This is a genomic window from Nostoc sp. FACHB-888, from assembly GCF_014696655.1.
In the GTDB taxonomy this organism is placed as follows: domain Bacteria; phylum Cyanobacteriota; class Cyanobacteriia; order Cyanobacteriales; family Nostocaceae; genus Nostoc.
On sequence record NZ_JACJQM010000002.1, the window covers coordinates 230,686 to 288,356 of the forward strand.

Annotated in this window: 58 protein-coding genes and 3 pseudogenes (1 of these 61 running past the window's edge); 18 read left to right on the forward strand and 43 right to left on the reverse strand. The window is 42.3% G+C overall.

Annotated elements, in window-relative coordinates; all coding sequences use genetic code 11:
- The 3 genes from H6G26_RS02350 to H6G26_RS02360 form a co-directional block, all read right to left on the reverse strand.
- Positions 1-642: the 5' portion of a glycosyltransferase family 39 protein gene (locus tag H6G26_RS02350; RefSeq protein ID WP_190727730.1), read on the reverse strand. The gene continues 1,311 nt to the left of window position 1, outside the view; only the first 642 of its 1,953 coding nucleotides appear in the window; the start codon lies at positions 640-642; its stop codon lies off the left edge, out of view.
- A gap of 331 nt (positions 643-973) precedes the next feature.
- Positions 974-1,699, reverse strand: coding sequence for a hypothetical protein (locus H6G26_RS02355; RefSeq protein ID WP_190727731.1), 726 nt, complete (start codon positions 1,697-1,699; stop codon positions 974-976).
- 605 nt (positions 1,700-2,304) lie between these two features.
- Positions 2,305-2,940 carry a hypothetical protein gene (locus H6G26_RS02360; RefSeq protein WP_190727732.1) on the reverse strand — a complete coding sequence of 212 codons (636 nt, stop codon included), beginning with the start codon at positions 2,938-2,940 and terminating at the stop codon, positions 2,305-2,307.
- A gap of 787 nt (positions 2,941-3,727) precedes the next feature.
- Here H6G26_RS02360 and H6G26_RS02365 point away from each other — a divergent pair.
- Positions 3,728-4,060 (forward strand): DUF565 domain-containing protein, encoded by a 333-nt coding sequence (locus H6G26_RS02365; RefSeq protein WP_190727733.1) that lies wholly within the window; start codon positions 3,728-3,730, stop codon positions 4,058-4,060.
- 31 nt (positions 4,061-4,091) lie between these two features.
- Positions 4,092-5,147, forward strand: a complete 1,056-nt coding sequence (locus H6G26_RS02370) for a glycerate kinase (protein ID WP_190727734.1) — start codon at positions 4,092-4,094, stop codon at positions 5,145-5,147.
- 315 nt (positions 5,148-5,462) lie between these two features.
- On the opposite strand, the gene H6G26_RS02375 is transcribed toward H6G26_RS02370, so the two are convergent.
- The 5 genes from H6G26_RS02375 to H6G26_RS02395 form a co-directional block, all read right to left on the reverse strand.
- The gene (locus H6G26_RS02375) at positions 5,463-5,876 is read right to left on the reverse strand and encodes a hypothetical protein (protein WP_190727735.1); all 414 of its coding nucleotides are present in this window, start codon (positions 5,874-5,876) and stop codon (positions 5,463-5,465) included.
- Between the two features lie 12 nt (positions 5,877-5,888).
- Positions 5,889-6,176: a hypothetical protein gene (locus H6G26_RS02380; protein ID WP_190727736.1), complete on the reverse strand. Its 288-nt coding sequence runs from the start codon at positions 6,174-6,176 to the stop codon at positions 5,889-5,891.
- Positions 6,177-6,777: 601 nt separating this feature from the next.
- Positions 6,778-7,413, reverse strand: a complete 636-nt coding sequence (locus H6G26_RS02385) for a restriction endonuclease subunit R (RefSeq protein ID WP_190727737.1) — start codon at positions 7,411-7,413, stop codon at positions 6,778-6,780.
- Between the two features lie 351 nt (positions 7,414-7,764).
- Positions 7,765-9,156, reverse strand: coding sequence for a histidine--tRNA ligase (gene hisS / locus H6G26_RS02390; protein ID WP_190727738.1), 1,392 nt, complete (start codon positions 9,154-9,156; stop codon positions 7,765-7,767).
- A gap of 125 nt (positions 9,157-9,281) precedes the next feature.
- Complete coding sequence (locus H6G26_RS02395; protein ID WP_190727739.1) at positions 9,282-9,728, reverse strand: DUF3598 family protein; 447 nt, start codon at positions 9,726-9,728, stop codon at positions 9,282-9,284.
- A gap of 445 nt (positions 9,729-10,173) precedes the next feature.
- Here H6G26_RS02395 and H6G26_RS44185 point away from each other — a divergent pair, with 445 nt between their 5' ends.
- Entirely contained in the window at positions 10,174-10,404 is a 231-nt protein-coding gene (locus H6G26_RS44185) for a hypothetical protein (RefSeq protein ID WP_347242420.1), read from the forward strand.
- Between the two features lie 208 nt (positions 10,405-10,612).
- Here H6G26_RS44185 and H6G26_RS02405 read toward each other — a convergent pair whose 3' ends face one another.
- From H6G26_RS02405 to H6G26_RS02435, 8 genes are all read right to left on the reverse strand, one after another.
- Positions 10,613-11,011 (reverse strand): PIN domain nuclease, encoded by a 399-nt coding sequence (locus H6G26_RS02405; RefSeq protein WP_190727740.1) that lies wholly within the window; start codon positions 11,009-11,011, stop codon positions 10,613-10,615.
- The gene (locus H6G26_RS02410; protein WP_190727741.1) at positions 10,998-11,234 is read right to left on the reverse strand and encodes a type II toxin-antitoxin system VapB family antitoxin; all 237 of its coding nucleotides are present in this window, start codon (positions 11,232-11,234) and stop codon (positions 10,998-11,000) included. The genes H6G26_RS02405 and H6G26_RS02410 overlap by 14 nt, the downstream gene beginning before the upstream one ends.
- A gap of 179 nt (positions 11,235-11,413) precedes the next feature.
- Positions 11,414-11,644, reverse strand: a complete 231-nt coding sequence (locus tag H6G26_RS02415) for a hypothetical protein (protein WP_190727796.1) — start codon at positions 11,642-11,644, stop codon at positions 11,414-11,416.
- An 84-nt stretch (positions 11,645-11,728) separates the two neighbouring features.
- Complete coding sequence (locus H6G26_RS02420; protein WP_190727742.1) at positions 11,729-12,109, reverse strand: DUF6632 domain-containing protein; 381 nt, start codon at positions 12,107-12,109, stop codon at positions 11,729-11,731.
- Between the two features lie 307 nt (positions 12,110-12,416).
- The gene (locus H6G26_RS43685; RefSeq protein ID WP_277883755.1) at positions 12,417-12,539 is read right to left on the reverse strand and encodes a hypothetical protein; all 123 of its coding nucleotides are present in this window, start codon (positions 12,537-12,539) and stop codon (positions 12,417-12,419) included.
- 1 nt (position 12,540) lies between these two features.
- Complete coding sequence (locus tag H6G26_RS02425) at positions 12,541-12,876, reverse strand: hypothetical protein (RefSeq protein ID WP_206757526.1); 336 nt, start codon at positions 12,874-12,876, stop codon at positions 12,541-12,543.
- Positions 12,877-12,889: 13 nt separating this feature from the next.
- Positions 12,890-14,308 (reverse strand): aldehyde dehydrogenase family protein, encoded by a 1,419-nt coding sequence (locus H6G26_RS02430; RefSeq protein WP_190727744.1) that lies wholly within the window; start codon positions 14,306-14,308, stop codon positions 12,890-12,892.
- A gap of 90 nt (positions 14,309-14,398) precedes the next feature.
- Positions 14,399-15,463 carry a nitrilase-related carbon-nitrogen hydrolase gene (locus tag H6G26_RS02435; protein WP_190727745.1) on the reverse strand — a complete coding sequence of 355 codons (1,065 nt, stop codon included), beginning with the start codon at positions 15,461-15,463 and terminating at the stop codon, positions 14,399-14,401.
- A gap of 222 nt (positions 15,464-15,685) precedes the next feature.
- Here H6G26_RS02435 and H6G26_RS02440 point away from each other — a divergent pair, with 222 nt between their 5' ends.
- Entirely contained in the window at positions 15,686-16,615 is a 930-nt protein-coding gene (locus H6G26_RS02440; protein WP_190727746.1) for an NmrA family NAD(P)-binding protein, read from the forward strand.
- A 133-nt stretch (positions 16,616-16,748) separates the two neighbouring features.
- On the opposite strand, the gene H6G26_RS02445 is transcribed toward H6G26_RS02440, so the two are convergent.
- A complete protein-coding gene (locus H6G26_RS02445) occupies positions 16,749-17,516 on the reverse strand; it encodes a red chlorophyll catabolite reductase (protein ID WP_190727747.1) in 768 nt (255 codons plus the stop codon).
- A gap of 74 nt (positions 17,517-17,590) precedes the next feature.
- On the opposite strand from H6G26_RS02445, the gene H6G26_RS02450 reads away from it, so the two are divergent.
- Positions 17,591-17,848: a HAMP domain-containing sensor histidine kinase gene (locus tag H6G26_RS02450; RefSeq protein ID WP_347242424.1), complete on the forward strand. Its 258-nt coding sequence runs from the start codon at positions 17,591-17,593 to the stop codon at positions 17,846-17,848.
- A gap of 79 nt (positions 17,849-17,927) precedes the next feature.
- Here H6G26_RS02450 and pbpC read toward each other — a convergent pair whose 3' ends face one another.
- Positions 17,928-20,279, reverse strand: a complete 2,352-nt coding sequence (pbpC, locus tag H6G26_RS02455; RefSeq protein ID WP_190727748.1) for a penicillin-binding protein 1C — start codon at positions 20,277-20,279, stop codon at positions 17,928-17,930.
- Positions 20,280-20,803: 524 nt separating this feature from the next.
- Here pbpC and H6G26_RS02460 point away from each other — a divergent pair.
- The 4 genes from H6G26_RS02460 to H6G26_RS02470 all read left to right on the forward strand — a co-directional run bounded on the left by H6G26_RS02460 (position 20,804) and on the right by H6G26_RS02470 (position 28,500).
- Entirely contained in the window at positions 20,804-26,470 is a 5,667-nt protein-coding gene (locus H6G26_RS02460) for an alpha-2-macroglobulin (protein WP_242053559.1), read from the forward strand.
- Positions 26,471-26,485: 15 nt separating this feature from the next.
- Entirely contained in the window at positions 26,486-26,677 is a 192-nt protein-coding gene (locus H6G26_RS02465; protein ID WP_190727749.1) for a universal stress protein, read from the forward strand.
- A gap of 362 nt (positions 26,678-27,039) precedes the next feature.
- A complete protein-coding gene (locus H6G26_RS43690; protein ID WP_277883756.1) occupies positions 27,040-27,171 on the forward strand; it encodes a hypothetical protein in 132 nt (43 codons plus the stop codon).
- Positions 27,172-27,783: 612 nt separating this feature from the next.
- Entirely contained in the window at positions 27,784-28,500 is a 717-nt protein-coding gene (locus tag H6G26_RS02470; RefSeq protein ID WP_190727750.1) for an acyltransferase, read from the forward strand.
- Positions 28,501-29,051: 551 nt separating this feature from the next.
- Here the strand turns inward: H6G26_RS02470 and H6G26_RS02475 are convergent.
- From H6G26_RS02475 to H6G26_RS02515, 9 genes and pseudogenes are all read right to left on the reverse strand, one after another.
- Complete coding sequence (locus tag H6G26_RS02475; protein ID WP_190727751.1) at positions 29,052-29,939, reverse strand: aromatic ring-hydroxylating dioxygenase subunit alpha; 888 nt, start codon at positions 29,937-29,939, stop codon at positions 29,052-29,054.
- A 70-nt stretch (positions 29,940-30,009) separates the two neighbouring features.
- Positions 30,010-30,363 carry a hypothetical protein gene (locus H6G26_RS02480; RefSeq protein ID WP_242053560.1) on the reverse strand — a complete coding sequence of 118 codons (354 nt, stop codon included), beginning with the start codon at positions 30,361-30,363 and terminating at the stop codon, positions 30,010-30,012.
- A gap of 165 nt (positions 30,364-30,528) precedes the next feature.
- The gene (locus tag H6G26_RS02485) at positions 30,529-32,169 is read right to left on the reverse strand and encodes an iron uptake porin (RefSeq protein WP_190727752.1); all 1,641 of its coding nucleotides are present in this window, start codon (positions 32,167-32,169) and stop codon (positions 30,529-30,531) included.
- A gap of 176 nt (positions 32,170-32,345) precedes the next feature.
- Positions 32,346-32,969: pseudogene (locus H6G26_RS02490) on the reverse strand (FMN-dependent NADH-azoreductase).
- A gap of 92 nt (positions 32,970-33,061) precedes the next feature.
- Complete coding sequence (locus tag H6G26_RS02495; RefSeq protein ID WP_190727753.1) at positions 33,062-34,201, reverse strand: MFS transporter; 1,140 nt, start codon at positions 34,199-34,201, stop codon at positions 33,062-33,064.
- Between the two features lie 182 nt (positions 34,202-34,383).
- Positions 34,384-35,283, reverse strand: a complete 900-nt coding sequence (locus H6G26_RS02500; protein ID WP_190727754.1) for an AraC family transcriptional regulator — start codon at positions 35,281-35,283, stop codon at positions 34,384-34,386.
- 13 nt (positions 35,284-35,296) lie between these two features.
- On the reverse strand, positions 35,297-35,749 hold the full coding sequence (locus tag H6G26_RS02505; RefSeq protein WP_190727755.1) for a cupin domain-containing protein: 453 nt from the start codon (positions 35,747-35,749) through the stop codon (positions 35,297-35,299).
- 16 nt (positions 35,750-35,765) lie between these two features.
- Positions 35,766-36,182: a RidA family protein gene (locus tag H6G26_RS02510; RefSeq protein WP_190727756.1), complete on the reverse strand. Its 417-nt coding sequence runs from the start codon at positions 36,180-36,182 to the stop codon at positions 35,766-35,768.
- Between the two features lie 71 nt (positions 36,183-36,253).
- Positions 36,254-36,976: an SDR family oxidoreductase gene (locus H6G26_RS02515; protein ID WP_190727757.1), complete on the reverse strand. Its 723-nt coding sequence runs from the start codon at positions 36,974-36,976 to the stop codon at positions 36,254-36,256.
- A 105-nt stretch (positions 36,977-37,081) separates the two neighbouring features.
- Between H6G26_RS02515 and H6G26_RS02520 the strand changes: the two genes are divergently transcribed.
- The gene (locus tag H6G26_RS02520; protein ID WP_190727758.1) at positions 37,082-37,723 is read left to right on the forward strand and encodes a metalloregulator ArsR/SmtB family transcription factor; all 642 of its coding nucleotides are present in this window, start codon (positions 37,082-37,084) and stop codon (positions 37,721-37,723) included.
- Between the two features lie 92 nt (positions 37,724-37,815).
- Positions 37,816-38,067, forward strand: coding sequence for a hypothetical protein (locus H6G26_RS02525; RefSeq protein WP_190727759.1), 252 nt, complete (start codon positions 37,816-37,818; stop codon positions 38,065-38,067).
- 101 nt (positions 38,068-38,168) lie between these two features.
- Here the strand turns inward: H6G26_RS02525 and H6G26_RS02530 are convergent, their stop codons facing one another.
- Positions 38,169-38,429, reverse strand: coding sequence for a hypothetical protein (locus H6G26_RS02530; protein WP_190727760.1), 261 nt, complete (start codon positions 38,427-38,429; stop codon positions 38,169-38,171).
- Positions 38,426-38,695, reverse strand: coding sequence for a hypothetical protein (locus H6G26_RS02535; protein ID WP_190727761.1), 270 nt, complete (start codon positions 38,693-38,695; stop codon positions 38,426-38,428). Before H6G26_RS02535 ends, H6G26_RS02530 begins: the two co-directional genes overlap by 4 nt.
- Positions 38,696-38,968: 273 nt before the next feature.
- On the opposite strand from H6G26_RS02535, the gene H6G26_RS02540 reads away from it, so the two are divergent.
- Complete coding sequence (locus H6G26_RS02540) at positions 38,969-39,160, forward strand: hypothetical protein (RefSeq protein ID WP_242053561.1); 192 nt, start codon at positions 38,969-38,971, stop codon at positions 39,158-39,160.
- A 32-nt stretch (positions 39,161-39,192) separates the two neighbouring features.
- Here the strand turns inward: H6G26_RS02540 and H6G26_RS02545 are convergent, their stop codons facing one another.
- Complete coding sequence (locus tag H6G26_RS02545) at positions 39,193-40,176, reverse strand: Rieske 2Fe-2S domain-containing protein (protein ID WP_199326610.1); 984 nt, start codon at positions 40,174-40,176, stop codon at positions 39,193-39,195.
- A 65-nt stretch (positions 40,177-40,241) separates the two neighbouring features.
- Between H6G26_RS02545 and H6G26_RS02550 the strand changes: the two are divergent.
- The 3 genes and pseudogenes from H6G26_RS02550 to H6G26_RS42295 all read left to right on the forward strand — a co-directional run.
- A pseudogene (locus H6G26_RS02550) lies at positions 40,242-40,859 on the forward strand (TetR/AcrR family transcriptional regulator); the annotation flags it as partial.
- A 57-nt stretch (positions 40,860-40,916) separates the two neighbouring features.
- Positions 40,917-41,015: pseudogene (locus H6G26_RS42290) on the forward strand (IS1 family transposase); the annotation flags it as partial.
- A 143-nt stretch (positions 41,016-41,158) separates the two neighbouring features.
- Positions 41,159-41,623, forward strand: coding sequence for a type II toxin-antitoxin system VapC family toxin (locus H6G26_RS42295; RefSeq protein WP_347242425.1), 465 nt, complete (start codon positions 41,159-41,161; stop codon positions 41,621-41,623).
- Positions 41,624-41,627: 4 nt separating this feature from the next.
- On the opposite strand, the gene H6G26_RS02560 is transcribed toward H6G26_RS42295, so the two are convergent.
- The 9 genes from H6G26_RS02560 to H6G26_RS02590 form a co-directional block, all read right to left on the reverse strand.
- Entirely contained in the window at positions 41,628-42,173 is a 546-nt protein-coding gene (locus tag H6G26_RS02560) for a nuclear transport factor 2 family protein (protein WP_190727764.1), read from the reverse strand.
- 152 nt (positions 42,174-42,325) lie between these two features.
- The gene (locus tag H6G26_RS02565) at positions 42,326-43,156 is read right to left on the reverse strand and encodes an oxidoreductase (protein ID WP_100897669.1); all 831 of its coding nucleotides are present in this window, start codon (positions 43,154-43,156) and stop codon (positions 42,326-42,328) included.
- 528 nt (positions 43,157-43,684) lie between these two features.
- A complete protein-coding gene (locus H6G26_RS02570) occupies positions 43,685-44,188 on the reverse strand; it encodes a thioredoxin domain-containing protein (RefSeq protein ID WP_190727790.1) in 504 nt (167 codons plus the stop codon).
- A 119-nt stretch (positions 44,189-44,307) separates the two neighbouring features.
- Entirely contained in the window at positions 44,308-44,553 is a 246-nt protein-coding gene (locus tag H6G26_RS41730; protein ID WP_199326598.1) for a PAS domain-containing protein, read from the reverse strand.
- A gap of 331 nt (positions 44,554-44,884) precedes the next feature.
- Positions 44,885-46,243 (reverse strand): AAA family ATPase, encoded by a 1,359-nt coding sequence (locus H6G26_RS42300; RefSeq protein WP_347242426.1) that lies wholly within the window; start codon positions 46,241-46,243, stop codon positions 44,885-44,887.
- Complete coding sequence (locus tag H6G26_RS44190) at positions 46,146-47,075, reverse strand: serine/threonine-protein kinase (protein ID WP_347242421.1); 930 nt, start codon at positions 47,073-47,075, stop codon at positions 46,146-46,148. The genes H6G26_RS42300 and H6G26_RS44190 overlap by 98 nt, the downstream gene beginning before the upstream one ends.
- A gap of 18 nt (positions 47,076-47,093) precedes the next feature.
- Positions 47,094-47,270, reverse strand: coding sequence for a hypothetical protein (locus tag H6G26_RS42310; RefSeq protein ID WP_242053564.1), 177 nt, complete (start codon positions 47,268-47,270; stop codon positions 47,094-47,096).
- Positions 47,271-47,536: 266 nt separating this feature from the next.
- Positions 47,537-47,836, reverse strand: a complete 300-nt coding sequence (locus H6G26_RS02585) for a thermonuclease family protein (RefSeq protein ID WP_190727765.1) — start codon at positions 47,834-47,836, stop codon at positions 47,537-47,539.
- Positions 47,837-47,986: 150 nt separating this feature from the next.
- Positions 47,987-48,145, reverse strand: coding sequence for a hypothetical protein (locus tag H6G26_RS02590; RefSeq protein WP_190727766.1), 159 nt, complete (start codon positions 48,143-48,145; stop codon positions 47,987-47,989).
- Positions 48,146-48,394: 249 nt separating this feature from the next.
- Here H6G26_RS02590 and H6G26_RS02595 point away from each other — a divergent pair, with 249 nt between their 5' ends.
- Entirely contained in the window at positions 48,395-48,640 is a 246-nt protein-coding gene (locus tag H6G26_RS02595) for a UBP-type zinc finger domain-containing protein (RefSeq protein ID WP_242053565.1), read from the forward strand.
- A 783-nt stretch (positions 48,641-49,423) separates the two neighbouring features.
- On the opposite strand, the gene ltrA is transcribed toward H6G26_RS02595, so the two are convergent.
- Together ltrA and H6G26_RS02605 are read right to left on the reverse strand one after the other, a co-directional pair.
- A complete protein-coding gene (gene ltrA, locus H6G26_RS02600; RefSeq protein ID WP_347242422.1) occupies positions 49,424-51,334 on the reverse strand; it encodes a group II intron reverse transcriptase/maturase in 1,911 nt (636 codons plus the stop codon).
- 837 nt (positions 51,335-52,171) lie between these two features.
- Complete coding sequence (locus H6G26_RS02605) at positions 52,172-52,708, reverse strand: MarR family transcriptional regulator (RefSeq protein WP_242053566.1); 537 nt, start codon at positions 52,706-52,708, stop codon at positions 52,172-52,174.
- 59 nt (positions 52,709-52,767) lie between these two features.
- On the opposite strand from H6G26_RS02605, the gene H6G26_RS02610 reads away from it, so the two are divergent.
- Both H6G26_RS02610 and H6G26_RS02615 read left to right on the forward strand, forming a co-directional pair.
- Positions 52,768-53,238: a GNAT family N-acetyltransferase gene (locus H6G26_RS02610; protein WP_190727768.1), complete on the forward strand. Its 471-nt coding sequence runs from the start codon at positions 52,768-52,770 to the stop codon at positions 53,236-53,238.
- Between the two features lie 271 nt (positions 53,239-53,509).
- Complete coding sequence (locus tag H6G26_RS02615) at positions 53,510-53,995, forward strand: HNH endonuclease (protein WP_100903313.1); 486 nt, start codon at positions 53,510-53,512, stop codon at positions 53,993-53,995.
- Positions 53,996-55,638: 1,643 nt separating this feature from the next.
- Here H6G26_RS02615 and H6G26_RS02620 read toward each other — a convergent pair.
- Entirely contained in the window at positions 55,639-57,174 is a 1,536-nt protein-coding gene (locus H6G26_RS02620; RefSeq protein WP_190727769.1) for a relaxase/mobilization nuclease domain-containing protein, read from the reverse strand.
- Entirely contained in the window at positions 57,149-57,664 is a 516-nt protein-coding gene (gene mobC, locus H6G26_RS02625; RefSeq protein ID WP_242053567.1) for a plasmid mobilization relaxosome protein MobC, read from the reverse strand. Before mobC ends, H6G26_RS02620 begins: the two co-directional genes overlap by 26 nt.
- Positions 57,665-57,671 lie beyond the last annotated feature (7 nt).

Consider the following 57,671-nt stretch of genomic DNA (forward strand, 5'->3'; position numbering starts at 1 on the left):
GGGCAGAGGAGAGGAATTTTCCCCCTGCTCCCTGCTCCCTGCTCCCTGCTTCCTACTCTCTACTCCCTTCCCTGCGTACCCTAGAAAGAAACATAACAAAGCTGATGCGATACATCCGGTGAGCAGCATATCAGAGACACCAATTCTCGCCCAAATAATAGTTTCGGGATTGAGTGCCATGAGCGCTGCTGCTATAAAAGATGTTTTGTAGCGGCGAGTAGGACGTGAAACTTGTTCTAATTCGTCTTGTCTAGCGAAATACCACTGTACGGTATAAAAACCTAAACAAACTAAGGCGAATGCTGCGATCGCAGAAGGAAGTCGTACTGCCCACTCATTCACCCCAATAATTGCATAAGCGATCGCTTGACACCAGTAAATTAAAGCAGGTTTATCGAAACGAGTGTCACCATTGAAAAATGGGGTAATCCAATCACCTGTGACGAACATCTGGCGCGAAGCTTCGGCAAACAACGGCTCTGTCTCATCAATTAAGCCAGTGTTGCCCAAATTCCACCCAAAAGCTATCCAGCCAATCACTATCAACCACAAAATCGACACAGTTACACCAAGGGCTGGATTCTTTGCTATTTTGTTGAACCACTGATCAACAGTGTGCTTAACACTCAATTTCATGCTCATTAGTCAATAGTCAACAATCACTAATCAATAATCAATAGTCGTTAGTTATCTATCTTTTGTTCTTACAAGGCTCAAACTCAACAATTCTCTCTCATATTATGTTCGTTTAATTACTAGAGCTTACGCATTGACAAAAAGCATTATTTATGAGCTTTATATAATGCCATCACTATTAAGATTACCAAAAATATGCTCACGTACAACTAAAGTGAACAGATTCCGTTGTACTTCATACCAAAAGAATAACGAAACGCCTACGCTGTATTCATTTTGACTTTTGACTTCCACCTTGCGTTACTAGTATCTTAGGGTTTTGTGGTTGAGCCAGAAATTAAAAAGCTAATAAAAGAATTGCATAGCCGAGCGCACCCAATGCAAACGCCCAAAAGCGGCTTTCTCGCTGTTCTGGTAGCTCTTCCTTAAGTACATTCAGTACAATACCTCCGGCTAAAAAGGCGAAGAGAACTGCGACGGCCGCCTGATGAATTACCGTGCCAATACCAATTGCCCAACCAACAATTATCGCAGCTACTAACAACCACCTTCCAATCCGGTCGTATGCTTGTTTGTGGTTTTCGCGCAAACCATTATCGTTAACTACAAAATGCAATCCCATCGCAAACGAAAAGAACAATAAACTCTTGATACTTGATTCTTCTCGATGTACTAGCAAGTAACCAATTAAAGCGTTATAAACAGCAAAAGAAGCAATATGTATCCAAAAAACTCCTGAAGAGGTAATATCTCCCTTGCCTGTTTTTTGATTGTGTTGACGCGACTTGTTGGCAAATCGCTCTAAGCCATAAAACACCCCTAAACCTAAAAGTGCCACCAAATAGACGTGATGCTCTAAAAAAGCAAGCCTAATATCCAAACTGCTTTGGAGTGTTACTTGGGCTTTACTTAATTCTGGCAAAACATGGACGAACACATAAGCGACAGATACCCCACTGCCAAATGAGAGCCAACGACTACGCAGTTTAGTATTGAGGAATTGTAGTTTACCTGAAAATAAATGTACGATGACTAAGGCGATTGCACATATTGCAGTGATCATGCTTTTTCTTATACCAAATTTGAAATAACTTTCTCACTAAACACTTCGAGAAATTGCTCCTGCTCCCAGTTAACGTTACGTAAAATCAGTCTAGTGAAATATTCCCACACTTAGCTTCTGTAAGTGCGGGGCAATTTTTTACATTCAAAGTTAATTTAAGATAGGTTGTGATCACCTATGGTGGGGCGTAGCCCATCGCCAATTGTTAGGGAATGGCAAGATATTAAATTGACACTCCCCCACTAAGCTTACGTTGTGGTGGGAGATTCGTGTTTCTAAAAAACACGCTTTTTGGTACAAGTACTTAGATAGATCAATCCTTATTCATATCTAGACAAAAATTTAATTTTCAGGGAGTTTGTTCACTGTCAGATAAATAATTTATATATTTAAATACAGAGATATATTCTTATCTCTGTATTAATAGCACTAGCTTTAGTGCCGGATGTGGTGTGCTAAAAGTTGTTGCACTCTCGGCTTGAATCCTGTAAGTAGATTAATTAAAGCTTTTTGCTCACTTTCAGCTATACATACGCGGTTCCATTGAACAAGTTGCTCTAAGCAACTTGTCTTGCTGATAGTAGCTGAATTTACCTAAATATGGACTATGGACTCAGCACTAATTGCCATTCTCTGTTTTGGTAATTCCATTTAGGTAATTGAGTTTCGCCGACAACATAGGGGCCCCAGTAACGACGGGAACCATCTTGTGCAAAAGCAATTAAAATATCTCCCTTCTCCAGTTTTAAATTATTTTTAGGTAGGGATAGAATTAGTCCTTTGTCACTACCTTCTTGGGGAGCAAAATCCCAATGTGCCGGTACATCATAGTTAGCTTGTTTAGTACCAGAGCCTTTTGCTACCGACTGTCGCGCCAGTAGGGCCAACCGTACAGGCTGATTTGTTTGATTGCTCATTCGTAAAGTTCCTTGATCTTTAGCAATGCTTGCTGATTTATCACGCTCTGCCAAGACAGGATAAGTGTTCTCTTTAATGCTATGGTCTACTTGATTAGTTGGGGTAGTTGTTGGAGTAGATAGACTAGCGGAAATACCTTTTTCAGGTGAAACGGGTGTAGAGGAAGTGGTTTCCCACTGAGTAGTTTCAGCTGGTAGTTGTGAAGATGTATCTGGGTTTGTGGACTCAAAGGATACGCTCACTCCAAAGTATGCCACTAGAGCAACAAGCAGTCCCAAGCAAGAAGCTGTAACACCAAGGTTACGATATAACGAAGATTTCATATTGATAGTTATTAGAAATAAATATTTTGTCTAGGCTTGACCAAATAGTAGCCTATTATCACAAAAAGCAATCATAGAAAGTAGCTTAATATAGACTTTCCTACAATTGGGGATACCAATGTATTACAAGTATCATTTTGATTAGAAAATATTTGGAAGAAATTATGTCTTTGATATTTGACGAACAAGGGGTACAGACACCCATTGCTTTTTGTCTTGACGCTAGACTTGGATAAAAACAAGAAAATTAGATGCCGAGCTAGCCAATTCATTTGGATAAAAAAATAAAACTTTCCTGAAACCGCTAACGGACTCAACAAGGCGTACTTTGCCAAACTTTAGATAAATCTAAGTACTATATTTTATCTCCTACTATTAAAAGCCACCTTACAAGAATGTTTGGAAAGCCTTTGAAGATTATCGTAAATCCACGCCAGTTCGCACAATGGGAAGGTAGCACGGTGAATCCAGGCAAAGAAGACGAGTTTCCCGTTGGCTCTTCCTGAACCACCCCAAGCAACTGCCTACCCTTAAAAAAGGGATATTTGAGTCACTTTCCCACTTTTTAAGCCTAGCTTCGCGGGATCAAACTAAATATTTATAGTTTCCAAACATTCTCCAAGAAACTGTACTTCCCTGAAGATGATAAAATTGGCAAATTTAAATAAACACTGGAAGTCCAGTATATATTTACAATATTAACAAACAACCTGATGATAAAACCAGTATCCTCCTTAATATAAGAGATGTTTTAAGATATCTTGACTTTTCCCCAGAAGCCCTTGTAATGCAAAACACTCGTCTCAATAACTTATTCGATGCCATTGCTACACGCTTGGGGCAATGGTTTTTAAATCCTTGGCGGCGGTTATCGTTGCTGATCATGAGTTTTTTGTTCGGTTTTTTTCTGGCAAACGTAATGTCCACTACAGCTGGTCAACGGGCAGAATTAGATATTTTTGTCGCTGGTTTTTTAGTAGTATTAACGGAAGTGACTAGTAGAATATTTTACAGCCAGACCTTTTTCGCCAAGCGATCGCTCTTCGTAGAATCACTAAATCTGCTCAAAGTTGGTTTCATCTACGGCCTGTTTCTCGAAGCCTTTAAGCTGGGTTCGTGAGAAGAGGCAGGGGAAAAAGGAGGAGTAAATTATGAGTTGGTGGCTGGGCGAAATTTTAGTAAACGATGAGCTGGGGGAAACTTGGCAGCAGCAAGCAAAAGAAGCAGCATTGGCAGATAGGTTAAGGGCAAAAGCTTTTGGGATCACGCCGGATAATGTTGATGAAGTAATCGAAAGGCGATCGCATTTACTAAAATCTGTCTTCCCAGCTTTTAGCCAATTTTGTCAAACTACCCTCCAAATCGAACCCAAGGAAATGTTACAAGTATTGTGGGACTTGTGGCTTCCTTTGGGAATCAAGCTAGCATCGCACCGCCAACAGTTAGAACGCCCCCTGATTCAGGGAATATTGGGAGGACAAGGCACTGGTAAAACCACAATGTCCAAGGTTCTCAGCTTGATTCTGAATCAGTTGGGATACCGGAGTGTGAGTTTGTCTTTAGATGACTTATATAAAACTTACAGCGATCGCTTGGTTTTAACACAACAAGATCCCCGCTTGATTTGGCGCGGCCCACCAGGAACCCACGATGTAGATTTAGGTTTAAATGTACTAGATCGAATCCGCCAGTTGCAAAGTTCGGTGATGGTTCCCCGTTTTGATAAATCTGCTTTTGGAGGTGCTGGCGATCGCACCACTCCAGAAATGGTAACAGGTGTAGATATTGTACTATTTGAAGGTTGGTTTGTGGGTGTGCGGCCAATTAACGCAGATGTATTTGATACTGCACCACCGCCAATTCTCACAGATGAAGATAGAGCATTTGCCCGTGATATGAATCTTCGCCTCCACAATTATCTACCACTGTGGGAACGCTTAGACAGCTTAATTGTGCTATATCCCACCGATTACCGTTGTTCCTTGGAGTGGCGCAAACAGGCGGAACAGCAGATGATTGCTGCGGGTAAATCGGGGATGAGCAATGCAGAGATAGAGCAATTTGTCAATTATTTTTGGCGATCGCTTCACCCGGAATTATTCATCAAACCGTTGGTAAAAGATGCAACAGTGGTTGATTTAGTAATTGAGATTCATACCGATCATAGCTTTGGTGCAGTGTATTGCGGATTAATTCGTAATTCTTAACTTCTAACTCTTAACTTTTAACTCTTAACTCTTAACTCCTAACAAATTCTGGGGATTTAACTCCCCCACTTTGTCATCGGCAAGTTTTACGACTCTTGTCTTTATCCCCCGTTGCAAAACTTAATTACGAATTACGAATTACGAATTATTTTAACGGCTATGGATTTGACTCTGATTTAGAAGCGTTACTAAATAACCAAAACAGAAGATTCACAACTGTAGCAGCCCCAAAAGAGAACAGCGCAATAATTGCATCACGAGGTAAAACGCCATCTAACCAGCTACCCTGGATTCTGGAAACGGGAAAATCTTGATCTAGACCGATTCGCTCGTTCCTTCGGAATTAGCCGCAGCAATAATCCATTTACTTTCGCGGTCTTTAAGTTGGATTTTTAACGACTTTGACTGATTAAGTTGGGAAAATTCACTTTCAAACTTGCCTGTGAAAGTTAAGATTTGAATACCTTCACTTTCTAATTGTTTGATGCCACTAATATTTTCTATAAACCGTTTGGGTTGCTGTCCATTATAAATAAAGCTCATTTCTTGAGAAATGATATTACCTTCAAATGTAGGAGTACCAGGTGCGATCGCAGCAAGTGTGACAAGAGTCAAAAAGCCTTGTTGAAATAGCTGTTCAATATTGTTTTGAGCAACTACAAACTGGGGTGTTGTAGCCAGAGATAGAGTTAAAAATAAAATAGTAAATATACGGTTGTGCATAATCATGCTAATACCTTCTCAGATTCTATCAGGACTTACCCGAAAATCGCTAAGAACTGGATGAGCCTTTGAAACACAGTCGTGAATGAGTCTTTGATACTCGTGAACAAGTCTTTGAACTCCATCGATGAACCTCAGAGCTTCGCCGATGAACCTCAAAGCTTTGTAAATGAACCTCAGAGCTTCGTCGATAAACCTCAAAGCTTCGTGAATGAACCTCAAAGCTTCGTGAATAAACCTCAAAGCTTCGTGAATAAACCTCAAAGCTTCGCCGATGAACCTCAAAGCTTCGTGAATGAACCTCAAAGCTTCGTCGTTGAACCTCAGAGCTTTGTGAATGAGTCTTTGATACTCGTGAACACGGTTTGCAGTTGAGTTAAATATAAACCTAACCCCCAGCCCCTTCCCTATCTCTCATAAGGGGAGTTACGGTGTACACACAAGTCATCGAATTACCCAAAACAAAAACCTCACCCTGTCCTGACGGACATCCCTCTCCTTACCAAAGCTACGCTGTACACACATCTTTATACAAAACCAAAGTCTTGTAGATCCTCCTAAATCCTCCGATAAATTGGAGGACTTTGAAAGGCTTTTGCCCCCCTTTTTAAGGGGGGTTGGGGGGATCAAAACCTGTGGCGTAACTCTAGAAGACTTGTGTGTACACCGTAGCCTTCGTAAGGAGAGGGACAGCTTTTGCGTAGCATAAGCAGGGTGAGGTTTTTTTGAGCTATTTCGATAAACCGTAAATTGCGTCCAGAGAAACTTGTATGTACACCGTAGCTCCTTTTAGGAGAGAGGTTAAAGTTTATTACATATAATAGCGATCGCTTAAATAATCCTTAGAGGATGTTTGAAAAGTCTGACAACTTATAAAAAAGCTCTCTCGGCATCTTTAACTACGCTTTTAAAGCTGACAAATTGCTTTTAAAACTTGTAGCAACTGGCTTGAACGCTCTCTTTCCATTAAGTTTAATTCTGGTAACAGGTAATAAATAGAAGGATTTCCTTGCTCGATATAGACAAACTGATAACTTCTCCCATTAGTTGTTAATCCCCAAACTGATTTTTGATTATCTAAATTTTTATAAGAGTATGTGAGTAGCTGAGATAAACCAGTTGATATATCAATCTGACTATTTTTAGATTCAATTAACAGTACCCAAAAATATATTTGAGGTTTTGTATGTTTAGCTTTACTAATAGCTAAAATATCAAATCTTCCTTTAATTTTTATATCTTCATCTTCAACTTCAATATCAGCAATATTTTCCTCCAAAAGAATCTCGATAGGATAGCGATAAAAACCAGCTAATCTTAATAAAGGAGCAACTGCAAGAAACTTTACCTGACCTTCAGAAACTTTCCCTGCTGTAAGATATCTATCAAAGTCATTTCTAATTTCCAGAAGTTCCTGCTCTTGTGCTTCCGTGAGAGGTTCCAGAGATAAGTAGTTAGAAAATGAGTCACTATACTGTTTTTGGAAGCCAAACAGACGATGAACTTCTTCTAAAGATAAATTACGAGCGTTGAGAATTGTCATATATTTTTGCTTGATTAAGGTGAAACCCAATGCAAATTATATAAAACCTATCTTAATCCCAATACTGTTCAGTTAGTGATGTTTGACCTCGGAAGATCCCCCCAACCCTCCTTAAAAAGGGGGGCTTAGTTCCCTCCTTTTTAAGGAGGGTTAGGGAGGATCAAGCCTTAACTGAATTGTATTGATCTTAACCCTTGTTTGACTGATCAACTTCCTTAACACTCTTTTACTAGTATGAATAAATAAAATATTTGTAGGTTGGGTTGTAGCTTGCTTCCCCGTAAAGGTACAAAGTGAAACCCAACAAAATCAAGGATTTTGTTGGGTTACTACCCTTAGAACTTGCGTAGTTTATGAAACAAGCCTTCTTTTAACTTCCTCAGCCAAATCTACTAATAGCACCTCTACCTGCTCACCTGTTTTCAAATCTTTGAGCGAAGACTTTTGCGCTGCTGCTTCTTCAGAACCAATAATTACACAAAATTGAATTCCCTGTTTATCTGCTAGCTGAAATTGTTTACCCAAGGGGCGCTTATCAAAGTTAGTGATGACATTAATTCCAGCCTGACGCAGATGTTGCGAAACTTTTAAATAAGTTGGCATTAAATCTTCTTGCATATTCACTACCATCACCTGGGCTGGTGTAGCAGCTAACGTACTAAGAATACCAGCTTTTAACAACCGACTTATTAAGCGAGTTAAGCCGATAGAAATGCCTACACCAGGCATTTTCTCACCTAAAAATACCCCAACTAATTCTTCATATCTACCGCCAGAACAGATACTACCTAAAGCTTCATGTCCTAATAAGGTTGTTTCATAAACTGTACCAGTATAGTAATCAAGTCCACGGGCAATGGATAAATCAATACAGAAACGATTTTCGGCAACTCCGAGATTACGCACGCCTGTAATTACCGTTTCTAATTCGCTAACTCCCAGGCTTAATTGCTCGGTTTCTGGCAGGTTTTGGGCGAGATGCTTAAGCTTATCTAATACTTCATCAACGGAACCATCAATTTTAATAAAATCAATAATTTTTTGAGTCTGTTCTCCTGAAACTCCCTCTTTCTCTAATTCTTGTTTTACTTTACTTTCACCAATTTTTTCTAAATTATCAACAATACCAATACACGATTTAATTTTGTCTTCGGTAATTCCTACTGACTTAAAAAAGCCTGTAAGAACTTTGCGATTATTGATGCGAATCAGAAAATCACCAATATTTATTGCTTCAAATATCTCAGTGATAATTGCAGGCATCTGAGCATCATAGAGCAAGCTGAGTTCACGACGAGCAACTACATCAATATCACACTGACGAAACTGCCGAAAACGCCCATCTTTTGCTCGTTCACCACGAAAAACTACATCCATTTGGTAGCGGGCAAAGGGAAAGGTTAATTCATTCAGGTGACGGGCAATATACGCTGCTAAAGGAACTGTTTGATCAAACTTTAAAGCTCTTGCTTCTGAACCAGTTTCGCCTGATTTATCTCTCTCGGCTTGGCGATTTGGTGGTAGGATAGGGTCAATACCGTAAATGATATTATCGCCTTGATTTCCTTTAGCTTGCAGTACTTCTAAACGTTCTACAGCAGGTGTTTCAATGGGCGTAAATCCATAGCTTTCAAAAACTCTACGGATGATACCTAGCAAATATAATTCTAGACGTTTTTCACTAGGCAGAAATTCTGGGAAACCACTAGGAGTAGAAAAGTTTATTTTGTCACCTTTTGCCATGCGTGTACCTTACTAAGTTGAAATTTGAGATGAAAGCCTAACGACTGGAAGTCGTGGCTACATAAACAAAGTCCGCCTGCGCGGACTGGAGAATGATGATTGATGATCTTTGAGAACAGAAATTACTATCTTACCCGTTCTTCTTGAATTAGGGTGCGTTGAAAAATTTTGTTGTTCTTAAACCAATGCCAAGTGCGGGCACGATTGTTATTGTCAGGGCTAATATAGATCATTTCGTATAAACTCATCTCTGGGTTTGTTTTATAACTAAACCACAAAATCACAATTGAATTATCGGCTTCCCAAGCTTTACCTTGGATGCGATCGGTGTCAAACCAGAGTTTATTATCTTTATAGCTTCCTGCAAATTCATGTTCTTCTTGTTTACCATTAGACCATTTGTAGCGATTGATTTGATAGTAGGGATGAGGCCCATTTTCTGGAAATTGACAAGTTAAATGAGACTCATGACTATCGAGAATTTTTCCTGTTGTATCAATTAATGTATAAGTTCCTACCCAATCTCCTTCATGACGAGCAAGCACGGGCATTCCTTCTCGAATATTAAACATTGCAATTCACCTTTTATTGTTCTAACATTTGGAAAAATTGAGTAAAGTAATCGGGAAAGGTTTTCGCTGTACAACCAGGGTCTTTTATTACAATGCCTGGAACCTTTAAGCCAGTGACAGCAAATGCCAGTCTTCACTAAATAAGGCATTTTCTAAAATCGAGTCACCTTGCGCTAAGGCCGCGACGAGTATGTCCGATTGGTAATACTTTTAGAACCAGGAATCTCTACCGTGGCATCTACTGAGCGATTTAGAACAGAGATTGTAATGGTATCCACTTTTAACCTCTGTGCAGGTAGTCAGCTACAACTTAATTATGTTCGCATATTATGAGTGGGGAAGGTTGTTAAAAATGGCTTTAATCATCGCTGGCATAACTTAACGCGAAGCATAACGAATTCTGTTTGTAGCACTTGCCCGTCAGTTTTTCAGGAAAAACTCAAGGTTGAAAGCGAAAGTGTTGGAGCGATGTCTACTACAGGCTACGCCTACTTACTTGGGCAATGGTTTCAAAATCGCGATCTTAGAACTTGATGCAAAGCATAACAAATTCGGTTTTTCTTCCAAGCGATGCCTGCGGCGGGCTACGCCTACGCATTTATCGTCGGCTTCTAATGTTCTTCTGTATCCACACCAATATCTTTCGTCAGCCCCGCCGCCTGCGATCGCCAGTTGACAGTTTTATTGTCCACGCCCTGGTTTGCAATCTGCAAAACCCAATGCCTCTGTGTCAAGAAAATTTGCAATTGCCATCTCAATAACTGCTTCAATTGGATATTCAATATAGACGGTTTCGCTCACAGCACTTTCTAAATTTTATCTGCCCCTCATCCTACAGCATTTAAACTTTATTTTAAGGGTTTGCGCGGGATCGACGAGCGCACTTAAGGTTGAAAGCGAAGGTGTTGGAGCGGTCTTACTTGGGCAATGGTTTCAAAGTCGCGATCGTTGTGAATCAGAAGCAAATTATTTTCCAGAGCAGTTTGAGCAATGCAGCAATCGATTGGGCTGCGAACGGTAAGCCCTTGGCGGCGCAAGTCATAGTAAATACGGGCAGCCGCTTGCCAAGAATCAATCGAAGGTTCAATATAATTTTGTGTTTCGAGGTAGGTTGAGAGGAGAGTCCATTCTTGCTCGTTCAGGCTACCTTGAAGCAATTCAAGCTGAGTGAATCGGGTGAGTAAAACTTCTCGATTAGCAATCAAAGTTTCAATCTGCTGGCGAACTTGACCGTTGCGATTGCGGAAGACGACTATCCAAACTGATGTATCAATCAGCAGCATGACGAGTCTCGCGCAGAGTTTTGTGGTCAAAGTCTGGGGTAAACTGAATTTGTCCAGCGAGGTCGAAAAGGTTTTTCTTGCGGTGTGATGTTCCAGAAGAGTCACTTCGTGAACGCACAAGTTCTTGCAGAGCAAAATTTACTAGTTCTTCTTGAGTAGTGAAGTTGGTGAGTTGTAAGGCTTCGTTAAGGAGAGATTCATCAAGGTTAAGGGTAATTTGCATAAAATGGGTATAAGTTGAAGTAGATATGATTATTTTCTTTATATTTTAACCATTAATCGTTGTCATGATTTTAAGTGCTTTCATTGCTACTCCAAGATATACGGCTTTTATTTTTGCTAGCAAATCGCCATCCCGAATTTTTTTAAGATCCTTTTCAAAGCTTTTCCTAAACTCGACTTTCAGACTTTCGGCTCTAAAAGTTGAAAGATGGACTCACGACTAACCAGTTCACTTGTTTCACCTTCAGCGATCGCTTGCTCCATTGCCACGTCTTCAATAATTTCTGCCAGAAATTCAGAAACTTCTTTTCGATATTCTAAAGACATGGGAAGTGCCAAATTGAAGCATTGATGCGATCGCATTTTCTCAAGAGTGCGATGCCTGCGGCGGGCTACGCCTACGCAAAGCAATGAGCATCATTCACCGTAGTATAGCGACGAAGCTCATTGGAGGCAGATAACTCTATCCACTGCATTTAATTTGTTATGCCGCGCTCATTCATGCACTGGCACTACTTCGCGTGATGCTAAGAAACCAAGGACAATTGCTACCAAGATCAATGCTGGAACATCGCCGAACAGGTGTCCACGTTCCGCAGGGTCAATTACTGCGTGTACCGCCATAATCAGCCCGTGGACAAAACTCGACCAGACGGTGAACCAGATTAAACTGAGATGCACTTCTGGTTTTCGAGAAGCCCATAGTAAAAAGACACCGAGCGTCGCATAAACACCCACGATCATCTGTTCGTATTCATATTGGCCTGGTTGCCATGCCCAGCCCGATGGCCAGACCTTCATCAACGGATAGACCAGGAGAAAAGCAATTCCAACAACAACAAGGGCGATTCGCAAGTACCGATGCTGCTCATCCATTACTCCAACCTCATACTATTTTTCTAGAGTAGTTTTTACTAATGGAATGCCTATTTGTAATACTATTCTCACTAGTGACACTTCAATTTAGGAGTGTTAGAAATCTTGATGTTCCTCTTGGTTTTAAAGTTGATCCTACACTGAATCGTCTGCCAAGCAATGGGCATCATTTACAGTAAATGATACCTACTTACAGCAGTTCCCGCTATTGTGAGGTACGTGTTTAGTGCCGAAAGAGCTGAAAGAAGATTGAGTGTCGCGGGGGAGAGACTGTACTTCATAACAGTAGGAAGTGCTGTATTGCCAGTTACGCCGTCTGTTTAGCAGCCGCTTTTAAATCTGCGGTCGATTTTAACCGGGTGATGGTGGCTTTACAAATACGTAGGCGTAGCCCAACCCAGGCATCGCTTTTGCGTACCCTACCTATCATCTCATATTCCCAGATGTCTTTGCCATACTTCAACACCACACCACTGACTAAGTGAACCAACAGACTTGTGTTCTGAACGAATGGACTTGTGTTCTGAATGAATGAACTTGTGTTCTGAACGAATGACCTCGTGTTCTGAACGAATGGACTTGTGTTCTGAACGAATGGACTCGTGTTCTGAACCAACAGACTTGTGTTCTGAATGAATGGGCTTGTGTTCTGAACGAATGGACTCGTGTTCTGAACCAAAACTATAAAAGTTCTTCCAAGTGCTTTGATTATCGTAGACGAAACTGTGGCAGAAGCGATCGCCATTAGTTACGGTAATGAGTTGCATAGTGATGATGGGGTCACTCCCCATCCCCAAACCACCAAGGGTCATTAGTATCGTTAGTTTTAATCAAAATAGCTTTTTTTCGCATAAACCGTTTCAGCGCTGCCGCACCCATGCGTGACCCTCCCATACCGGAGAATTTGAAGGCGTTTTTCTCTCCCTCGTGCATGATGGCAGTTAGTCCAGCATCGTTGATACTAATAGCACCCGCATCTATCTGCTGGGCAACTTCTAAAGCTTCTGGTTCCGAGGCAAACACAGCAGCACTCAATCCATAAATTGAGTCATTTGCTAAAGAGACTGCTTCCTCAACTGTGGAAAAAGGCATTATTGGCATAATGGGACCGAATGTCTCTTCGGTCATCACTTTCATGGAATGATTAACCTGGGTGAGAACTGTCGGACGACACCACCAACCCCCACCTAAGTCTTCAATTACACCGCCGCAGTGAATTACTGCTCCCTTTTCTACTGCATCTAGAAGATGCTCGCTAATAATTGCTGCTTGTCTTTCGGCGATGATGGGGCCAATTTCTCCACTTTCGACTGTGGGGTAGGCTAGTTGAAGGCGATAAGCTTTAGCTACTAGTTGATGGTAAAACTTGTCAAATATTGATTCAGCAACGTAAATTCGCTCAATTGATAAGCACGACTGTCCGGTGTTGACGACGGAACCCCACAATATTGCTGAGGTTGCTAATTCTAAATTGGCTGATTCTAAAACGATCGCAGGGTCTTTTCCTCCTAATTCCAAAAAAGCCGGAATAAACCGTTTAGCAGCCGCTTCTGCCACTTTTCGCCCCGTTGCTACACTGCCTGTAAAGCATACCAAATCTACATTTTCAATCAAAATAGAACCGGTTTCGCCTGCTCCTTCAACAAAAGTTAAGACATCGCGCAATTCGGGAACAGCGCTGAGTGCTGTTTTCAGTGGTGCTACGAAGCGGGGAGCAATTTCACTAGGTTTGACAATGACACCACAACCCGCCAGTAATGCCGGGATGGTATCAATGGTAGACAGCAACAGTGGAAAATTCCACGGGCTAATTACCCCAACTAGAGGGTAAGGAACAGATGTTTGTTGCAATGCGATAAATGGAATTGCTGTATTTTTTGCAGAGTCTTGCAGCAAGTCCGGTGCTAACTTACACCAGCGATCAATGCTAGAGAGGAAGGAGTCTATTTCTAATACTGAGGTTGATAATCTGCCTGTATCATTTACCAAAGCCTCCGTCAAGCGATCGCGTCCTGATAATATCGCTTTTTTCCACTGCTGTAAGGCTTCAATTCTCCCCTCTAAACCCATTTGCTGCCAGCGAACTTGCGCCCTGCGCGTGCGCTTACATTGCTGTGCCAGCAGCCTTGGGGGCGGCGGGATAATTACGTAGTCAAATTTGCCAGTTCGAGGATTGCGGACTTCTATTGGTTTTGTCATTAGTCATTGGTCATTAGTCATTGGTCATTAGTCATTGGTCATTAGTTAAGAGTTATTTATTCTTTATTTGCCCATGCCCCATTACCCGATTCAAATTATCCCCAGTTTGGATAACCGTTCAATGGTGGCTTGCTGCGTTTGGAGGAAGTGTTTGCGGTCTACTTCTCCTTCCAGCATAGTATTAGGAGGGTAAAAGTGTGATTGGCGATAACTTTCGGCGTATAGCTCAAATCGTTGGCGTGCAAGTAAATTATTTAACCCCGGTCGGCGGCGATCGCGGCGTAATGCTCTTAAATCAATCTCGGCAAATGCTGCCATGCTTTCGCCTGCACCTGTTTCTGCTAATATGATTCCGCGATGGTCAATGATTTTAGAGCCACCATCAGCCGAAGCAATAGGGATAGCAATATTAGCGATGCCTGCGGTATTAGCTGAAACCACGTATGCCATATTTTCGACAGCGCGAGTGATTTTTGCTGCGTCTTTGGGGGTAAGGTTTTTGTTGTATACTTCCGAGGTGGAATGGACAAAAATTTCTGCTCCTCGCATTGCCAGACACCGCGCCACTTCTGGATACAAAATTTCTTCTGAGGCTAAAGCTGCCAAATTACCGATCTCCGTTTTGGCTACGGGGAAAACTCCCTCTAAACCATAGCAGTCAAGATATTTATCCCAAACATCATGGGGAGTGGGAGCAAATAAGGAATTTAGCCGCCGATATCGCAAAACGATTGAGCCAGAAGGATCAAGAATAAAGCAGGTTTGAAAGTACAATCCGGGAAAGTTGGGGTCAACTTCGTAGGCGTTACCAGCTAAAAAGATTTTATGCTTTTGGGCGATTTTACCAAGGGCTTCATACTCAGCACCAGCCATTTCTATACAAGCTTTTTCTGCCCATCCTGCTAGAGTATCTCCCATCGGAAAACCGGTGAGGAAATATTCTGGCAGTACAATTAAACGACAATCGAAGCCGATGAAAGCGATACTGGCAGCAATTTGTTGCGCTAGGCGGTTGATGGAGTTTTGCATGAGCGATCGTGCTTGTTGGCGTAGGCGTAGCCCGCCGGAGGCATCGCTTGCTTGGTTGATTGCATGACAGGTAACTTGCAGTGCCAAAGCGCGGAATGAGTCTAGATTATCAGTGTTATTATCCAAAATTGCTCACCAAATTCTATAGAATGCTATGCCTAGGTTGGGCTACGCCTACACACCCTAGAGCGATCGTACAAGTTTATACGTCAATTTAGAGAGGAGAAACCGATGATAATTTGCGTGTTCAAAGTTAAACAATATGTGCAATAGATGATGCTATTGTTTACTTCTCCTGTCTTTGGATAAACTTAAATTTAATATAGAGAACTTCAGGGAGAAGAGAGAATGTCAAATTTCCCCGATCGCACAGAATCAAACACCGATAAAGTCTTACTCATCGGAGTTACTGGCGGCACAGGTGGAAATGTCGTCAAGGGATTTCTCGAACAGAAAGTTACCAATCTGCGAGCCATCACTAGAGAAATTGACCTTAATCGTCCAACTCTTGCAAAACTTAACGATGCTGGAGTTGAACTAGTAAAAGCCAACCTCGACGATGAAACCTCTCTCATAGCAGCCTTTACAGGAATTTCGGCTGTTTACTGCCACGCTACTTCTGCGGACTCCGCTAAAATTGACCCGCTAGAGGTTGAGAGAGCAAGGCGAGTTGCACAAGTAGCTAAACAGGCTGACATTAAGCACTTTGTCTACAATTCCGCAGGTGGAGCAGATAGGAATTCAGGAATCCCCCGCATTGAGCAAAAGTACCAAGTGGAGCAAATTCTCAAAGCAGCTGGCTTACCAACTACCATGTTGCGAGCCTGCTTGTTTATGGAGGAGTTTTGGAAGAAGTACACGCGACCTTCCATCCTTAAAGGTAGTTTCCCATTTTCTATTCAGCCAAACAAGCCCCTTCATCTAATTACAACAAAGGACATGGGCCGCGTTGCTGCCTACGTAATTAAACATCCTACCAAGTATATTGGTCAAGAAATTGAGTTAGCTGGCGATGTGCTAACTCCTCTTGGGATGGCAGAGGCATTCTCCCAAGCGCAGGGAATGAAAGTTGTCTACAAAGAGACACCCGCCTGGATTTTCTTACTCTTGCTGCAAAAGGAACTGTTCGATTTGATTCAGTGGTATCGCAAGCAAGGTTATCAAGCCGATGTCTGGCGTTTACGAGAAGAGGAGTTTCCTGGGCTTCTGACCACATTTAGGGAGTTTCTGGCAGAAACCAACTGGGCAAATGCGGAACTCACCTACGAGAGTCTGTGATCGGATTAGTAGACTGTGGCAAAAGTAGGCGGTTGATGGAGTTTTGCATGACAGGTAACTTGCAGTGCTAAAGCCCGGTACGATTCTGGATTAATGGGCATGGGGCATGGGACTAAGGACAAATGACCAATGACTAATGACTAATTCGATCGCCACCCCAGAGCGATCTGACAAGTTTATCTGTCAATTCAGAACCAAGCATCTGTGCGACAAATTTATTACCTGGATCACATTCAGCACTGTTACGACGTACCAACAAATCACGGGCCGCCAAAGCTTCCCGTGCATCTTCTGGCACAAGTTCAGCTGCATCTACCCAAGTTAGCCAGCGATCGAGGGTTTCATGTGCAAGTGTGCGAGTTAGTTCAAGAGTATCAAAAGTAGGTGCGCCCGTGTAACACAAGCTAACAGGCGATTGAAATAAGCGAAGATACAGACTTGTGCTGGTAAATACTTTGAGGCGCGAATCGTCTTGTAACTTTAAGAATGTCTGGTTAACTGGTTCATAGTAGCGATCGAGATATGCCAAATCGGTTAAAAGCTCAGTCCGGGGAATGTAATCTATATAAAAGAAAATATTTGGAAGTGTGCGAAACTCAAACGCTAAATGAGGAACCTGAATATGCGACTTCAACCAAGTGGTGAGACGTACGCTGCTAAAGTTTGATTTTTCAGGGTTTCCTAGCCACGAATGAATTAGCCAGTCAACTTCTTCTCCGGAAAAAGCGGTGAGCGAACCTTTCATATTACCATCGAGACTGCTGTATTGCTGCAAATTTTCTACAGAAAGGTCTGGATGTAATTCAAAACGAGCTTCTAGTTTTTCGTAGAGTTCCTTTGTAATTCCCCACAACTGATCAAATACAGCTTTATTGTTTAAATCTGTTGGTTGCTTAGTCATAGTTTGAGTTTGCGGCTGAATGGGAAGCAGAGTGTTTAGAAGGAGAAGATAAAAAACACCTTAGCTCTATTATTATCCATACTCAAGTTAAGAATGAAGAGTGTGTGATTATTAGTATTAAAGATAATGGGCCAGGAATAACAGAAAAAGTTAAGGATAAATTGTTTGACCCTTTCTTTACTACTAAAGCTATAAGTAAAGGTACTGACTTAGGATTATCTATTAGTTATGAAATTATAGTAGAGAAGCACAAGGGACAAATAAACTGTATTTCTGCACCTGCTAAGGGTACAGAGTTTGTGATTGAAATTCCTATTAAGCAGGCACGGTAAGCAAGTATATTAATTAACAAAGCAAAATAGTATGTCTAAATAATATAATGCCGACAACTATGGGTTCTATGCTATCTCCTTAATAATTACTAATAGAAAAACCTCGACGCGTAGGTTTAATACTAGCTAACTCTACCTGAAAACTTACCTTATCACTTATTTCACCACTTCTCGCTTCCAAAGTCCATTTACCAGGACGCAAATTCCAAAATAAAGAATTAGCTGAGTTTGTATCTAGTCTTTCACCATTCAGCCACCACTCTACAGGCGCAGATTTATTTCCCGCTAATTTGAATTCAAGTTTTTGCTTCGCTTCTTCACCTGGATACACTAAGAATAAGTCGCCATGATGCGGAGATAAAATTCTCAAATTAGTTGATACAAAACTTGATTGCTGTTGTTTTGCCAACCATTGATCATATTCTGGTGGCAAATTGAATTGATTTTGACGTTTGTAGGCAATTTTATCTTCTGGATAGAAATATTCTTGCACTACTGAGGTACAATCTGGTGTTGGTCGTAAACCAGAAATTGCACATACAGGTAGTTGCACTAAACCTTCTGGAGGCAGAAAACGTCCTGGTTCTTGATGTTCATGCAGGTGTAACATAATCCGATTCCACAAGGGTGCAGCCCCGGCAACGCCTGAAACTTGGCGCATCGGTTCGCCATTGAAATTGCCTACCCAAGTAGCGACAGTGTAATCTGTGGTAAAGCCAACCGTCCAAGTATCCCGAAAATTGGAAGAAGTGCCAGTTTTAACAGCAGCAGGAAAGGGTAAATTTAATACTGAGTCTACACCAAATGCTGTTGCCCGAGCATGGTTGTCACTGAGCATATTAGTTATTAATTGCCATATTGTGTGATTGGGGAATAGGGAAGGTGGGGCCCCCTCTGGGGATAAGGGGTAATGGGGAGTAGGGAGTGGGGAATTAGAAAATGTGCTTACTAAAGGGGTAGCATCTCCTTGTCGTGCTATGGTCAGGTAGGCACGGGCTAATTCCCATAAACTGACTTCGCCACTACCTAGAGTCAAACCCAAACCATAATGTTCTGGGGTTTGGTTAAGGTGTTCAAACCCCAATTGATGCAGATGTTCGAGGAAAGTCTGCACACCTACCTTTTCTAACACCCGTACTGCTGGTACATTTAGAGAATTTGCTAAAGCGATTCGCACGCGCACAGGGCCAAGGAAGCTTTCGGTGTAATCTGTGGGGCTATAAAGTTTTGCGCCAGGAATTGCATAATGGGCAGGTACATCTGCCAAAATGGTATTTGGGCGAATTAAACCTTTTTCTAAAGCTAATTCATATACAAAAGGCTTGAGGGTAGATCCTGGTTGACGTAGCGCTTGCACTCCATCATTGCGTCCTAGTTTTGCCTCATTAAAATAATCAGGGGAACCGACATAAGCCAATACTTCACCAGTGTGGTTGTCAATCACCAACGCAGATGCATCATGCACGTTGTTGGCAGCCAGAGAAGAAATTACCTGTTGCACCTGTGCTTCGACAAACTGCTGTAAAGGGCGATTTATAGTTGTGCGAATAACGGATTTATCCTCCCAACCTACCTTTGAAAGGGGGGTTTGATTCCTCTCTTTGTTAGGGGGGATTTGATTGGCTAACCAAAATAAAAAGTGTGGTGCGGCGATAATTCCTTGTGGGCGAGACTGAAACACAACTTTTTCGCTTTGTGTTCGAGCTGCGTTCGCACCACTAATATACTTTTCCTGTAGCATACGATTAAGAACGTATTTTTGTCGCTGTTTTAGCCGTTCCCAATGCTGGTAAGGGTTAAAGTATGTGGGATTATTGGGGATAGCAGCTAACAAACTAGCTTGAGCAAGATTCAAGTCACTAGCTGGGATGGAAAAATAAGTCTGTGCGGCTGCTTCTACACCATATATATTGCCTCCCATTGGCAACCGATTGATATATGCAGAGAGAATTTCATCTTTGTTCATCCCTGCTACTAACCGCCAAGATAGCCAAATCTCACTCAGTTTACCAGAGAAACTACGCGGTACAGGATCTAACATCCGGGCTAACTGCATAGTAATAGTGGAAGCGCCGGAAACAATTCGTTTGGCGTGGATAGCTTCTTTGCTGGCGCGGATAATAGCTTTCATATCCAACGCCCCGTGATGGTAAAAGCTGCCATCTTCGGCGGCTAAAATAGCATGGATAAACTGGGGCGAAACCTGATTTAGTAGTATTACTGATGTATGCTCTTGGTCACGGGTGAGCAATGTTCCTAATGGTAAACCATTGCGATCGCTAAATTGCATTGCCAGTTGATTTTGAGCAATGTCTGCGGCTCGAATGGGCGCAAAATAAGGCAGTAGGCGTACCACCAGACAGATTACCAGCACAGCCAGGATAATTTTACTGTGCTTAATTTGGAGGAGCGATCGTAAAATCAGTTTCATCAGGGAATCCCCTGTCTAAGAAAATTTACCTTAATTTTGACGCGGTGATTACATCTACATCAGTAAGTATGTCATATCCTTAATGATTCAAATGATTCATTTGTTCTAACTTAGCAGATGTAAATTAATGTTTGCAGAACTTAAATACTTCTTCATAGTTAAGAATTGTAGTGATTTTTCGGAACAATCATACAGAATTAGTTATCTATGTAAATAAACATACTTAAATCCAAACTCTGGGTAAAAAATATTCATTTGGCGTCCTTTATTAGTCTTGGCATTGCCAACTCAATCGGGGATAAAACTTTGGTTTGCTATAATTTGCGATTTTTTTATTTTAAATTACTAAAAATATGATTATTAGAGTTCTACTCCATCTCTACCATAAAATTCTCTATTTCTTCCTTGGCGTCCTTGGCGGTAGCCTGCGGCAAGGCAAAGCGCCTACGTTAAAAAAAATTAGTCATTCCTCAAGTAGCAAGAGAACAACACAGTTTATTCTTCTCTTTACACTTATGCTAGGAATGGCAGGGTGTAATTTTTTTAGTATCAACTCAAGCAAAGAACAACTCCCAGCCGTTTCCCCGCTAACACCGCCAAAGCTACCAGACTGGATTGAACAAATTAGTCCCATTGGAGATGCCAAACCTCTTAACCAAATCCGCATTCGCTTTAAAGAAGCTTTAATCCCAGTTGAAAGCCTCGACAGTCCAGAACAGCAGAAAATTTTAGAAAAATTTGCGCTTTGGCCGCCTTTACCCGGTCAATTTCGCTTTTTGACACCGCGCATGGTGGGTTTTCAAGCCGAGAAAGCATTGCCAATAGCGACAAGATTTCAAGTCACTCTTAAAGCAGGTTTAGCTGATTTAAAAAACCATCGCTTAGACAAAGATTTACCTTGGACTTTCAATACCGAGTCTATCAAACTGACTAATTTACCCGGTGTCAATCCCATTGAGAAGGCTGATATTGAACCAATTGATTTAAAACAAAAGCTACAGTTTACTTCTAATGTAGAATTAGATTTAACTTCTGTACAAGAACATTTACAGCTAATTCCTGAAGGTAAAAATAAAGGTACAGATTTTAAAGTTGAATTAAACAAAGAAGAAAAACCATTAGAAAATGAAGATCCTTTAGAAAAAATTGACCCTTCAGCACGCAACTGGATTTATAACCTCATCCCACAGCAAAATCTTGAAAAAGCAACCCCTTATCGGCTAGTATTTTCTCCCGGAATACGTCCTGCTTATGGCAATCTCCCTACAGAAAAAGAATTTACCAGTAAGTTAGCTACTTATTCGCCTTTGGCGTTTCATAAAATTAACTATTACGGACAGCCAGATGCAGGTGGAACTTTTGGAAGATTTATTAAAGGAAGTCCCCAGTTAGAATTTAATAATGTCTTAATGGCAGATTCAGCTAAAGAAAATATTAACATTAATCCGGCACCAAAAAATATTTCGAGAATTCTGCAAATTAACGATGAAGATAAAATTGTCGGCATTAACCCTTACGCGCTAGAACCCGCCAAAACTTATACAATTACTATCGGCGAAAATCTCAAAGATAAGTTTGGACAGACTTTAGGTAAACCTGTCACACTTAAATATGATACTGGAGATTTAGCTGGGGATATCTGGGTACCATCAGATTTGAATATTTTCCCTACAGGTAAAAATTTACAGATCAATATTAGTACAGTCAATCTGCCAGAATCAAAATACAAAGCAGCTTATCGAGTAGTTAAACCGACAGATTTAGTTTATTTTAATTATGGTAATGATTTATTACCAAAACCTTCTGATTGGCAAAATTTCAAGGTATCGGGTAATAAAAATCAATCAGTTGACGTTGCTGTTCCTCTCCGGGAAAAAATAAGTGCGGCTACGGGAATGTTAGCTTACGGAGTGCAAGCCCGCACTAATAAATATCAGGAGAATGGTAAAGAACTGTGGCGAGAACCTACCACTTATGGCATGGTTGAATTGACGAATTTGGGTGTATTTACTCAGTGGTTCCCTGAGTCAGGCTTAATTCGCGTCAATCATCTTACAGATGGTTCACCAGTTCAAGCGGCGGCTGTTGAAATTTATCAATCAAAGTTAGAGGCTAAATCCCGCCCCGAACCTGCACCTTGTACAACAGGTAAAACTGATGAAAATGGAACTTTTAGAATTAATCGGGAAGAATTACAGCAATGTTATTCTGGGAATGAAAGTTCTAGTAAATCACCACAATTATTAGTAATTGCCCGTGAGAATCAAGATTGGGCATTTGCTAGAACCGAAGAATATAGCGGCGTTTATGGCTACGGTATTGATGCAGGTTGGCAAGATGGTAAACCAGAATCACGCGGGGTAATTTTTTCAGATAGACAGTTATATCAACCAGGCGAAAAAGCTTGGTTAACTGGTTTTGCTGACTTCTTGCAAAATGGTGCAATCCAGCAAGATAAAAATGCTGTTTACCAGTTAACTCTGGTAAATCCTGATGGACAAAAGACCAATTTAGGTACACAAACTACAAATGACTTTGGTACATTTTCTCTGAAACTGCCAATTAAGACAAATCAGCGTTTAGGCTACCATACAATCCAGGCTAAGGGCAAAAATGGGCAAGAAATTTCTGGAGAATTTCGGGTAGCTGAATTTAAGCCTCCCAATTTTAAAGTTGAAGTCAATTCAGATAAAAAATTTGCTTACATTGACGAAAAAGTTAATATTAATGCTACAAGTAATTATTTATTTGGTGCGCCTGTAGAAGGTGGAGAAGCAAAATACTTTATTACTCGTCAACAGGCTAATTTTATTCCCAAAGGTTGGGAAGAATTCACTTTTGGTCGGCAATGGTTATGGCCAGAAGAAACTCCTACTATATCTAGTGATGTGTTGCAAACTAATGCCCAACTAGATGCTAATGGTAAAAGTAGCCAAACTGTGAATGTAGCAAATGATTTACCATATCCGATGACTTACCGAGTAGATGTGCAAGTTGCAGATATTTCTAATCTGTCTGTAGCGAATTCCAAAACTTTTACAGCCCTACCAAGTAATCGCCTCATTGGATTAAAAAGTAATTTTATCGCTGATGCTGGTAAGGCTTTTCCCATTGAAGTGGTTGTTACTGACCCTACAGGAAAACCGATAACAGACCAACGGGTGCGCCTAGAATTACAACAGATAGAATACAGCAGCGTCACACAATTAGTTGAAGGTAGCCAAACACCCAAAAATCAAGTTGAATATAAAACAGTAGGACAAGCAGAAATTACATCCGGTAGCAATCCACAATCAGCAAATTTGACAGCGCCAGAATCTGGCTCATACCGGATTAGAGTTAATTTTACTGATGCTAAATCAGAATTAAGCGCCACAGATTTACAAATTTGGGCAACTGGGGGAAATCCAGTATTTTGGGGTTCTAGAGAACGAGATGTCTTAGAAGTTAAATTAGATAAAAAAGAGTTTAAACCTGGTGAAACTGCTACTGTACTTATTCAATCTCCCTATCCAGATGCAGAATTGTATTTTGCTGTAATTAAAGACAAACCCCTTTATCAACAGATTACCAAAGTTCGGGGAGGTGCACCACAAATTCAGTTTCAAGTCACGCCAGAAATGCTACCAAATGCAGCCATTGAAGCTGTATTAGTCAGGCAAGGTAAACCCATAAATCAAGTGGAAGCGGGAAGTTTAGATAATTTGGTGAAGATTGGGTTTACACCTTTTAAAGTTAATTTAGAAGATAAGTATTTAAAACTGCAAGTTAAGCCAGTTCAAGCATCATTAGAACCTAGTGCGGAGGAAACGATACAACTAGAACTGAAGGATAATCAAGGAAACCCCACCCAAGGACAGTTTACAGTTATGGTGGTAAATGAGGCGGTGTTACAACTTTCTGGTTATCGTCCGCCAGATTTGGTAGATACAGTTTATGCAGAACAGTCAATATCTACCCGCTTTAGCGATAACCGACCAGATGTCATATTACAACCACAAAATGTAGCTAAACCCAAAGGTTGGGGTTACGGCGGTGGTTTCTCTACTGGTGCAGCAAATACTCGCACTCGCACAAACTTTCAAGCCTTAGCTTACTACAACGGTTCTGTTCTCACCGATGCAAACGGTAATGCACAGATAACCTTTAAACTCCCGGATGACTTAACTACATGGCGGGTGATGGCTGTCGCCACTGATGGAAATCTGCGTTTCGGAAATGGAGACGCGACGTTTATCACCACAAAGCCACTGCTAACTAATGCCATCTTGCCACAGTTTGCTCGTCCAGGCGATCGCATCCTTGGTGGTTTATCTGTAACTAACAACACTGGGAATACAGGAAATCTCTCAATTAATGGCGAACTTAGCGGTAATGTGAAGTTTGCTGACAAAAACCCCACAGCTACTGCTTTGCAAACCAAAGCTGAATCCGCAACTCATGCTTATCGCTTTCCAATGGTGGCGGATAGCGTGGGAGTTGGGAAAGTTCGCTTTACTACTCAGCTAAATGGTACAGCCGCAGATGCTTTTGAAGTTCCTTTGGAAATTAAGCCAATTGAAATTACAGAACAAGTCGTTGAAACTGGTGTGACTGAAAAACAAGTAAAAATTCCCTTGAATGTTAATAAAAATACCTCTCCTAATGCGGGAGGTTTAGATATTCAGTTGGCGAGTACCTTAATTCCAGAGATTCAAGCACCAGCAAAGCAGGTTTTAGAAGATAATGATTTGCCGTTTACCGAACCTGCTGCAAGTCAGTTAATAATTGCGGCCAATCTGCAAAATCTTACACAAAAATATGGTCAGACATTTTCAGAATTTAATCCTAGCCAACAGGCAAAACAAGCCATTGAACAATTACAAAAACTCCAAATAGCTGATGGTGGTTTTGTTGCTTTCCCCGGACAAGAAAAATCTGACCCTTGGGTTTCTTCTTATGCAGGTGAGTCTTTGGCTAAAGCCAGTCAGGTGTTTCCTAATTTAGTCGATTCTGCAATGGTGTCTCGCCTGAAAGCTTATTTGCAAAAAGTTTTGGCGAATCCTGGAGAATATGATTTTTGTAAACAACTATTATGTAAAAGGCAACTGCAACTTAACGCTTTAATAGCCATAGCAGAAATAGGAGATAAACGCAATACTTTTCTTACAGATATTTATGGGCAGCGCAATAACTTTGATTTAGTAACTCAAATTAAACTGGCGCGATACTTATCTCAATTCCCAGAATGGCAAGACGAATCTCAACAATTAGTAAACAAGCTGCAACAGAGTATATATGAAACTGGTCGCACAGCAGTTGTGAGTTTACCCAACAGTTGGGGATGGATGAGTTCATCTACCACGACGCAAGCACAAGCTTTACGCTTATTTATTGCCAAGCAGAGTAAACCAGAAGTTATAGATAAATTATTCCAAAGTCTTTTGGCACTGCGACGGAATGGCACTTGGCAGACTAACTATAATAATGCCCAAGCATTAACAGCTTTGGTAGAATATAGCCAACTGCAACCTACGCCACCTAATTTTGTGGCCACAGTGCAATTAGCTGGTAATAAGTTAGGAGAAAATCGCTTTGATGGCTACAAAAATCCTAGCTTACAAGTAAATGTGCCAATGAATCAATTGCCTCGTGGTCGTCATGATTTAACACTGCAAAAATCAGGTAATGGGACTTTGCACTATCTGGTTGCTTATAATTATCGCTTGCAGGGAAATCAACCAGGTAGATTTCATGGTTTACGCATAACACGAGAAATTAGTCAAGTAAATAAAGAGAAAGTTTTACAAAAAACAGGTCTTTACGCTTTCGATAAACCCTTGACTTTAGCCTCTGGACAGGTGTTTGATATCGGTTTAGAAGTTATCGCTGATCATCCTATAGATCATCTGGTGATTAAAGACCCTTTACCATCAGGTTTTGAAGCTGTGGACGCAAGTTTCCAAACTACCACAGCTGCATTACAAGCAAAAGCCGATAACTGGGAATTGGGCTTTAAGAATGTGTACCGCGATCGCATTATCGCCTACTCAGACCACCTGGAACCAGGAGTTTATAGTTTGCACTATTTAGTCCGTTCTGTTACTCCTGGTACATTTTCTTGGCCTGGTGCAGAGGTTCACCTGCAATATGCACCAGAAGAATTTGGACGTACAGCTGAGTCTACATTAATACTGGAGGATGGAAAGTAATTATTTACGCCATCTTTGGCTAAAACAATTTGTCAGATAATACATGACGAACCAGAAAAGATTATAGCCAGCTACGTAGAAAAGCAAGAGATCAATTTACTGATGATGGTAGCCTACGGACACAGCCGCATCCGGCACTTACTTATTGGCAGTACTACAGCCCAAGTGCCACGCAGCAGCTACATCCCTGTCTTGCTATTCAAGTAGATTTTTGTCAAACATCCATAAAAAGGTGATTGTCAATACTTAATGTTATGAATGAGCAGTAAAATTTACAGTCTGATGAAGCACCAAAAATACAATAATGGTTGTTTTTTATATCTGTGTTTACTCTGATTTATAGTGGTTATCTATTTAATTATAGAGATTTAGGATTAGTATCATTAATGCTCTAAATCAGGAAAGTACTGATTCTATAATTATGTCGATTTTGAAATCTTTATGTTTTTTGTTTAAACTTTACTGTTTCTTTATAAGAATTTGGTAACTCTCTTTTAGGATAGTGAAAGCACACTACTTGTGTCACTATAAAAGCGCTTTAGTAAATATGTAAATTCTCTGTGTACGTAATGATGACAAGAGCAGCAGACTATAAAAACTGGCTGCAAGGAAGCCGTTATAGTAATCGGGGAAGTATTTATTTATTTGCTCCAATGGTTAACTTCAATGTGATGGCTGAAGTTGGAGATACTCCCCCCTAAATTAATGTGCTTGTACTTGCTTGGAAAGTTTATAAGGAATTCGATAATTACATCTTGATGGCAGCAAGTAAACTTAATTCCGACTTCGGAACAGCATAAACAGATGTAATTGAATTCAAATAACTACTTTGATATTTGATGGTTGAATATCTGAATTATAGTAGCTAGTCAAATTGCTAACTAATACACATCGAGAGTTAGGCATTTGATGTTGTGGGAAAGCATTAAGCTTCAGTATTCATCCGTTCCAAATACAAAAAAGTATTTTGTCTAATTTCCAAGTAGTACACGCAATAAATAAAACAGCACAACTGAAACCGTTGCAAACTGCTGTAATTACAGAATTTGCTTGTAAACAGATACAGCATTTCTTGTATAGCTATGTTTAACAATTAAATAACACTTGTATTTGATAGTTTTTAAGCTTAGAGCTTGTCTTGGGTTTTTCAAATATGTGAAAAACTTTATTTCAGGCATCTTTTTGTTATTAATTTACGACTGAAAAAAGCAGATATAAAAATATAAATGGTACACAACAAGACGAAATACAGGATTGCTTTAATTAGGCACTACACGATCCAAGTTCACAATTTTACTGGGAACAATACAGATATGAATAGCTGGAAATATTTTTCAAAATTGAAGCGGTTTAAACAACTTGTGTTAACTACTTTTTTAAGTGACATTCCAACAATTTTTGGGGGCGTAAAGTTACGTGCTTTGCTATATCGGACTATTTTCGCCCAGATAGGTAGCTCAGTTTATATTCAAGATGGTGTTGAATTCCTCAGTACTGATTCTATTGAAATTGGGAATGGAGTTTATATCTTTAAAGGTGTTCGTATGGATGGAAAAGGAAACGAAAACAATAGAATTCATCTAAAAAATGGAGTTGTCATTGAGCGTAACGTTGTGATAGGGGCACTAAACAACACTTGTATAGATATTGGTCAAGATACTTTTATTGGCCCTAACGTTTGTATTAGTGGCCCTGGTGACATTAAAATTGGCAAACACTGTTTAATTGCAGCTCACACTGGAATATATGCTAATAATCACAATTTTACAGATCCCACAGAGCCAATCAAATACCAAGGTATTACTTGTGAGGGGATCGTTATTGAGGATGACTGTTGGCTAGGTCATGGGGTGAAAGTATTAGATGGTGTCACTATTGGTAGAGGCAGTGTAATTGGTGCTGGCGCTGTTGTTACTAAAGATATTCCACCATTTTCGGTAGCTGTGGGTATACCTGCACGAGTAATTAAAAGCCGTGACGGTAAAGAACTTGCTCAGTCTACAGAATTGCCTATGTCATCTTCAAACTAAGTTTTTATAAGGTTTGCCTGGGTAGTTTTCTCCGAACACAGGCAGCCATTTCGTAGTTTGATGCGCTATCTTTTGGCAACAGAAATCTGAACATTCTTAAACACGTGAACTAGAGGTAAATCTATTTATAGTAATCCTATTTGAGTAGTGAGAAAGCGGATTGATCACGAATCGCTATCTCTGCAAAAGGCTTTTGCCAACGCGCAGCATCTCGCAGAGAAGTACGCCAAGAGAAAGAGAACAAAAGCAGAATTCAGAAATCTCATGAATGATTTAGGAGTTCTATATGAGCAAAACCATAGTAAGAAATTAACTCAATGACTAAAATTATAGAAAAATCTACCGAGAGAAGACTCCATCTAGCCCTTAAAAAGGGGGGAACTTCTAAAGTCTCCTTTTTAAGGGCTAGGGTGGATTTAGGTTTCAGGCTTCAGTGCGTAAGTCCTATCTACCACTTTCGGGGAGAGCGAAACTGGATTGAGAACATTGGCAAAATAGTGTTTCCGTCCCAATGGCGATGGATTTTCTAACAACATACCTTCTGAATAGGTCTAACTACGCCATCGAAGTATCTTTTCTTTAATTGGGTTAACGAAAGAACGCCCCTGTATTTGAGACTTAGCAAATTCTGCCTTCAATCTATAATACCAACGAGCTTGGGCATCAGCATCTCCAACCAAAGTTAAGGATGGATTATGTTTCAAGCCGATTTGTTGTTTAAGCAAAATTTCTCGATCTTGATTGAGAAAACTACGCGTAAAGAATAGTAACAATGCCTGGAGAATAGGAAACCAAGGTAAAGTTGTGTAAAACATAGTTGTTTCTTCGGTTTCAGTTTCGGAAATGGGAGTAATTGCTGTTAAATTACAAACTATATGTTTATCAGTGGACACCCGCTCAATACGAATTCCCGGTAAACGGAATGAGATTTCAATCTGTGGATTGCGTCCAATTAAGCGATAGAACAAGGTTTGTTGTTCTAGTGGGTGCTTTCGCATGGTAAAGCCGTACAAAGATGGTTCAAAGGTTTTGACTACCTCCTTCAGTGTTTCAGGAGAACGCCACCACCAAGCCTGGTGAACGAAAGCAATATGAGCAGGATCGATCAGTCCTACTACGGCGTGATCAACATCACAGGGAAAGTGAATGCACTCAACAGCTTGGTGGCTTTGATCGGCAAACTCAGGGATTCGTGGGATGTCTTCTAAGATTAAGGAAGTCTCATCATTTGACATATAAATCCAAATATTTCCTTGCGCCTCTTCTATTGGATAACTTTTCGTTTCACTTACCTTGGCAAAGACTGTGCCTGAGCGATCGCGACTAAAAACGATTGGCTCGTTCAAGAGTGTTTTTGAAAGTATTTGTCCAGCTTTTAGTTGCTTACTTGGTAATGCATAGTACCAAGTATTTCTTAAAAATAAAGGTGTTTTTACCATCTTAGAATTAGGATTAAAGCGATTGTGCGATCGCAAATGAGTTTATTTGAAATTAATGCAGGGAAATGTATTACGAAAACTGTTTAAGGCATAAAATTTTTTGATGATTTAAGATATTGTTGCTTTTGCCCTGAAGTCGGTAGACTCGCACCAAGTCTGCGGGACGCCCCTCTGCTTTTAGGGGTGCAACATAGGAGAAGCTTTGCTTTTGCACACCTAGTGAAGAGTAGACAATTCCCCTTTTGCTCACAGTAACACTCCAAAAAGGTTCTGTACCTCCGGCGATGAATTCTTCACTACTAGCAGTTTGTGCAACAACGAGACTATTCCTAATAATAGATGATTCATTGGCAGTACTGGGGCTGTTAGCTAGTAAGCTAGCGCCAAATCCGAGCAGAGCAACACAACAGATGAAAGTTTTCATGTATCGAGAATTTATGGCTACTAATTTACAATACTCTTGTATATTATTGGACAACTCTAACTATACAGCACTCAAAAGACGTGGAACAGTTCTGCCCTACTGCTCCCCTCAAGTATCCGCGTACTCATAATAATTCCGGTGTGTCATCATCTAAATAGAGGTTTGTTAGAAGGAGAAGACGGTGCGGAGTGTACCTGTCAGGATTGCGCCATTGACGCCTTGATTAGCTGGATTTGTAATCATTTGAAACACAGGTGTGACACGGATATTACCATTAATTGGAAAATTGTAGAAAGCCTCGAAATTCGTTTGTGTCGAATCTCCTATTTCACTTGCAATGAACGGTTGTCCTACAGCTATGCCTGCCAGAGCATTTTCAATGAATAGATCCACAAAAGCGACACCCGCCATCCAATAGCTAGGCTTTAAATCACCAAAGGCAGTATTGGCGTAGCTACCGTAACCATAGCGTCCAAAGACAGCAATACAGTCTGAAAGCGTCAATTCCAAGTTGGCTCCAAAGACATCAAACTCCCCTCCTAAAATACTACCGCCCGCATATTGCAAGCGTAGCGCAAACGTTCTAGAAGGAGCGTATTCTAACTCAATGATTCCTTGATAAGGATCGCCAAACAGCCCTCCTTCTCCTCGTCCGTTGGGATAAAGAATGTATCCCAGTGGGAAAATACCAGGAACTGGAGAAGAACTCTCTATTCTCGATTGACTTGCAGATGGCGCCACATAAGCAGCTCGCGCCGTAAATGCGCCTTCATTCGGATTCCATCTGACAACAGCACCCGCTCCTAGCCCTTGAACTGGAAAAAGAATATAGTTGTTTACCAATGCTTGCGTAGAGAAGTTTAAAAAACTGACATTTGCATAACGGTTGATGTCTACATAGTCAGTCAGACTGATGACTGGGCCCAGGGAAAGCGTCAAATCCTCAGATGGAGAAAAGGTATAATTCAGACGGGACACGCCAAACTCTTCAACGGGCGGTTTGGCTGAATAGTCTAAAACGCTGCCAAAACTGGGTTCTAATAATCCTGCTGCATTGTCGTCTGCCCCATTGCTGCCAATTTCTAGCCAGAGTTCTAGTGCATCTGTTCCATTAAAACTTGTAGTCAAGTCTAGGGTAGCTCGGTAAAGGAATGTAGAATTTGGATCTTTTGTCGCAATTTCTCTGCCTGTGACATCAACAATGCGATCGCCACTATAGCCTCCCTCAGTAGCTCCAAACACAACTATTCCTGACAATGTGGTGGTTGTCGAGAACTTGTTAGTTTCCAACTCAGCAGTTCGGGCTGCCAATCCATCTACACGCTCTTGTAATGTGCTTAATTCACCAGAAAACTCTTCTTGAAGTCCTTGTAATATCTCTAAATCATCACGAGATATTCGTGAACCAGTTCCTTGAGCAATTTGTTCGCTGATTTGTTTAAGTGTTACGTTCAATGCTACTGCAAATTCGTAGCGAGTCATTACTTGATCGCCCCGAAAAGTTTGGTCTGGATAGCTTATAAGAATGTCATATCGAGCGATCAAAGATTGAAGCACCTGAAATGCCCAATTTGTAGGTTGAACATCATCTAGTTGATTTACTGAAGTCACTTGTCCTTGTAGCATTGCGCCTGATTCTTGGGGAATACTTTCAGGAATTAGCTGGGTAATTGAAGTTGGAGTAACAGGAGAAAGTTTTTCCTCAACAGTCTCGGCTAAGGTAGGAGTTGCATGATTTAGGATGACGAAGCTCAAAATACTCAAACAACCCATTATATGAAAATTTGCAAACCAATAATTTTGCATACTTCAGCAGTAGATTTTTAGAAGGGTTAGCGCTTACGTCCAAGCGTGAGTGCTACCAAAAGCAACGAGCAACATAAAACATCCCGGCGGCATTAGCCAAACGATGTTGCGATTCATAATCATTGAAAAGATAGAGAGCAATACATTGCAGGCAATACAAAACTTAGTCGCTCGATTCAGATGCAGGTAGTAGATTGCCAAGTTTCTACAACTTGTTGGATGGTTTCATAAGCAGTTACGATCGCTTTTTTTCGTTCGTCAGCACCCACTGTCAGATTTTCGGCATGGATAAACGTGACATCAGCTACACCAATAAAGTCAAACACTGCCCGCAAGTAAGGCTCTTGAAAATCGAGTGGTTCGCCTGCATAACTTCCGCCTCGTGTTGTAATTACCAGCGCTTTTTTATCGTTCAACAGTCCTTCGTAACCATCAGCACCCACCACAAACGTTCGTCTAACTCTCACAATCTGATCGATGTATGCCTTGAAACTGGCAGGTACACTATAGTTGTACATAGGAATGCCAAAGATATAGAGGTTTGCCGCCAGCAGTTCAGCAATCAATTCATCGGAAATCATCAAGGCAGATTCTAATGCTGGAGTGAGTTGAGCCGGGGGGCAAAACGCAGCAGTAATCTAGGTTTCATCGATCGCGGGTACTGGATAACGTCCTAAATCGCGATAGATGACAGGAACATCTGGATGCATTTGTTTCCACAGGGTCACAAATTGCTGGGTTAAGGAGCGTGAGATAGAGCGCTCACCGCGTGGGCTAGAATCAAGGTGCAAAAGTTTCATGGATTAATCCTCTTAAAACCTGTTTGTAGAGTCAAAAGAACAATTACATCAGGTGTTGTATGAGTAAGATTGCAGCTTAGAAATAAAGATGACTAAGCATTCTGCTGGTTTTTTGCTATTCGTTGATATCTGACAAAAAGTAGGGCATTGCAAACCAGCAAGACTGCACCAAAGCCAAATAGCGTGTGCATCACGCCAAATTTGTCAGACACAAAGCCAATCAGAATTACAGGGATACCGTACCCCAAATAAGCGCAGACAAAATAGCCAGAGGTGAAGGAAGCAGATTGAGTGCCGCTCATCTGTACCACTTCAGCCAATCCACCCAGGTAGGTGAACCCGTAGCACGCCGTTCCAGCGATCGCCACTCCTGCCAGCACCAACCCTAAATGACCGAGCCACGCTCCACATGTGAAGCTAAAATAGCCAGCTACCAGCAGAACAGCACTGATCTGAAGTGATCGGCGTGCCTCTAGCCGACGGGCAAAAGGTTGAAACATAACCCCCGCAATCGTAATGATGAACAACATCAAACCTGCCCAGTTCGGTAGACCATATCTTGCTAACTGGGTAAGTAAAATTACACCGACAATTCCTGCCAAAGACCATGCCAATGCGATCGCTAACCCTGCCCAAACTGTGCCCATTGAGAAGCTTGGCAGCCGGATCAACGCTGCTGAAGTCGTTGCCTGTTCTGGAATACTAATAATTAAACCAATACAGCCCAGAAGTAAAATAAAGACGACCCAATAGCTAAACGGCACCAGTGAATAGCGATAAAACAAAGCGGCATTCGTAAACAGCGCACCACTGGAAAAGCCCAAAGCAGTAGTTAAGCTAACGTAAGCAGAAACCTTCGTGGCATTTTGTGGCATCAGCGTTGATAGGTATGCCGTTCCTGTTCCAGTCATAAAACCAACACCAATTCCTTGTAGAACTCGTGTGACGAACAGCGTGTAGATATTCGGCTGAACAATCATTAAAAACGTTGCGACACAAGCCAATAGCAAGCTTGTGAGGATGACAGTTTTGCGTCCAATCCGGTCAGAGGCTCCACCCAGCAGAACCAGCGCCGGCAACAATCCTGCAATGTAGGTTGAGAAAGCGATCGCCGAAACACCACTACCAAAACCTGCCATCTTTGCATAAGTACCATACAGGGGAATTTGCAAATTCGTTGCGTGAGTGATGAGAAAAATGGCTATTGCCACAATGAACTGGGGCCGTTTCATTGTGAAACTCCTGAAAGACAAGTTGTATCCGTCAAAAAAACCTTGGTTTGCATTAAATATGCGATTGTTCCAGCAAACTTCAGGCGGTGTAGCTGCACTTTATAAAGAACAATCTTGATAAACTAACTCTACAAAACCGTCTCAATGCCGTCTTGCACGTTCTTGAGTTTTTGGACACATTCTTACTGACTTTTGAGAAATACTTTGGGACTTACGCCTACCAATCGTTTGAAGTGACGGCTGAGGTGGCTTTGATGGGTGAAGCCAAGACTGTAAGCAATTTCTGCGATCGTCAAATTACTTTGTCGCAGTAACTGCTTGGCGCGATTAACTCTGCACTGAATCACATACTGATGTGGTGCTAATCCGGTTGAATGTTTGAATAACATTGAAAAATAACTCGGACTCATTTGCACAATGGTTGCCAGTTCGGCAAGCGTCAAGTCCTGCTCAAGGTGCTGATGAATGAAATCAATCACCTGCTGCAATTGTCTTTTGGCTAAACCACTCTGAGGTCTAGAGATGGATCTTTGGGCTGAGTAGTGCCGCAATAAATGAGTCATCAGAGCAGCTGTTAACGAATTAATATAGAGACGACTGCCAACTCCGCTAGACTCAAGCTCTGACTTGAGCGTGAAGCCAAGACTGTAAATCAAGGGGTCAGGTTTGCTGAAACTGGGGACAAGCTCGACATCAGTGGCAGTCGTTAGATCGAAGGTATGACGTGCAAACGTCCTCGCCTCAAAACTGAGAGTAATAAATTCGTACTCGGTGTTCCAATAAGCCGAATTGAGGACATCAGCTGGCACAACCGTCACATCGCCATATCCAAATTGCCGCTTTTGAAAGCGATGTTCGATCATCTCTTCAACCATTGGCGGCGATGGGCTGCGATCGTGAATGATAATGCGATGTTGCCTGGAATAATTTTCTGCCAACTGATGCGGTGGATGGCGATGATATTGCAGTTGAATGCCGTCCCATCCTGCTTTGTCACTGGAGAGTAATGGCGCTTCCGGGTAAAGCTTCAGTACATCATCCTGCTGAACAAAGTCAACAACTAAGAGATCTGAAGTTACCATTGCTTGGCTCCTTCTATGGAACTGGATACTGATCAAATTGCTGCATCAGATGCAGTAGCTCAGTTTGGCTGGGTTGCCGCCCGTTTTCGGTTAACCGGGCTAACCCCTCAAAGTACTGCTCCCGTGAATCGGCAGGGCAAAAGAGGATCAGTAGGGTCGATCTCACTGTTCCAGGATTAGAGAACCCATGCGGCGTATTTTCTGGCACGAGCATCATTGCGCCCGGTGCAGCCATAATTGTTTGCCGATCCAACAGCAACTCCACTTCTCCCTCTACCACATAAAATATCTCGGTCAATTGCTTGTGGATGTGTGGACTGGCTCCTTTCGTTCCTGGTTCCATAACAAATTCAAACAAGCCAAAGTGTCCATTTGTGTTCTCCCCAGTCACTTTGAATGTGCAGGTACTGGTGCCTAGTTTAACGGACTTTCCTTCACCGGGTTGCAGAACAATCGGTAACGACATTAGAAGCTCCTCTGGATTAAGAATTGGGAATTGCAGCAACGGCGTCTATCTCAAACAATAGCCCCTCGACTGCTAATCTGGGTACAGGAATCAAAGTACTGGTGGGTTTGCGATCGCCCGACCACATCTCATTCCGTACGGCTGAGATCAATTGCTGTTTTTCGGCATCGTGATCAACTGAGAGTACTGTAATTTTCACAACGTCTTCTGGGGTTGCCCCAACTGCTGCTAATGCTGCACGAAGGTTAGCAAATGCCTGTTTCAACTGAGCCGCAAAGTCAGCCGCAACCAGATTGCCCGTCTCATCCATGCCCAATTGACCTGCAATATAGATAAGAGTTGTGTTAGCGGGAACCGTTACAACATGGGTGAAACCGTAATGAGATGGATCGAAGAATCCAGGGGGATTGAGGTGCTGAATTTGTTGAACCATGATTTGACTCTTAAATCAATTTTGTTGAAAGTTGTCAGTGCAGGATATCAACTGAGTAAAGACAAAATTGCTCAGGCATAGCGATCGGACATCGCCGGAATATCAATCTCTTTCACACAGGAGACGCGCGATAGTTGACGCAAACAGCGCAGTAAGAGAACCAAATCCTGCATTGGAATTTGCCTGCTGTCGTAGGTTTGGATTGCTGCCTCTGCCCCAGCTTCATAGGCGATTTCTGCCGCAATACTACCTGGGTTGAGCGAAGTCACTGGAATACGATGCTCTCGTAAACATTCCCGCAGGGCATGAACCACACCCCGCAGCCCAAATTTAGATGCAGTATTCGCCACTTCCGGTGCGCCAGAGTTATCTAAGCCCGAAAGCGAACTCATATAGACAACACGGGGATTGGTTGAACGCTTGAGATTTGGCAACAACCGATGAGTACAGAAAATCGCAGCCAGCAGATTCACTTGGATAATTTGTTCCATCTCTTCTAGAGTGGATTTTTCAAAGGAATAGGTTGGCTCAAACGCATTCTCCTCCCAAATCCCGGCGTTGTAGAACAGAAAGTCAACCGCGCGATCGCCAATTGCCTCAGCCACTTTAGCCGCAGCAGTCTGAGTAAGCGATAAGTCTGCCGGAATCCAAACTCTAGACACTTGATCGGCGCGATCAAGGCTAGGAGGGCGAGTTCTGGAGATGAGAAACACCGTATCGCCTGCATCCGGCAACCCAACACTGAAGCCTAAGCCAACGCCGCGACTAGCTCCAAAGATCGCAATATTTGCCATTACTGCACCAACTTGAGAAGTTGCAACTTTATAAAGAAAAACCTTTAGTAAGAATCATAAGTGCTTAACTTGACTTTGTAAAGCTTCTTCTTTAATTTATTAAGTATGAAAGCAGAATCAACTAGCGTTCGGACTCGACGGGCGATCGTCCAATATCTCAAACAGGAAGGAGCAACGGATGCGGAAACCCTTGCCTCCCACTTGAACATCACCGCAATGGCAGTGCGGCAGCATATCTATGCTTTGCAAAAAGAAGGATTTGTGACGTACCAGAAAGAAGCACGTCCGATGGGACGGCCTGCCAAGTTATGGGAGTTAACGCCTGCTGCTGATCGTTTCTTCCCCGATCGCTACGCTGAGTTAACGTTGGGTCTGATTAACTCAATGAAAGAGGCATTTGGTGAAGAGGGATTTGATCGGCTACTGGAAGTCAGAACTCGCGAACAAATTCAAGCGTATCGAGCAATCATGCCTCGGTATGCTCCGCTTCAACAGCAACTAGAAGCGTTAGCAGTCCAGCGAACCGAGGAAGGCTACATGGCAGAGGTCACGGCTCAAAGTGATGGCACTTTTCTCCTAGCTGAAAAGCATTGCCCCATTTGTGCGGTGGCAACTGCTTGCACTGGGCTGTGTCGGATGGAGTTAGAAATCTTTCAAGCAGCTTTAGGTAACGATGTGAGCATTGAACGAATTGAACACATTTTGGCAGGCGATAGACGTTGTGTATATCTGGTTATCAGTACTTAAACAGAACTGAACAATAAAAAATTCAATTCTGACTCCTGACTCCTGAATTCTGAATTCTCTATTATTAAGAAGCAGAGCCATTTTTTTAGCCAATGTCCAGCAAAACAATCGATGTCCGAGAGTACACCGTTAGAGCGCACAAGCGGGAAATTCATACTCGCGTTTTTAACTTTGTGTGTAAGCAATGTGAGCAACCTACACAACGAGAAACCTTTGGTGTGCGACCACTCTACTGTGAGCAATGCCGTCCTCCTCAACCTCCCAAGCAATCGAAAGTACTCCCTATAGGCAAGAGGAAACCCAGGGCGATGAACTACAAGAGTGGCAAAGGTATTGCTGGGTGATTTTTTGCCTCAAGGTTAACCCTGTTTTATCACTTTCGGAAAGGAATAATCGAAGCTAAACTCTGAAACTTTTATTTAATGAAGCTTTGAGCCTTTATTTTTTAACAGAAACTAAAATTTATAGTCAAAAGCTGAAAAGTAAAGCTCCGAAAGGCTTCCAGGGATTGGCTTCTCTCAGATTGACAAAACGGGGTTAAGAGCGATCGCCAACGGCGGGCGGTGGTTACGCCATCGCACTTTGTGAATGAAGCAGTAGTTATGTGTGAAGTTACGGCAGTTGCATCAAGTGGCCAGCCAGCCGTGATAAGGCTGTGGATTGGCTGTTGCAGGGATTGGTAAGCAAGCCAAACCGTATCTGTCATCCTTGCAGGCAAAGTTGCTGGCGGCTGTTGAAGGGGAGTGGCGATCGCTTCAAAGTAAAAATGCGCTCGCGCACAGATGCTAATTGTGTACTGGCTTGAGAAAGTGTGCGTTGCAACCAACACTCATCTGCCCGGTCAACAGTTCCATAAGTCATGACTTCCACTGGTGCAACACCAATCCCCTTTACTATTGCAGCAAGTTGAGCTTGCCGACGACGTGCTACTTGTGTTGCGATTTGGTATTTAGGGCAAGAAATTGATGGCAAATTCCGCTATCTCAGGGTTTGGAAACTATTTGAAAACAACTGGAAAGTGATTGCAGGAAGTGTGGTTACATTAAACACCGACAACTGAAGACTGCCAGAGCTTTTCGATGATCTCTCTTGCCAGTTTTCGGTCGATACGGGAGTTGCCACGGATGTGAATGATGCCTATCAAGATGACGTGTAGGTGTAGCCCGGCGTAGGCATCGCCCAATCAAAAATTCTGTTTCTAACCCCGACTTTGGCAATATATTAAGTACTATTGCTTATTGACAAATGTTATTTAACCTTAACCTCTCAGGAATGGTGCTGACAGATTTTCAGATCCAGCCTCAAGCTGAGATTGATATGGGCATTTACGCACTGTATTTATCGAATCGTAGACATTTGCTACGGGTGAAAGCGTTTATTGATTTTTTAGCAAAACGATTTGGCAGTCTGCCCTACTGGGAAGATACTGCAATTTAAGGGTGCAGGAATTGATGGAATAGATTTGCTGTCTATTTAGAGAGATTCGGTTCCACAACATCAGGAAAGCTCTTAAAATTGCGCCGCACCCAATCCATGCCTACTTCATTGTTGAGTTTAATTTTCTGAGGTGTATCTGGATAAATTTTGCTTAAAATATCTGCATCTTGATCAACAACAACCTTGCCAAATTTTAGATAGGTGCTGCCAAACAGCTTAAAGGTTGGATGCTTTGCCTGACCAAACAGTAAAATATAAGTCCGGGTGCGATTCTCAGCTTCTGGCACGAAGAAATGACACTGGGCAGCTTTACCAAGCGGCATTTCGCCGTGAAAAATTATCAGGGATGGAAAGTGGTTTTCCAGGTGCGCTTTGATGGTACTGGGCAACAGCATTAAGTCAGGCTTTCTCAGCTTTTGGCTTAGGCTGTAGGGAGCGGTCGGCATATTGTAGAACGCATGGGAATGATGCCCATCGTCAACAAACTGATGAAACTCCACTTTGGTAATCCGAAATAAATCTCGGTGAGTACCATTTTGATGATTGTAGTCATGCATATTCAGCAGCATCGTCAGCAGATCCGTCTCGATGCTGCGATCGCCTGTATGCCCAACAAAATAGTATTTTTCTGCGATTTCATTCAACACAGTCGGAATGGCTATCTTCGGCGCGTAGCCGCCATAGGACCAGATGAAATCCCCTTGAGTGATTAATTCTAGAGGTTGTAATTGAGCTAACGTTTTCTTACCTGATCCGGGTAAAACTGTACAACCTGCGGCATCAAACTGCAACGCATGAAATGGACAGACAACTGCACTTGTCCCATCGCTTTGAACTTCACACCATCCTTCCGATAGCATTGCGCCCATGTGAGGGCAGGCATTGGGTAAGGCATGAATGGCTCCGGCAACATCCTTCCACATCACGTAATCACTGCCGTATAAAGAAATTTTTCGGGGTTGGTTTACAGACAACATAGACTTGTGCGCCAATAACCAAGGCGCACCGGGAAGCATTGACTGCATGGTGTTTGTTCTCCGTTAAAGATAAAATTGTGAAAAATCCGTCGTGTTTCTAAAATATGACAGAATGTTCACGTTCGTCAAGCAGCGAGTTATCAAAAAATCTCCGTCGGCAACCCAAACAGCAGCGGGGTAAAGCACGGGTTGAAAAAATCCTGGATGCAGCAGCGGCGGTCTTTGATGAAGTGGGCTACGAAGCGGCGACGACTCATCTAATCGCAGCTAAAGCGGGAACAGCAATCGGCTCTCTCTATCAGTTTTTTCCTGACAAAGCTGCTATTTTCAGGGCGATGGAGTTACGCCATACGGAGCGAGTGAAAGCGATGTGGGCACGGGTGGACATCCCAGCCATTGTGCAACTGCCGCTTTGCCAAATGATTCATGCGATTGCCACTGCTGTAGCAGCGCTCTTTGAGCAACCCGTGTCACGGGTGGTGTTTGTGCAGTTTTATCTAGCCCGTGAAATTTTCCAGACGATCGATGAAAGCATGACGCAGGAAGCAATCAACTTCATGGCAAGTATTTTGAGGCAACGCAAGCCCGCCCTCGCCGAGGAACAGTACAGTCTGCTGGCAGAAGTGTGTGTGCATAGCAGCAACGCGGTGATGCTGGCAGCCCTCCGCAGCCCAAATCAGGAACACTGCCAACGGTTAATTCAGCAGATTGAGGATTTGCTGGTGTCCTATTTAGAGTCGCATCTGGGAGATTATCAGTCGAATCATGTAATGAAAGTAATGGTATGCCCTCAGTGTCGATCGCAGCAGTTATCGAAAAATGGGTATCGCCGAGGCAAGCAGTGCTACCGCTGCAAGGATTGCGGGCGGCAGTTTGTAGAGGGTGGGCGATCGCATTTCTCCTATCCCAATGAGCCACCTGGGTAACTGGAGCTATCTTGGCGTCACCGTGTCAAACCGGGTAGATTGTACGCGCTTGCCTGAAATTAAGATGAGGTAAACCTTTCAAGAAGTGCTTTTTGGTGAAGGAACTATGGTTATATTTGTTAGATACCAATGCTTGTATTGTTTATCTAAATCGTCCTATATCTCCTGTGAGGCAGAGGTTAGAATCGCTATCACCAGCAGATATTGTTGTTTGTTCGGTAGTAAAAGCCGAACTATTCTATGGTGCAATGCGAAGTAATAATCCCACACGGACTTTAGCATTACAAGAAGCATTCTTAAATAATTTTGTATCTTTGCCTTTTGATGATCGGGCATCTCGAATTTTTGGCACAATTCGGGCAGAGTTAGGGATGCTTGGCTTGGTACACCAATTGGGCCTTATGATTTCTCCAGTAATGATCGCTTGTTTGCCAGAGAGATCGATTCCTTTTATTACCTCAGCAGAGGTGGAATGCCGTCCGAAAGGTATCGTGGGTGCGATTTCAAGCTCATCATTGCTTCGTTTTCAAAATGTTAGCGATCGCCTTGAACTTCAATAGTTTGTCAATTCTTTTTACTTACAGGAATGCGTTGCCACAGATCGGTAAGCTCAATGGTATCGAAGAATGCTACTACCTTGACAATACGCCCATTTTTCATGGTCATATACCAGGAATAGGTGTTGGTATAGGGTTTGCCGTCCTTGGCTGTTGCTGTTCCATCCCATAAGGCAATTACCGTGTCGCCCTCGGCATAAATACCTCGGACACTGGGTACTATTCTGGCGCTCAATCGCTCGTTAATTGGTACTATGGCTTCCTCCAAAAACTGCTTGCGGCTGGTGTAGGTTTTGGAAATTGGACTTCTGCCTGTAATCGTCCATTCCACATCATCAGCCAGCAGATCGAAGAAACTACCAGTGTTATTTGCCCATTTAGCAAAGCCTTCGCGTACTATTTCTTTATTCTGGCTCTGATTAGATTGGACAATCTTGCGAATCTCTGCTTGCTTTGGCTCGGCTGTAGCACTGGCCACAGGTGCTGCGGTGGCTATCATCAAACCAAAGCTAATTAGTAATTTTCGGTGGGGGGCGGTAGTGTATTTTTTCATAAAACCTGTTTCTGGATTAAGTCTGTGTAGAAAACGCTATTTTGTCTTTGTTATCGAATCGAAACGTCAGGCTGCCTGATCTATCAATATTTCCCATGCAATCAAAAACACCAGAGATTAGGCTGCCTTTTCATGGCTAAGTCTTCCACTCCTTATCTGAAATCGGTAGACTCAGCTAGAGTTCGCCATTTTGCCGTCTCTTGCTCGACGTAAGCGTTCTTCTCGGCTATTGTCTGAAGTGTATCTGTGCCTAGAGGTAACCGCAGAGGTGGTTCGTCTGTATTGACAATCTCAAAAATGGCTGGGGCGAGCTTAGTGGGATCTCCTGGCTGTTGGTAGTTAAGTCCAGCCGCTACGTCACGGATTTTCCCGACCGTCTGGGCATAATCAGGGATTTGCACTGCACTCGGACGTAGCGAACTGTTATCGAGAAAACCAGTGCGGAAGTATCCCGGCTCAACCACCGTCGCGTGAATCCCCAACGGGGCTAACTCGCCATGCAGGGCTTCGGTAATGCCTTCGACGGCAAACTTGGTTGAGCCATAGATGCCCCATCCTGGGGAGGAGCGATAGCCGCCGATCGACGATAAATTAATGATGTGTCCAGAGCGGTGCTGACGCATACTGGGTAGCACAGCACGGGTGACATTTAGTAGCCCGAAGACATTGGTGCGATAAACGCTCTCAACCTCTTCGGCACTGCACTCTTCGACAGCTCCTAGCAAGCCAAATCCAGCATTGTTAACCAACACATCGATTTGTCCAAATTTTTCTAGACTTGTGGCGATCGCTGCTTTTACCTGAGCCTCATCGGTGACATCCATGCTCAGTACTAATGCATCTTTACTGGTTGCGAATTGTTGTAAATCGTTGTGATTGCGGGCGGTGGCAATTAATCTGTCACCTGCTGCCAGAACTGCTTTCGCAATCTCGGCACCAAGGCCCCGTGAAGCACCAGTAATCAGCCATGTTCTCTGAGTCATGATTTATCTCCTTAAAATTATTAGGCTTAGTAGCAAAGCTTCGATATGCAATATCTCGTATCCAGCAAACTTGAATTTTGTAACTGATTTGGTATTGGTGTTTGCATGAATTCAATATAGGAAATTGACTCGAACTTGTAGTCAACCCTGGGTTGACTGTTTTACACAATAGTATGATTGATGAATTAGTCAATCTAAAGATGGTAGGTGATTCCAACTTAAGTTGGAATCTAAATTCAACCGAAGGCACAACTATAGTTACAAAACAAGTGCTTCAGGTTTATTTCAAATATTTCTCGAACCATCTCAAGGCAGTTGTACACCGCTATAGGAGAAGCCCCACAGACCTATGCGCTCAGGGTCAACTTTACTTTGCGATGCCTTCGGCGAGCGCAGCTAACACCGGATGCGACTTGATCCGGAGTGTAAAAGGTGACGGAACACTTTAAACCTTTACTTTCAAAAGTGGTTCTTCTTTGCATAACTGCTTACTTTCTGATTGTTAGTTGGGTTTCAAACCCAGGAACATTAATGGCTTGCAGTGACAATAGCTGCGATCAACTCTTTAAGGTTCCAGCGATCGCTATATCGAATCCCATTAATAAACAAAGCTGGGGTAGCCGTTACTCCACTGCGGGTGCCACTTTCGATATCTTGATTGATGCGCTCAAGATGCACATGCTTACACATATCTTGCAGAAATTGGGAGATATCAAGCCCTAGATCGTTGGCATACTCTACTAAATAACCATCTGCTAATTGTTGTTGATGGATAAACAAAATGTCATGTATTTGCCAAAACTGACCTTGAACAGCCGCCGCTTCCGCCGCATGTAGAGCTTGAAAATGAATTTGTATCTGCGGAAAATGGCGGAAAATAAAGCACAAATAATCCTCTCCCAACGAAATACTCAGTTGTCGCCCAATGACTTTCAGCAACCGATAAACATCCGCACTCTCTTGACATTGATAATCTCCATACATCACCAGTACCACAGTGGCACTTAACATCCCCTCGGATGGCAAGAGCATTTCTAGTTCCAGGGTTGCAGTTTGTCCTGCTAAGGCATCATGTAAAAATAAGTTGTACAAAATTTATTTGGAATAGCTTGCTAAATCTAGCTTTCGCACAAAAATTGTTCAGGTTATTTTTACACAAATCCTAAGGCTTGATTGATATACGGTTCAAGAATCTGATAAGTCATGTCCCCCACGAGTTCACGAACAGACTTGCCCAAAATCTCATCTCGACTACAGTTAAGCCACACCTCATAGGTGCGGTTGATAAATCGATGACGTTGATCGGCATCCACATAACTGATACAAGCGGGGAGAGCATCTGTGATCAGCCGTAATTCTTGTTCTCGTAAGCGAAGCTCGTCGTAGACATCGCGCAATGTGGCTTCGCTTTTCTGTAAAGCTGCTGTTCGTTCTGCAACCTGTTGGCATTCTCTCAGTTAGATATTTTTGATTCGTTCCAGCTAGATAAATTTGATACTCCTGTGCAAGTTGGTTGATTGGGTGTCAGAGAAGGATCGATATCTTTAGCCAATAGCGAATGGCACTAAGTTAAGACACAGCCCTTGCCGTGACTAGTTCCTAGCCTGGAGGCTAGGAACTAATTCTGAGAGCCTCCGCCTCTAAAGGCTCGATCGCTGGCAGAGCCTCTCGAAATACATTCCCAGCCTACAGGCTGGAAACGGCGTGAAACAAGACTTTCGGCTTATCTTAGTGCCATTTAGCCAATAGCTGAGTTGCTCGCTGGTTGAAGTAATAAAGGCGACCCGATGTATCTAGAATTGCAATACCGACTGGAATTGCTTCCAGAAATTGAGTCATTTTACTTTCGCTCTCACGTAGCTTTGAGTCGGCGACAAGCTCAATCCCATAATTAAGATGATCGACAATTTCAAATAGCCGCTCTGATATTCGCTCCGGCAAAGTCTTTTTGAGTAAATTGCGACCAATTTGGAGATGAACAACTTGTTTGTGCGACTCCTCGATTAAGGCATAAGCTGCTTGCTGCACGCGATCGTGCAAGAATTTGTAATCCTGAACCAATTGTTCATCTAACTGAGATGTCGGCACAATTAAACCTGACTGAGCCGCAACTGATAGTAGCGGGAAAATTTCCCCAGATGAGCTTTCACAAATGATAGAGAGGGTGCTTAAATCAAAAACAGCACCAACACAAGCGGCGAATTGTAAAACTTGCTGGGTTGCTGGAGGCAGTTTTTTCAGTTTGCCAAGCATCAACTCGACCACATTATCGGTGATGTTCTTGCCTTCAATGTGAGTGATATCCCATTGCCAACTGACATTTTCAAGGTCGAAGCTTAACAAGTTTTCTGCATAGAGCGTTTTCAAAAATTCATTGACAAAAAAGGGATTCCCGCCTGTTTTTCGCAATACTAATTCTGCCAGTGAAATGATTGTACTGATGTCACTGTGTAATGTGTCTGCAATCAGTTGTGCGACCGCGTTTAGTCCCAATGGTGCTAACGTAATTTGGCTGGTAGTTGCTCCCTCTTTTCTGAGTTCCTCCAGCATTATTCTTAGTGGATGTGAGTAGTTCACCTCATTATCTCGATAGGCTCCAATCAGAAACAGATATTGCGTCTGGGTATCCGTCATCATCAACTCGATCAACTTGAGTGTTGCTGAGTCTGCCCATTGAAGATCGTCCAGAAAGATCACTAAGGGATGTTCTGCTGAACCAAATACCCGAATGAATTGCCCAAAGACTCGATTGAAGCGATTTTGAGTTTCCGTTGTCCCAACTTCCGGTACGGGCGGTTGCTTGCCAATAATCAATTCAACTTCCAGGATCACATCAATGATGATTTGCCCATTGCTTCCCAACGCCGTTAGAAGTCGATATCGCCACTGTTTCAACTGCTCGTCGGGTTCACCCAACAGTTGTTGTACCAATTTTTGCAAGGCATGGACGATCGCACTGTAGGGAATATTGCGCCCAAATTGATCGAATTTACCTGAAACGAAGTAGCCACGCTTTGCTGTGATGGGCTTGTAGAGTTCCTCTACTAACGCAGATTTTCCTACTCCAGCATAGCCACATATCAACATTAAATTGAGAACTTTCTCTGCTGTTCTCTCCTTGGCAGTAGGCTTCACTAACATTGCCCATTCCGGCTACTCTCTCAAATGCCGTCAATAATGTGGCAATCTCCGCTTCGCGTCCATACAGTTTTTGCGGAATTTGAAATTGATCTCGAACGTCTTGAGTACCTAATTGAATCTCATCAATTTGTCTTATATCTGTAAGTTGTTGAGCGCACCATTCTAAATCTGCCTTAATACCCCAAGCACTCTGATAGCGATCTTCCGCATTCTTTGCCATTAGTTTCAAAACAATATCTGAAACTGCTTTGGGAATCGTTGTCTTCAGTTCATGAGGCAAAACAGGTGATTTGGCAAGATGACAATGGACAAGTTCAAGAATGTCTCTTGTGGCAAACGGTAACTGTCCAGTGAGCAGTTCGTAGAACGTTATGCCAAGGGAGTAAAAATCAGTACGATAATCACGCAAACGGTTAGTGCGTCCGGTTTGCTCTGGAGATAGATATGCAAGAGTGCCTTCTAGAACATGAGAGTTTTTGAAGGTTGGATTGGTGCGGTTAAATCGAGTAGCAATTCCGAAATCAATAAATTTAACGACCCCAGTATCTAGATTGAAGACAATATTGCTAGGGTTGATATCTTTATGAATGACACCAGCAGCATGAATTCTGCCCAGAATACCTGTGAGTTTAATGGCTAGGGATAGAAAAGCTGATAAAGACATAGGGCAGAAATCTGGACGCTGCTGTATCCATCGTTCCAGAGATTCTCCACCGAAATCTTCTAAAAGAATAATGAGTGTGCGCTGATATTCCTGCTGACTATATGCCTTGATCACGCCTTCTAAGTTAAGCGATCACGTAATTTCATATTCCTGCCTGTAGCGGGTGAGTTTCGATGCCGTAGGATAGTCCTGTTTGAGAACTTTTAGAATAACAGGCGTGCGATCTGACAACTTGATGCCACGATACACCAGAGAATTATTGCTGGAATATATCTGAGCATCAACCACAATGTCAGGTAGCGCAATCATTTTTATCACCTTGTCAAAGCATAGAAAGAACCGCAAACCCAAGTAGAATTAATGCTTATTATTCAAGTTCTACTTTGAGAAGTCAATCTACCTATTATCTATGTGCTAGGAACTCCGAACGCAATTTTTGCCCCCTTTTTTTATTTCTTTGTGAGAAATCTGGGTGAGGTCAGTGAAGAACGGATGAAATCAGGTGAACCTATGGACACGAATGGCTGAATGTTGGAAAAAGAGTGGTGGTAGTTTCAATACTTCTCCAAATTCGACTACTTCCACACCCCAATATGAGATGCTTTTGCTATATCAGCCGCCTTTTCAAAAGCTAGATTATTCGGACATTCCACGCCAGACTTGCGCGTTTTAGCCAAGCCGCTTTTGAGCAATTCTTCTTGAAAGCTGATCTCAGCCTCACCCTTTCCATAAGCCATCACTTCGGCAACAGTTCGCCCCTGGTTGTCTTTTTCCACCGGAATGATTATCAGTTGGTTGTCGGCAGCTGCGACTAGCTTGAACAATTTCTGTTTTGCTTCATTAGCTAAGGCATCATGTAAAAATAAGTTGTACAAAATTTATTTGGAATAGCTTGCTAAATCTAGCTTTCGCACAAAAATTGTTCAGGTTATTTTTACACAAATCCTAATGCTTGTCCTGGGGCTTTACCCTGTTCTAGTTCAGGGGCATCGATACCACAAAGCTCAACTGACATTTGGCTGCCGTCAGGAAAGGCGGACTATGATGCTGTCCCCATCTGCCACTTGAGTAGCTATCCATTCTTCGGTAAGCGCGATGGATGGCTGGTTAGTCCTTTGGAAAATCAAGATAGCGCTGATGATAGCTCCAGCGATCGCAGTTAAAATTATGGCAGTTCTCCACAATGGCTTTATATTGCTAGCTCTGTTCTCACAAGATTAAGAAAGCACAATTCTTTTCCGCATTAAACATTTACTACACCTCGTACCCAAAAGCCTTACAAATAGTGGACTTGCTCTTATCAAGCGTGCCATTTAGATATGAAGTTTAATGCTTAACTGACAAAATTAGCTGTGTTTCCCTGGACTAATCTATACTCTGATTAACCTATCATTGAAATCCCTATGAGCTGCGAACATTTAGATAATGTAACTATGGAGACTCTGATTTCTAAAGCAAACTACCCAGTATTTCGTTGTGAAGAGTGTATCCTAATAAACAGTCGCTGGGTGCATTTGCGTATTTGTCAAAGTTGCGGCAAGATGCTGTGCTGTGATTCTTCTGTTCATCAACATGCCCGACGGCATTATGAGGAAACTGGACATTCAGTAATTAGCTCGGCTGAGTTAGGAGAACAGTGGCTATGGTGTTTTTTGGATGTGCAGGCAAAAAACTATTAAAGTGAGGCGATTTCATGGCAAATGCATCTAAATTATTTTTGGTTACAACTAACCAACTAACCTTGTTTTGCCACTTTGAGAGAATGCAATAACCCAAAGTATAGGATTGTGTTGAGTTTTCTATCTGAGCAACTGTACAAAATCGAGCTAACCATTCATGGATTCTCGCATTTAATCATACTTGCGCTTGGCAGCTTCTGGGCAACGTGAAACCGAGCAGATCGGTTCGTTTGTTGCAATTGTTGTCGGCATCGATGACACTGCTGCACAAAAGATTGATATTTTTCATCAGTGACTAATTCATGCTTGAGCAGTAATGCCATTGCATGAGTTACATCATAGGTATAGATAACTTCAGGATGATTCTGTTTGTAAAGTTTAATTCCTTTTTGGACATCACTGCCGTGGTCAGCGTATCAAAGTTTTCAATCAATAGCTCTTCGTCGAGGGTTAGCTCAGATTTTTTTAAAGTTTTAAGCTGTCTGTATAATGTCAGCGCTTTTTGCTATAGCTTAATTTTATTCGTTTCAAGATGCTCGTCATTATAAATTACTAGCATATTAATTGTAGTTTCGTAGTTGGCCCATGTACCTTTCATGCAAACCAAGTTGCACGCTATGGCAATTCCATCCCACGTAAAAACGTCTTTTCTCTTTTTAGGCTGCGCTAACCAGACGCTCTGCAAACGATCCCTTGTTTTAAGCACTTAGGTAGGGTCGGGGTGTGCATTACTGCAACACCCCTCCCATCCGAAACCGTGCTTGCGACTTTCACCGCACACGGCTACTCAGTGTGTTGTCCATTTGTCAAATCGGACTCCCTGACCTTTTGACCTATGAGAATTGGAATATCATTTATCCACTCCCAGTTATATTTTTTCCAAAACTGAGAAAGTTTCTCTCGGAATTTTGAGCGGTCTTTGTTCCGAATTTCTATTAGGTCAATTGCGGTCTTTTCGTCGTGACAATGCCGATGCAGTAGTTGCAGGTTTTTGTCATCATCCTTACCGCCAATGCCTCTGGGGATGATGTGGTCTGCTTCTAAAACATCCCCTTCTTGGAAGATTAATCCGCACCAGGGACATTTACCCTTTTGAAGTTTTAGCAACTTAGCCTTACGATTAGGCATTTGGGGATGTGTCCCTAATCTTGAACTCCAATAAACTGTGTCGCCATCGTAGGGGCTTTTATCGCTTTTAACTTTTACATAGTCAGTGCTACTGCATTCAAACTTACTATGTTTTAGTAACCGAAGGGGGTTCGCGTCCCCCTCCCTGGTTGCGAATACCCAGTTATCACCGTATATGGTTGTCCAGTATTTGTCTGAACCTGCTTTTGCTGTTCCACATCGGCGTTTTGCCCATCGTCGAAGTTTCAGGTATGTGAGGTGGTCTTGTTTGGAAAGTATTCCAACGGTTTGGGCGTCGGATTTTGAAAAATAGGAAGTCCATCCCCTTATTACAGGATTAAGGTCTTTTATGAGAGACGCTTGGGGCGATGACCTATGTTTTGTGATGATTCTTCCGATTTCCTCAATATGAGCCTTACTCGCCTTCGCGGATGGGGTGATGAGGGTGTTAAAACCTAATATTTTCCCGTGTCCATTTCTGTTGCTGCGGTACTTCCCTGCTGGGTATTGCTGGATGTGATGACCAAGAAAGTCGAATCCGGCTTTACCATCCTCGCTTAATTCAGGGTTGAATGTATGAGTTAGCCGGGTTTTTTCTGGTTTTAATTCAAGTCCTATACCAGCTAACCATTCCGAGATAATTTCCCGGTATCTTTGGACAACGGCTTTATCTTTGTGGATAACCACAAAATCATCTGCATACCTTATAAATCCAAGATTCTCGCGGTTATGCCGCTTTCTTCCAGGCAGTGTTTCGGTATATTTTATCAGGTGATTTTCTAAACCGTGAAGGGCAATATTTGCCAGTAGTGGAGAAATGACCCCGCCCTGTGGCGTACCCTCAGATGTGGCAGCAAATGCTCCTTTGTCTATCACCCCAGATTTTAACCAGGCTTTAATTTGTTGCCTGACCTTACCATTGATGTTCAACTTTTGGAGCAATACTTCATGGTTGATGCGGTCAAAACATTTGGCTATATCCGCGTCTAACGCGTACTTTGCCTTGCCTTGAATACAGTTTTTAATCTGTTTTATCGCGTCGTGGCATGACCTTCCAGGTCTAAATCCATAGGAATTTGGCTCGAACATCGCTTCCCATTCTGGTTCAAGCGTAGCTTTTACTACGGCTTGTAGTGCGCGGTCGTACATTGTGGGTATTCCTAATGGGCGTTTTTCCTCTCTTCCTGGTTTTGGAATCCATACTCTACGGGTAGGTTTGGATTTGCCAGTTAGCTTTAGTTGCCCTACCAGTTCAAGACGTGCTTTTGGGGGCAGTGATTTAATACCGTCCACACCCGCGGTCTTTTTACCTTGGTTTTCAACTGTTACCCTACGTACCGCTAACACTCTATTAGACCAAGACCTCATCAGCGTCTTTTGGAGTTTTCGGCATTGCTTGACATCTCCACGGCGGGAAGCAGCATAGATGCGTTTTTGCAACTTGAAAACATATCTTTCAGCTTGTCGCCAATTGATTGTTTTCCATCCCTCGGTATTCATTACTAAATCCGAATTAGGCTTATTCATAGCTACTGTTACCTCTAGCTTTCCCACACTGCGGCTCACGTCAGCTTATCCTGGCAGTTACGCCATCCCTTTTAAGGCATTACCCGTTAATTCGGGTTAGGCATTTGCTTCTTGAGTCATCCTGCACCTTCATGTCTTATGGCTGATGCCTACCTGTTACCAATTTCAGGAGAATATGAAGGGTTGTTTCGTTCCCAGTATCCATAATTGAGTCTTTAGGGCGTGTCTTTCCACCGAGGTTAAGAGTGGTGCGCTATCACGGTACAGGAAACCTGATAGTCTCTACCTTTGTCGGATTTTCCCGTTCCAAGAAGTGTGGCTTATGCCACTAGCTTATAACCCTTGGCATTTTATGACGGTGGTTATGACACTTTGCTTTTCTACCCATAGACTCTTGCTTGCAGTAGGTGCTTTCAGCAATTACCACCTATTCCTGCTTTCACCCCCGCTTTACACCTTTGATAATCAGTCTCGGATGTAGGGGCTACCAATTTGTATTGGTAGTTTGTGTGCTTTTAATCCCGCACCAGGACAGTAGGACTTGGTGTATTTTTGGGTTGGGTTAATAATTTAAGTTGAGGCTTAACTCTTTTCCCATTCCCTCTAGCTTTCTTTGCTTGTTGGCTCGGCTAGATGTCCTCACCTACATGGATAGTGAGTTGTCATTTGTTGAGGATTAAAGTGCGAACTCTACCCGAATTAGGTTACTCAACAAAAGCCAGTCGTCCTCCTTTTCGGGTTTAGACTGAACGAATCGCACCCCGTCATAAAATGCCCCAACAAATAGGTACTCATCAGCCTTTGAATACCTATTTAATAAATTACTTAACTTAGTTACTTAATTAAGTAAAATACAAAATTCTATATTTATCCGCCTTAAGCCAATTCGCTGTAACGTTTACCCACTGGACAATTCAAACAGTTTGTTTCGTCACATAAACGGCAGATAGTTAAGGCACTGTCCTTTGTTTTAGTCAGGGAAAACAAGATTTGGTTAGTGATGCGGCATAAATTTTGGCGGTCTTTTGAAGATAGAGAAGCGATGGCTTCCTCAAGTGCCTTAAGCCGCGCTTGATGGAGCTTGCTCACCAGAGCTTCCCCTTCTTTTGTCAATTTCAACTCCACAGCCCTGCGATCCACAGAGCAACGTTCACGGAGAATTAAACCTTGTTTCTCCAGTCGCTCTACAAGTCGCACTGCACCAGGATGCGACATCCCAAGGGCGCGGCGCAATTGTTCAATCGGTATCCCTGGTGCATGTCTTACCAAGCACATAGCTTCGGCTGCCGGCCCTGCATCATCGATCATTCGCTCCACAGACTGGGCAACGGAATCTGTCAAGGCAAGGGACAAAGCCCCCAGTACATTCGCAAGGTTAGTGTTTTCCATCCCTAAATTATATGCGTGAAGCATATTGACATCAAGTAAATTCGGTGGTTATTATATGCTTCACGCATATATTTAATTTCTCCATGATCCGACCTACAAAACCCGAAGATGCAGTGGCACTGATTGAAGTAGCCAACACAATCGGTTTCCAACCGCACGAGCTCGAGGCTCTTGGCAAAATGCTGGCTGACTACTTCGGCGGTAACACCGACAGCGATCCCTTCTGGATCACCGACTTTGATGACAAAGACGGCCCGGTGGGGGTCGCCTACTGTGAGCCGGAACGAATGACCGAGCAGACGTGGAATCTACAATTGATAGCCATTCGCCCCGACCACCAGGGACAAGGACGCGGTGGCAAACTGCTGCACTACGTTGAAGAAACTTTGAAGGCGCGTGGTGGACGAATGCTACTGGTGGAAACATTGGCGAGCTTCGAGCGCACAAGGAAGTTCTACGCGAAGTGCGGCTACGAGGAGGAGGCTCGCATTCGGGACTTCTACACGGCAGGGGCTGATAAGATTGTGTTTCGTAAAGTGTTGAATGCGGCGTAGACTACAGTAACCTATGAACAAGTTTTAGTTCAGAAACGAAAGGATAGCAAAGTAAGAAAATTTAGAACAGTATTTCTGAAACTGGTGGCTCAACACCAGCAATATCAAGAGTTTTGAGATCCATCCTTTCGCATCTCGGCTCAATACCGAATACATATTTAGTCATGAATCATTATCTAAGTATAAATTTTCTTGCGTTGACCCTGGATAATCCAGTTGTGTTGATTTCTAATAAATCTCTAACTTCCCAAGTAATCGAAATTGTTTGATTATGCCAGAGTTTATTTATAAAAACAAAAAAGGCATTGTAAGAATAGCTTTTTATAGCGAAGAGGATCAGGACTTAATTGAAAACTTTAGGTGGAGGATTGATCATGATGGTTTTATGCGACGAAACAGCGCTAGGGATAAGTTTGGAAAACAACAAACTATTTTTTTTCATAATGTTATAGCCCAAAGAATGGGGCTTGATACTAAACTGACGATCCTACACCTCAATGGAATTAAAGGGGATAATCGTCGCTCAAATCTTCGAGCTGTAACCAAACAACAAGCTCAGATGTCTAGGGGTAAGCACTGCAATAACAAATCTGGATTTAAAGGTGTCGTCAAAAAATCGCCGCTCAAATTTAGAGCGCAAACTACGCTCAATAAAAAACCAATTATCATTGGCGATTTTGACAGTCCTGAAAAAGCATACCAAGCCTACTGTGATTATGTTCGCCCTATTCATGGAGAATTTTTTAATCCTGGCTGACGGGTCTACTCCAAAAATCGCATTCAATTCTTGTGATTAAACCTGACCTGGAAATTATCTTCAGTACACTGTTGTCTGCCTAGACACAATAAGAATACTTGATACAAAAATGAGTATTGCGGGTAGCAATAGGGAGTATTTAGGCGGAGAATTTCTGTTTTGCTGACAACGGACGCTCACACCTTTTGGATCAAAAATGAGTATTTGCGCGTCATCTAAAGCCAAATTATTGCTTAGAAACAACTCTTGAGCAAAACTCTATCTTTTTCATATTACTTTGAACTACATTTGTAGTATAACAACTGCACTCCAATTGTGTAACTCACAAGTGGAGTGCTATAATCCCCACTTATTACATAGGATTTATGTAGTTTAGCAGTATTGGAATAGTAGTTATAAATACCTTGTCCAAGTGGTAGCTGTTGGGTAGCTCAACTGGTGACACACAACTACCAGTTGAGCAGTAAAAAAGCGAGTTGTTGAAAATTTGATGATTCCCCAACTGGTAGCTATAGAGTAGCCCTACTGCTACCAGTTGAGCATAAGACAGGAAGCGAAAAATTCGGGCGTAATGCTGACTGACAATGACTTACAGCAAATTTTGAACGCCTGTTTCATTCTCAATAACTTCAAAATTATTGAGAATGTATAATACATTTATGTTGCAATTGTGCTTCAATAATTCTTTCATTCACTTAACCCAGCCCACTTAACATCCGATTTTTTTCTTCATGCCTGAATAGAAATTGTTCATTTTACAATCTCCACGCTTGTTGATAGAGTTCAAACTTGTTTTAAGTAGTGAAATTGTCTGATTAATCACAGTTACAAATAGCAGACATTTTGCACCTAAAACCCCTATTTATATACAAAATGTCTGCTATTTTGCACAGCTTATACACGCTTTTAACTGTTATAGCTGTCAAGGAACTTTGACTATTCACTACAAAATGTCTGCTATTTAGAACATCGCTTTGACCAAAAAATTGGTGTCTAATACATACACCAACTACCTTTTAGCCACTTTTATCAAACTGGCTCATTCTCAATAACTCTAAAATTATTGAGAATATATAATACTTCTGTGTTGCAACTGTACTTCAAAAATCCCGCTCAATCGATCAACTTCTTCAGTAAGTGGATCTGAAATTTCCACTGTGAGTTCAGGAGCCATTCTATATATTTAGCGTTAACTGAAACAGAAACTCGTCTAACGCAACAACTACACTAAACACTTAAAACCCCGTGAACTTAGTGTAGTTTAACCGTACTAAATCAGTCTCATCTGACACTAATATTTTTGGACGTCCAAAACATCAAAAACAGTGGTTTTTTGTCCTTTTGGCCGTCCAATAAGCGCCAACCTTACTCAATTGTCATGCTCTGCTGACAAATGCCCACCTGTCAACGGACGTCCAAAAGGACAAAAATGACCAGTTTTTGATAGTTTGGCCGTCCAGTGTTTTTGAAAAAAATCTTCTGTAGCTCTTATCCAGTCTCAATTACAGCCACTTTTTTGCGCTATTTTTATTGTCAATAAGCTGGGGTCTTATTGACAATGCGTAATCATGATATGTTGCAATTGTGTTTCAAAAATTCTTTCTTGAACTTAACCCACGAGTCAGGTGTACGCTTTGCGTGGTTCACAGGCTAAAACCACGGCTACGCTCAAGCTGTTTGCGTTGTTCTTCCACCTCAGAAAAATGAGCTTTTAATTCAATATTCCAATCAGGATAAGTCGGTTTAAATCTTTGACCATTCGGCAACAATTCTAATACTGCACTAGCAGTTTTATCCCCCTGCTCATCGTTATTGAATGCCAGAACTACCCTATGACAATTTTTGAGAAATTCTAGAGGTAAATTGTTCGGGTCATCAGCTACCATAAACATCGTTCTCATCGATGGTAACGCTCCTGTTTTGGCTAGGACATACACGCCTACTGACACCGCATCAATTGGCGAAGAACATAAGAAGACGTTTTTAATTTCTTGTTGTGGATTCTGCCCCAAATTTATATGAAACCAACCATAAGGTGTAGAGGCGTTTTGGTCATACTCAACAGTGTGATGATTATGTCCGGGGTTTGACCAAACTAATGCACCAGTTTTTTCACCATCCAGATTACGTTTGATAAATAAAATCTGCTTTTGCTCATCGATGTAAAGCAAATTGTGGTTGTGTAATCTTTCAATAAAAGAATCTGGTATACCGCGTTTCTCACTCAAGTATTTATACAATTTTGGCCACAGAGCTAGATCCTCTGGTGGTGGAGTGAACTGAGGCTGTTGTTTGCGTTCAATTTCTTGAAAGAGTTTTTCTAAATGCTCAACTGGGAGTGGTTTAACAGGTTTGAGCAGCAATTCATTAATAGGTTCATCATCACGTTCTGTTTGGTAGTCAACGCCAAGATGTTTTTGCAAACCCGGGAAGGTATAAGCTGCGCCTAATTGTGTGCCACTGAAAGCCTGCCCATCTTTCTCATAAGAAATGCCTTTAGACTTACCATTCCTAGTCCATCCTGTTCTTACACTAATGCCAGCTTGCTGCAACCGCATGATCAGCGTTGGCATTTGGGGATTATCAACTCTAGCCCTATCAATTGTCTGCTGAAGTTCCTCTTTAATAGTGCGTCCTGGTGGCCGCTCAAGTTTACCTAGTTCATATTCTTCTTGCTCTCGCCTTATGCGCCTGATTTGTCCGGTGCTGGGTGTGCGTTGTAGTTTCTCTCTACTGCCCTGGACTTGCACCAAATTATAGTCAATTTCAATCTGTCGCAGCACTTTCTCAGAGCGCACATAATCCCAGGAATCATGGACTACTAGCCCTGTATCCATCCTGATTCTGCTGGCTGCAATGTGGATGTGGTCGTCGTCGGTGTTATGGTGGCGAAAGATGACAAACTGATTGGCATCAAAGCCCATCTCCTTCATGTAGCGTGAGCCAATCTCGCTCCACTTCTCATCATCTAATTTATCGTCTTTAGCTGCTGACAGTGAGACATGATAAACAACTCGGTCTGCATCAGAATTAAGTTGTTGAGACAGCTTAAATTCCCGCGCCAATTCACGGGCATTTCTCCCGCTCATGTTGCCGCCAATTAGTTTCGCATCTTCGCGTGATTCCAAATAATCCAACAGCTTGCGAAAACCTCTACCCTTCGTCTGCTTCCCAATCATCCTCTTCCTCTTCTGAATCTTCGGATTCAATGTCGTCCGAGGCAATGTCTCGTCTGCACTGATGCAGCAGTTCTAAAAGCTCTCTTAGTAGTTGTGGATCAGCAGGTAAAGTTCGCCCAATTTTTAGGGCTGTGTTGGTGGCTTTGACAAGCTGGTTTAGATTGTTCCCGATCTGTGCTAATTCCCAATATGTTTGTAAGCTAATTTTGCTCAACCGTTTTGGTAATGGACGCATCAATGCATTACGTCTCATCAATTCACTCGCTGACATCCCCGCATCAAGTGATTTAATACGAATCATATCCAGTTCAATGTCACTTAATCTCACTGGGAATATATGCTTTCTAACTAGAGCTTTTGACTGCTTGCGATTCGCCATAAATCGAGAAGATATAGGGACATTGTGAGGGGGGTTTTTTAAGGGGGGTTTCCCCACTTGAACCAGTCTGCCGTTCGAGCGCAGCGAGACAAAGCGTAAGCTTTGAGGCATGGCTGGC

Coding starts and splice junctions, on each gene's coding strand:
- H6G26_RS02565 (WP_100897669.1), bottom strand. CDS start 43,156: ATGACTCAGAGAACATGGCTGATTACTGGTGCTTCACGGGGCCTTGGT.
- H6G26_RS02385 (WP_190727737.1), bottom strand. CDS start 7,413: ATGACAATTCTCAACGCTCGTAATTTATCTTTAGAAGAAGTTCATCGT.
- H6G26_RS02615 (WP_100903313.1), top strand. CDS start 53,510: ATGCCAGAGTTTATTTATAAAAACAAAAAAGGCATTGTAAGAATAGCT.
- H6G26_RS02520 (WP_190727758.1), top strand. CDS start 37,082: ATGAAAGCAGAATCAACTAGCGTTCGGACTCGACGGGCGATCGTCCAA.
- H6G26_RS02365 (WP_190727733.1), top strand. CDS start 3,728: ATGCAAAACACTCGTCTCAATAACTTATTCGATGCCATTGCTACACGC.
- H6G26_RS02500 (WP_190727754.1), bottom strand. CDS start 35,283: ATGGTAACTTCAGATCTCTTAGTTGTTGACTTTGTTCAGCAGGATGAT.
- H6G26_RS02510 (WP_190727756.1), bottom strand. CDS start 36,182: ATGGTTCAACAAATTCAGCACCTCAATCCCCCTGGATTCTTCGATCCA.
- H6G26_RS02355 (WP_190727731.1), bottom strand. CDS start 1,699: ATGATCACTGCAATATGTGCAATCGCCTTAGTCATCGTACATTTATTT.
- H6G26_RS02360 (WP_190727732.1), bottom strand. CDS start 2,940: ATGAAATCTTCGTTATATCGTAACCTTGGTGTTACAGCTTCTTGCTTG.
- H6G26_RS02605 (WP_242053566.1), bottom strand. CDS start 52,708: ATGCTTCACGCATATAATTTAGGGATGGAAAACACTAACCTTGCGAAT.
- H6G26_RS02560 (WP_190727764.1), bottom strand. CDS start 42,173: ATGAAAAAATACACTACCGCCCCCCACCGAAAATTACTAATTAGCTTT.
- mobC (WP_242053567.1), bottom strand. CDS start 57,664: ATGCCTCAAAGCTTACGCTTTGTCTCGCTGCGCTCGAACGGCAGACTG.
- H6G26_RS02485 (WP_190727752.1), bottom strand. CDS start 32,169: ATGCAAAATTATTGGTTTGCAAATTTTCATATAATGGGTTGTTTGAGT.
- H6G26_RS02445 (WP_190727747.1), bottom strand. CDS start 17,516: ATGACTAAGCAACCAACAGATTTAAACAATAAAGCTGTATTTGATCAG.
- H6G26_RS02530 (WP_190727760.1), bottom strand. CDS start 38,429: ATGACAGATACGGTTTGGCTTGCTTACCAATCCCTGCAACAGCCAATC.
- hisS (WP_190727738.1), bottom strand. CDS start 9,156: ATGGCAAAAGGTGACAAAATAAACTTTTCTACTCCTAGTGGTTTCCCA.
- H6G26_RS02495 (WP_190727753.1), bottom strand. CDS start 34,201: ATGAAACGGCCCCAGTTCATTGTGGCAATAGCCATTTTTCTCATCACT.
- H6G26_RS02460 (WP_242053559.1), top strand. CDS start 20,804: ATGGCAGGGTGTAATTTTTTTAGTATCAACTCAAGCAAAGAACAACTC.
- H6G26_RS02570 (WP_190727790.1), bottom strand. CDS start 44,188: ATGCTCTTGCCATCCGAGGGGATGTTAAGTGCCACTGTGGTACTGGTG.
- H6G26_RS02425 (WP_206757526.1), bottom strand. CDS start 12,876: ATGCAACTCATTACCGTAACTAATGGCGATCGCTTCTGCCACAGTTTC.
- H6G26_RS43690 (WP_277883756.1), top strand. CDS start 27,040: ATGATGACAAGAGCAGCAGACTATAAAAACTGGCTGCAAGGAAGCCGT.
- H6G26_RS42310 (WP_242053564.1), bottom strand. CDS start 47,270: ATGATTGCGCTACCTGACATTGTGGTTGATGCTCAGATATATTCCAGC.
- H6G26_RS02505 (WP_190727755.1), bottom strand. CDS start 35,749: ATGTCGTTACCGATTGTTCTGCAACCCGGTGAAGGAAAGTCCGTTAAA.
- H6G26_RS02440 (WP_190727746.1), top strand. CDS start 15,686: ATGTCAAATTTCCCCGATCGCACAGAATCAAACACCGATAAAGTCTTA.
- H6G26_RS43685 (WP_277883755.1), bottom strand. CDS start 12,539: ATGATAGGTAGGGTACGCAAAAGCGATGCCTGGGTTGGGCTACGCCTA.
- H6G26_RS02430 (WP_190727744.1), bottom strand. CDS start 14,308: ATGACAAAACCAATAGAAGTCCGCAATCCTCGAACTGGCAAATTTGAC.
- H6G26_RS02405 (WP_190727740.1), bottom strand. CDS start 11,011: ATGCTGCTGATTGATACATCAGTTTGGATAGTCGTCTTCCGCAATCGC.
- H6G26_RS02470 (WP_190727750.1), top strand. CDS start 27,784: ATGAATAGCTGGAAATATTTTTCAAAATTGAAGCGGTTTAAACAACTT.
- H6G26_RS02480 (WP_242053560.1), bottom strand. CDS start 30,363: ATGAAAACTTTCATCTGTTGTGTTGCTCTGCTCGGATTTGGCGCTAGC.
- H6G26_RS02420 (WP_190727742.1), bottom strand. CDS start 12,109: ATGGATGAGCAGCATCGGTACTTGCGAATCGCCCTTGTTGTTGTTGGA.
- H6G26_RS02410 (WP_190727741.1), bottom strand. CDS start 11,234: ATGCAAATTACCCTTAACCTTGATGAATCTCTCCTTAACGAAGCCTTA.
- pbpC (WP_190727748.1), bottom strand. CDS start 20,279: ATGAAACTGATTTTACGATCGCTCCTCCAAATTAAGCACAGTAAAATT.
- H6G26_RS02525 (WP_190727759.1), top strand. CDS start 37,816: ATGTCCAGCAAAACAATCGATGTCCGAGAGTACACCGTTAGAGCGCAC.
- H6G26_RS02545 (WP_199326610.1), bottom strand. CDS start 40,176: ATGCTTCCCGGTGCGCCTTGGTTATTGGCGCACAAGTCTATGTTGTCT.
- H6G26_RS02620 (WP_190727769.1), bottom strand. CDS start 57,174: ATGATTGGGAAGCAGACGAAGGGTAGAGGTTTTCGCAAGCTGTTGGAT.
- H6G26_RS02610 (WP_190727768.1), top strand. CDS start 52,768: ATGATCCGACCTACAAAACCCGAAGATGCAGTGGCACTGATTGAAGTA.
- H6G26_RS02395 (WP_190727739.1), bottom strand. CDS start 9,728: ATGTTTAATATTCGAGAAGGAATGCCCGTGCTTGCTCGTCATGAAGGA.
- H6G26_RS02595 (WP_242053565.1), top strand. CDS start 48,395: ATGGAGACTCTGATTTCTAAAGCAAACTACCCAGTATTTCGTTGTGAA.
- H6G26_RS02475 (WP_190727751.1), bottom strand. CDS start 29,939: ATGGTAAAAACACCTTTATTTTTAAGAAATACTTGGTACTATGCATTA.
- H6G26_RS02375 (WP_190727735.1), bottom strand. CDS start 5,876: ATGATTATGCACAACCGTATATTTACTATTTTATTTTTAACTCTATCT.
- H6G26_RS02515 (WP_190727757.1), bottom strand. CDS start 36,976: ATGGCAAATATTGCGATCTTTGGAGCTAGTCGCGGCGTTGGCTTAGGC.
- H6G26_RS42300 (WP_347242426.1), bottom strand. CDS start 46,243: ATGTTGATATGTGGCTATGCTGGAGTAGGAAAATCTGCGTTAGTAGAG.
- H6G26_RS02370 (WP_190727734.1), top strand. CDS start 4,092: ATGAGTTGGTGGCTGGGCGAAATTTTAGTAAACGATGAGCTGGGGGAA.
- H6G26_RS02540 (WP_242053561.1), top strand. CDS start 38,969: ATGTTATTTAACCTTAACCTCTCAGGAATGGTGCTGACAGATTTTCAG.